This window comes from Arthrobacter celericrescens, assembly GCF_003614925.1.
GTDB lineage: Bacteria > Actinomycetota > Actinomycetes > Actinomycetales > Micrococcaceae > Arthrobacter > Arthrobacter celericrescens.
Genome location: NZ_QYLP01000018.1, coordinates 1 through 57671, shown reverse-complemented (window position 1 = coordinate 57671; position 57671 = coordinate 1). Strand labels below are relative to the sequence as shown.

Annotated in this window: 42 protein-coding genes and 2 pseudogenes (1 of these 44 running past the window's edge); 29 read left to right on the top strand and 15 right to left on the bottom strand. The window is 62.9% G+C overall.

From position 1 onward, the window contains the following. The 5 genes from kynA to D3654_RS03470 all read left to right on the top strand — a co-directional run. On the top strand, positions 1 to 697 hold the 3' portion of the coding sequence (gene kynA, locus D3654_RS03495; protein WP_120520138.1) for a tryptophan 2,3-dioxygenase. The gene continues 185 nt to the left of window position 1, outside the view; 697 of the gene's 882 nt are visible here — the last part of the coding sequence; the start codon falls outside the window, past its left edge; its stop codon occupies positions 695 to 697. Positions 698 to 709: 12 nt separating this feature from the next. Then, positions 710 to 2053, top strand: a complete 1344-nt coding sequence (locus D3654_RS03490; protein ID WP_245413068.1) for an ATP-dependent DNA ligase — start codon at positions 710 to 712, stop codon at positions 2051 to 2053. Between the two features lie 1411 nt (positions 2054 to 3464). Beyond that, complete coding sequence (locus D3654_RS03480) at positions 3465 to 5087, top strand: hypothetical protein (RefSeq protein WP_120520137.1); 1623 nt, start codon at positions 3465 to 3467, stop codon at positions 5085 to 5087. Continuing rightward, positions 5084 to 7129 (top strand): integrase, encoded by a 2046-nt coding sequence (locus D3654_RS03475; protein ID WP_120520136.1) that lies wholly within the window; start codon positions 5084 to 5086, stop codon positions 7127 to 7129. The genes D3654_RS03480 and D3654_RS03475 overlap by 4 nt, the downstream gene beginning before the upstream one ends. Then, positions 7126 to 7527: a hypothetical protein gene (locus tag D3654_RS03470; RefSeq protein WP_120520135.1), complete on the top strand. Its 402-nt coding sequence runs from the start codon at positions 7126 to 7128 to the stop codon at positions 7525 to 7527. The genes D3654_RS03475 and D3654_RS03470 overlap by 4 nt, the downstream gene beginning before the upstream one ends. A 117-nt stretch (positions 7528 to 7644) precedes the next feature. Here D3654_RS03470 and D3654_RS03465 read toward each other — a convergent pair whose 3' ends face one another. Next, entirely contained in the window at positions 7645 to 8811 is a 1167-nt protein-coding gene (locus D3654_RS03465; protein ID WP_162943605.1) for a helix-turn-helix domain-containing protein, read from the bottom strand. Between the two features lie 266 nt (positions 8812 to 9077). On the opposite strand from D3654_RS03465, the gene D3654_RS03460 reads away from it, so the two are divergent. The 13 genes and pseudogenes from D3654_RS03460 (at position 9078) to pntB (ending at position 25402) form a co-directional block, all read left to right on the top strand. Then, positions 9078 to 10403 carry an MFS transporter gene (locus D3654_RS03460; protein WP_120520133.1) on the top strand — a complete coding sequence of 442 codons (1326 nt, stop codon included), beginning with the start codon at positions 9078 to 9080 and terminating at the stop codon, positions 10401 to 10403. After that, on the top strand, positions 10400 to 12031 hold the full coding sequence (locus tag D3654_RS03455) for a thiamine pyrophosphate-dependent enzyme (protein WP_120520132.1): 1632 nt from the start codon (positions 10400 to 10402) through the stop codon (positions 12029 to 12031). The genes D3654_RS03460 and D3654_RS03455 overlap by 4 nt, the downstream gene beginning before the upstream one ends. Further along, positions 12028 to 13464, top strand: a complete 1437-nt coding sequence (locus D3654_RS03450) for an aminobutyraldehyde dehydrogenase (protein ID WP_120520131.1) — start codon at positions 12028 to 12030, stop codon at positions 13462 to 13464. Before D3654_RS03455 ends, D3654_RS03450 begins: the two co-directional genes overlap by 4 nt. A gap of 42 nt (positions 13465 to 13506) precedes the next feature. Continuing rightward, positions 13507 to 14781 (top strand): M20 family metallo-hydrolase, encoded by a 1275-nt coding sequence (locus D3654_RS03445; protein ID WP_120520130.1) that lies wholly within the window; start codon positions 13507 to 13509, stop codon positions 14779 to 14781. After that, the gene (locus D3654_RS03440; protein WP_120520129.1) at positions 14778 to 16202 is read left to right on the top strand and encodes an FAD-binding oxidoreductase; all 1425 of its coding nucleotides are present in this window, start codon (positions 14778 to 14780) and stop codon (positions 16200 to 16202) included. The genes D3654_RS03445 and D3654_RS03440 overlap by 4 nt, the downstream gene beginning before the upstream one ends. 152 nt (positions 16203 to 16354) lie before the next feature. Continuing rightward, positions 16355 to 17341: an NAD(P)/FAD-dependent oxidoreductase gene (locus tag D3654_RS03435; RefSeq protein WP_120520128.1), complete on the top strand. Its 987-nt coding sequence runs from the start codon at positions 16355 to 16357 to the stop codon at positions 17339 to 17341. Continuing rightward, a complete protein-coding gene (locus tag D3654_RS03430; protein ID WP_120520127.1) occupies positions 17338 to 17574 on the top strand; it encodes a hypothetical protein in 237 nt (78 codons plus the stop codon). The genes D3654_RS03435 and D3654_RS03430 overlap by 4 nt, the downstream gene beginning before the upstream one ends. 78 nt (positions 17575 to 17652) lie before the next feature. Continuing rightward, entirely contained in the window at positions 17653 to 19308 is a 1656-nt protein-coding gene (locus D3654_RS03425; protein ID WP_120520126.1) for a biotin carboxylase, read from the top strand. A gap of 17 nt (positions 19309 to 19325) precedes the next feature. Further along, positions 19326 to 20537, top strand: a complete 1212-nt coding sequence (locus tag D3654_RS03420; protein ID WP_245413067.1) for a serine hydrolase domain-containing protein — start codon at positions 19326 to 19328, stop codon at positions 20535 to 20537. 34 nt (positions 20538 to 20571) lie between these two features. Further along, positions 20572 to 20757, top strand: a complete 186-nt coding sequence (locus D3654_RS03415; RefSeq protein ID WP_162943604.1) for a YegP family protein — start codon at positions 20572 to 20574, stop codon at positions 20755 to 20757. Between the two features lie 273 nt (positions 20758 to 21030). After that, positions 21031 to 21546 (top strand): annotated as a pseudogene (locus D3654_RS03410) (ATP dependent DNA ligase); the annotation flags it as partial. 824 nt (positions 21547 to 22370) lie between these two features. Further along, positions 22371 to 23933 carry a Re/Si-specific NAD(P)(+) transhydrogenase subunit alpha gene (locus D3654_RS03405; RefSeq protein ID WP_120520123.1) on the top strand — a complete coding sequence of 521 codons (1563 nt, stop codon included), beginning with the start codon at positions 22371 to 22373 and terminating at the stop codon, positions 23931 to 23933. Next, positions 23930 to 25402, top strand: coding sequence for a Re/Si-specific NAD(P)(+) transhydrogenase subunit beta (gene pntB / locus D3654_RS03400; RefSeq protein WP_205571720.1), 1473 nt, complete (start codon positions 23930 to 23932; stop codon positions 25400 to 25402). The genes D3654_RS03405 and pntB overlap by 4 nt, the downstream gene beginning before the upstream one ends. Before the next feature lie 465 nt (positions 25403 to 25867). Here the strand turns inward: pntB and D3654_RS03395 are convergent, their stop codons facing one another. The 5 genes from D3654_RS03395 to D3654_RS03375 form a co-directional block, all read right to left on the bottom strand. Continuing rightward, complete coding sequence (locus tag D3654_RS03395) at positions 25868 to 27175, bottom strand: MFS transporter (protein WP_120520122.1); 1308 nt, start codon at positions 27173 to 27175, stop codon at positions 25868 to 25870. A gap of 998 nt (positions 27176 to 28173) precedes the next feature. After that, entirely contained in the window at positions 28174 to 29427 is a 1254-nt protein-coding gene (locus D3654_RS03390; RefSeq protein WP_120520121.1) for a metal-dependent hydrolase family protein, read from the bottom strand. 63 nt (positions 29428 to 29490) lie between these two features. Next, positions 29491 to 29973: a GAF domain-containing protein gene (locus D3654_RS03385; RefSeq protein ID WP_245413066.1), complete on the bottom strand. Its 483-nt coding sequence runs from the start codon at positions 29971 to 29973 to the stop codon at positions 29491 to 29493. Between the two features lie 16 nt (positions 29974 to 29989). Continuing rightward, a complete protein-coding gene (locus D3654_RS03380) occupies positions 29990 to 31663 on the bottom strand; it encodes a hydantoinase B/oxoprolinase family protein (RefSeq protein WP_120520120.1) in 1674 nt (557 codons plus the stop codon). Positions 31664 to 31673: 10 nt separating this feature from the next. Further along, entirely contained in the window at positions 31674 to 33725 is a 2052-nt protein-coding gene (locus D3654_RS03375; protein WP_245413065.1) for a hydantoinase/oxoprolinase family protein, read from the bottom strand. A 496-nt stretch (positions 33726 to 34221) separates the two neighbouring features. Here D3654_RS03375 and D3654_RS03370 point away from each other — a divergent pair, with 496 nt between their 5' ends. From D3654_RS03370 to D3654_RS03360, 3 genes are read left to right on the top strand one after another with little or no spacing between them, the layout of a single operon-like run. Beyond that, on the top strand, positions 34222 to 35574 hold the full coding sequence (locus D3654_RS03370) for an MFS transporter (RefSeq protein ID WP_245413064.1): 1353 nt from the start codon (positions 34222 to 34224) through the stop codon (positions 35572 to 35574). Continuing rightward, positions 35571 to 36422 (top strand): aspartate/glutamate racemase family protein, encoded by an 852-nt coding sequence (locus D3654_RS03365; RefSeq protein ID WP_245413063.1) that lies wholly within the window; start codon positions 35571 to 35573, stop codon positions 36420 to 36422. Before D3654_RS03370 ends, D3654_RS03365 begins: the two co-directional genes overlap by 4 nt. Then, positions 36419 to 37417, top strand: a complete 999-nt coding sequence (locus D3654_RS03360) for a zinc-dependent alcohol dehydrogenase family protein (protein WP_120520118.1) — start codon at positions 36419 to 36421, stop codon at positions 37415 to 37417. The genes D3654_RS03365 and D3654_RS03360 overlap by 4 nt, the downstream gene beginning before the upstream one ends. Positions 37418 to 37498: 81 nt before the next feature. Here D3654_RS03360 and D3654_RS03355 read toward each other — a convergent pair whose 3' ends face one another. The 3 genes from D3654_RS03355 to D3654_RS03345 are packed head-to-tail and all read right to left on the bottom strand — an operon-like array spanning position 37499 to position 41335. Beyond that, complete coding sequence (locus D3654_RS03355; RefSeq protein WP_245413062.1) at positions 37499 to 39028, bottom strand: helix-turn-helix domain-containing protein; 1530 nt, start codon at positions 39026 to 39028, stop codon at positions 37499 to 37501. Continuing rightward, positions 39021 to 40103, bottom strand: coding sequence for a DUF917 domain-containing protein (locus D3654_RS03350; protein ID WP_120520117.1), 1083 nt, complete (start codon positions 40101 to 40103; stop codon positions 39021 to 39023). The genes D3654_RS03355 and D3654_RS03350 overlap by 8 nt, the downstream gene beginning before the upstream one ends. Further along, positions 40100 to 41335 (bottom strand): hydantoinase/oxoprolinase N-terminal domain-containing protein, encoded by a 1236-nt coding sequence (locus D3654_RS03345; protein ID WP_245413061.1) that lies wholly within the window; start codon positions 41333 to 41335, stop codon positions 40100 to 40102. The genes D3654_RS03350 and D3654_RS03345 overlap by 4 nt, the downstream gene beginning before the upstream one ends. A gap of 301 nt (positions 41336 to 41636) precedes the next feature. On the opposite strand from D3654_RS03345, the gene D3654_RS03340 reads away from it, so the two are divergent. Beyond that, complete coding sequence (locus D3654_RS03340; RefSeq protein ID WP_120520115.1) at positions 41637 to 43031, top strand: FAD-binding oxidoreductase; 1395 nt, start codon at positions 41637 to 41639, stop codon at positions 43029 to 43031. Between the two features lie 375 nt (positions 43032 to 43406). Here the strand turns inward: D3654_RS03340 and D3654_RS03335 are convergent, their stop codons facing one another. Further along, positions 43407 to 43550, bottom strand: a complete 144-nt coding sequence (locus tag D3654_RS03335; protein ID WP_205571719.1) for a hypothetical protein — start codon at positions 43548 to 43550, stop codon at positions 43407 to 43409. Positions 43551 to 43677: 127 nt separating this feature from the next. On the opposite strand from D3654_RS03335, the gene D3654_RS03330 reads away from it, so the two are divergent. Next, a complete protein-coding gene (locus D3654_RS03330; RefSeq protein WP_120520114.1) occupies positions 43678 to 44415 on the top strand; it encodes an NmrA/HSCARG family protein in 738 nt (245 codons plus the stop codon). An 816-nt stretch (positions 44416 to 45231) separates the two neighbouring features. Here the strand turns inward: D3654_RS03330 and D3654_RS03325 are convergent. Continuing rightward, the gene (locus D3654_RS03325; protein WP_120520113.1) at positions 45232 to 45516 is read right to left on the bottom strand and encodes a hypothetical protein; all 285 of its coding nucleotides are present in this window, start codon (positions 45514 to 45516) and stop codon (positions 45232 to 45234) included. 102 nt (positions 45517 to 45618) lie between these two features. On the opposite strand from D3654_RS03325, the gene D3654_RS20910 reads away from it, so the two are divergent. From D3654_RS20910 to D3654_RS03305, 5 genes are all read left to right on the top strand, one after another. Continuing rightward, a complete protein-coding gene (locus tag D3654_RS20910) occupies positions 45619 to 45741 on the top strand; it encodes a hypothetical protein (protein ID WP_280960087.1) in 123 nt (40 codons plus the stop codon). Positions 45742 to 46280: 539 nt separating this feature from the next. Further along, entirely contained in the window at positions 46281 to 47861 is a 1581-nt protein-coding gene (locus D3654_RS03320; RefSeq protein ID WP_120520112.1) for a DUF3375 family protein, read from the top strand. Further along, on the top strand, positions 47858 to 48580 hold the full coding sequence (locus D3654_RS03315) for a DUF4194 domain-containing protein (RefSeq protein WP_120520111.1): 723 nt from the start codon (positions 47858 to 47860) through the stop codon (positions 48578 to 48580). Before D3654_RS03320 ends, D3654_RS03315 begins: the two co-directional genes overlap by 4 nt. Then, positions 48577 to 52029 carry an ATP-binding protein gene (locus D3654_RS03310; protein WP_120520110.1) on the top strand — a complete coding sequence of 1151 codons (3453 nt, stop codon included), beginning with the start codon at positions 48577 to 48579 and terminating at the stop codon, positions 52027 to 52029. The genes D3654_RS03315 and D3654_RS03310 overlap by 4 nt, the downstream gene beginning before the upstream one ends. Further along, positions 52026 to 53186, top strand: a complete 1161-nt coding sequence (locus tag D3654_RS03305) for a Wadjet anti-phage system protein JetD domain-containing protein (RefSeq protein WP_120520109.1) — start codon at positions 52026 to 52028, stop codon at positions 53184 to 53186. The genes D3654_RS03310 and D3654_RS03305 overlap by 4 nt, the downstream gene beginning before the upstream one ends. Before the next feature lie 593 nt (positions 53187 to 53779). Here D3654_RS03305 and D3654_RS03295 read toward each other — a convergent pair. Further along, complete coding sequence (locus D3654_RS03295; protein ID WP_120520107.1) at positions 53780 to 54148, bottom strand: type II toxin-antitoxin system death-on-curing family toxin; 369 nt, start codon at positions 54146 to 54148, stop codon at positions 53780 to 53782. Then, a complete protein-coding gene (locus D3654_RS03290) occupies positions 54145 to 54351 on the bottom strand; it encodes a ribbon-helix-helix protein, CopG family (protein ID WP_245413060.1) in 207 nt (68 codons plus the stop codon). The genes D3654_RS03295 and D3654_RS03290 overlap by 4 nt, the downstream gene beginning before the upstream one ends. A gap of 722 nt (positions 54352 to 55073) precedes the next feature. On the opposite strand from D3654_RS03290, the pseudogene D3654_RS03285 reads away from it, so the two are divergent. After that, positions 55074 to 56190, top strand: a pseudogene (locus tag D3654_RS03285) (IS110 family RNA-guided transposase). Between the two features lie 366 nt (positions 56191 to 56556). On the opposite strand, the gene D3654_RS20355 reads toward D3654_RS03285, so the two are convergent. Beyond that, the gene (locus tag D3654_RS20355) at positions 56557 to 56934 is read right to left on the bottom strand and encodes a hypothetical protein (protein WP_162943602.1); all 378 of its coding nucleotides are present in this window, start codon (positions 56932 to 56934) and stop codon (positions 56557 to 56559) included. Beyond that, positions 56934 to 57671 (bottom strand): hypothetical protein (locus D3654_RS20630; protein WP_205571718.1); only part of this gene is annotated, 738 nt, incomplete at its 5' end. The genes D3654_RS20355 and D3654_RS20630, both read right to left, overlap by 1 nt.

Here is a 57671-nt window from a genome sequence, read left to right as displayed (position 1 = left end):
CAGCGAGCTTTGGCTAAAACTGGTCCTGCACGAACTACTGGAGGCCCGCAGGCTTCTTGATGCTGAAAACCTGGGCAAGGCCCTGAAATGCATTGCCCGTGTGAAGGCCATCCAACGCACCATGACCGAGCAATGGTCGGTCCTCGGTACGCTTACTCCCCGCGAATACGCTGAGTTCCGCGGCTTCTTGGGCAGTTCTTCCGGGTTCCAGTCGTATCAATACCGTTGCGTCGAGTTTCTCCTCGGAAACAAGAACCCCGGAATGCTGCGGGTTTTCGAAAGCGACCCCAAGGCACATGCGCTGCTCAGCACGCTCCTGGATGAGCCGACGCTGTATGACGCATTCCTGGCCCTACTGGGCCGCGCCGGCTATGACATTCCGGCCGAGGTCCTTGAACGGGACGTGAGTGAACCATGGACATTCCATGAGAACCTGGTCCCGGTTTTTCAGAAGATCTACGAATCGGACAACACCCCGTGGGGCCTCTACGAAGCCTGCGAGGACTTCGTGGACATCGAGGACAATTTCCATGCCTGGCGTTTCCGCCACCTTCGCGCAGTCCAGCGGACCATCGGATTCAAAGTTGGCACCGGCGGTTCGTCGGGCGTTGACTTCCTGAAGCGCGCCCTCGACCTGACATTCTTCCCTGAGCTCTACGCCGTCCGTACTGAGATCGGCAGTACGCAGCGGCCGTGACAGACTGATGCCATGCTGCTCGACGAGATCGTGAGGACCTCGGAAGCCGTTGCGGCCACTCGCTCCCGGCTCGCCAAGGTCAACGAATTGGCAGGTCTGCTGCGCCGGCTCGACCCCGAGGACATCCCGACGGCGGTCGGCTTGCTCGCCGCCAAGCCTCGGCAAGGCCGAGTCGGGATCGGCTGGAGCGGCATGCGGGCGGCCAGGGTCGAGTCCGCTCCTGAGCCGCACCTCACTATTGCCGACCTCGACGCTGCGTTGGACCGGCTGCTGGCAGCCGGAGGCATTGGCTCGACCGTGGATCGCGCCGCCACCCTTCGGACTCCGATGGCGGAAGCCACCGAGCGAGAGCAGGCCTTCATCGCCGGCGTGCTGCTCGGAGAACTACGTACCGGTGCACTCGAAGGCGTACTGACGGATGCGATCGCCCGCGCCGCCGGCCGTCCGGTCGAGGCCGTACGGCGCGCAGCAATGCTCTCCGGCGATCTCGGCGGGACGGCCCTACTGGCGATCACGGGCACCGCTGCGCAGCTTAACGCTGTCGGCCTCGTCGTCGGACGTCCCGTGCAGCCCATGCTCGCCGCAACCGCGGCCAGTACCAGCGAGGCACTGGAAGCCACGGGGGAAGCGTCGGTGGAATACAAGCTCGACGGCGCACGAATCCAGGTTCACCGTGCCGGCGACGACGTACGCATCTTCACCCGCACCCTGGCCGACGTGACCCATCGGCTGCCTGAGGTGGTGGAGGTGGTACGCGGACTGCCCGTGCGCGATGTGATCCTCGACGGCGAGACTCTAGCCCTGGACGAGGACGGCGGTCCCCGGCCGTTCCAGGAGACCATGTCCCGCTTCGGGGCGGACGCGGCGCGCACCACGCTACTGCACCCGTGGTTTTTCGACGTGCTGCACATCAACGGGCGCGACCTGCTCGACGAGCCGCTGTCCACACGCATCGGCGTGCTCGAGCGCATCGCCCCCGGTCACCGCATCCCGGGGAAAATCACTGGGGATGCGGCTGTCGCCGAGAGAGTGTCGCGCGATGCGCTTGCCGCGGGCCATGAGGGTGTGGTGGTCAATTCCCTGTTGAATGAGCGTGTTGATGCTGTTCAAGAGGGGTGCGTGTTGTGCAAGGATGGCGTGTTTTCTGGGTGCCGGCGGGCAGGTCCGTGGAGTCGAAGCGATTGTTGGTCTCGGGCGGTTGGGATGGCCTGGCGGAGGACGAGGAGCGGGCGGGTGTCCGTCCGGGGACGCCGATCCTGCTGTCGCCGGACTGCCAGATCGACGGGCGGTTGGCCCGCTTCCTGGTCCGTTCGTCCTTCGCCCGGCTGGAGCAGGAGTCGAAGCGGAACTACGTGACGGAGTACTGCGTCTTCTTCGACTTCTTGTGGAGTCGAGACAAGGACTGGGCTGCGGCAGGCCCCGATGACCTGTGGGATTTCGAGGACTGGCGCACGAGATCGCTGAGCAACCCGCGGCGGGTCGGCGGTGCCCGTTGGAACCGGGGCCTTGCGGCTTTGGGCCGCCTCTACTCGTGGGCGGTGAAGCAGGGGTATGTGTCGGTGAGCCCGATTGAAACACGGGCGGCGTTCGGGCGGCACGGGCAGTCGGTGGAGGTGCCTGCCGCCCGGGCGAAGGATGCGAGGTCCAGTGATGTGCGCTGGCTGACGCCCAGGATGTTCCGGCGTTGGGTGGATGTGGGCTTGCGCGGGTTCTCCGCGGATGGTGTGCCGGGCGCGGCATGGGGCGGGCGGATGGAGGACCGGAATTCGGCTTTCGCCAATCTGTTGTTCTCATCGGGTCTGCGGCTGACCGAAGCCGCTTCGCTTCTCAGTCTCGAGGTCCCGCAGTCAGAGATGGGAGACCGCAGGTACTATTCGGGCCGGCTGGCCCCGGTTGTGACGAAGTCGAAGCGTGCACGCACGTTCTACATGGCGGCGTCGGTGGTTGGCGAGATCGAGGCGTACTGCGATTCCGGCAGGGCCCGGGTGATCCGCCGTGCCCAGCGGCAGGGCAGGTATGACGTCCTGCCGCGGATGCGTCTGGTGACGTCGGTCTCCGGGCACCGGATGACGGTCCTCCGCTGGCGTGATCGTGACGGAATGCTCGGTGAGACGGCCCTGGCCCGGGCAGGTGTCGAGGAACGGGCGATTCTTTTCACTGAAGGGCCCGAAGGTCCGGAACCGTTGTGGCTGTGGCTCAACGAGTCCGGTCTGCCGTTTCGGCCGGCGTCATGGGAGGGCGTGTTCCGGACCGCCACGGAACGGTGCGCGAAGACCCTGTCGGGAGAAAAGGGTGATGCTCCGTTTTGCACCCCGCATATGTGCAGGCATTCGTTCGCGCTCTACATGCTTGTCGCCCTCCACCACGCGATGGATGTCCGGCTCGGCCTGACACCGAAGGAGCGCCGGGACTTCCGCCTCCTCTACGGCGATCCGTGGCGGATGGTCCAGGACCTGCTCGGCCACGCGGACGTCGAAACCACCCGTAGGATCTATCTGGCCCCGGTCTCCGACCTCCAGCTCCACTCACTGATCTCCTCACCTTCGGCTGGTGCGGGGGACCCGGAGGCCGGGGCAGCCGACGATGTCTCCTGGATTCTCGCCCGGCTCGCAGCCGAAACGGGCACGATCCAGGACCTGGTTGAAGACGAGGCGGCCCTGTGAGCGGCCGGGGACACCGGGCGGCCCTGCCGCCGGAGCCCCACCACCGGCCGATTCCGCGGCCCCATGACGGGCTAAAGGTCGAGCACCGCGACAGGAAAGGGCGCGTGGGCACGTTCAACTTCGACGAACTCCCGGTCGGCGCGGAACTGCAGCGCGCCTTCGCTCGCTGGTTCGCCGAGAAGTGCGCACCCGGCGGCGGGTGGGACTCCCTCCCGTCAAGCAAAGCCATGTGGTTCCGCCTTACCGTATTCGGGCGCTTTTGCGCTGAACAGGACGATCCGCCCCAGCGCCTCGTCGACATCACCCCGGCATTGTGGAACAGGTGGCGTATGCGCCGACCGGAAGGCATCAACGGCTACTCACAGGTGAGCGCACTGGGTGGCTTCTTCAGGAGACACAACGAGCTGAGCGAGGCGACGAGGTCCGCGATGGCCAGACGACTTCCCTCGGTCACGTCCACGGGGCGGGCATTGGCCCCGGACGAATTCGAGGAAGTACGCACCGCAGCCCGGAAGATGTTCCGCTCCGCCCACCTAAGGATCCGGGCCAACACAGAACTTCTAAGGCGATGGCGTGAGGGATCCTTCGAGCAGCAAAGCCGCGATTGGCTCATCGGAGAGGCCCTGGATTCGCTCGCCCGCACCGGCTACGTCCCCCACCGGCGCATCAACGGGCGGCACCGCAATCTGGTACGGAACGTTGCCGCCCTCGGAGGCGACGAGGCCAGGCATACGTGGATGCGGCTTTTCCTGAGCCGGTCCGAAGCGTATGCCGTGGCCGTGTTGCTCGTGATGGAGTTCGGACTCAACGCGACGGTGGTGTCGGAAATGCGCGCGCCGCGGGCCTTGCAGGACGGCGGATCCGATGGCTTCCCGATCTACCGGATGGAACTGGAGAAGCGGCGGCGGGGAGCCGGCCGCCACTTCGAGACCCGGAATGTCCCCGACACCGGCGCCGACACGCCAGGGCGGCTGATCTCGAAGGCTCTGGAGGCGACTTCGCACGCCCGGGCCTTTATCACCGCCGCCGACAGCACCCTGGACTTCCTTCTCATCTGGCGGAACGCCCAGCCGGGGCCCAGGAACGTGTCCCCCGTGGCGCCATTCGGGATCGGCCTGACGAAGAATGCGGAAGACTCCTGGCTCCGGGAAACCGGCCTGACCGCCGCTCCCCTGCAGAGACTGCGGAAGACGGTCAATGTGCTGCATCGCAGGGAGCCCGGCCAGAACAGCCAGGACACCCACGACGCGGTCTATGTCCTTCCCGAGCCCCAGGTGCAGCAGGCATCCGCACCGATCATTGCCCAGGGCGCCGAGAGCGCCCTCGCCCACGCCCAGCACACCGTCCTGCGCGCCCAGCTTGCCGACACGGCCCGCCCGGATTCCCTTGAGACCGCCACCGCTGCCTGCTGCGACTACAAGAACAGTCCATTCAGCGCCCAGGGGACTGGATGCCGTGCCTCGTTTCTGATGTGCACGGCGTGCCCGAACGCGCGGATACACCCGAAGCACCATCCACGCCTGGCCTACCTGCACCTCTCGCTGGGCAGCCTGCGTTCGGTCCTGGGCGACGAGACCTGGGCAGCGGACTGGGGCAACCCGTTCACGCGCCTGGAGGACCTCAAACGCAGGCTCGGTGACCAGGTCTGGGCGAAAGCCCTGGCCAGCGTGACCTCCTCCGACAGAGCAACCATCGGTAGCCTCCTGGAAGGACAGTACGACCTGTGACCCTCGCAATTGAAGAGACCGCTTCGCGCCCGGCAGCGCATGCCCATGCCATCCTGCCCGGTCTGGTCGCCGAGGGCTTCACCGGCCCGGTCCCCCGATTCGGGGACCCGTCCTGGAGCCTGGAAGCCCTGGTGCACGGCCCCGGCGTATCAGTCGCGACGATTCACTGGAAGACTGTGCCCGCAGCCTTCCGGGAGGAACTGCGGCACCTGACGTGGCTGCTGATCAACACCTCGCTGCCCGCCAGCTTCCTGATCGGCAGACACCCCCGGTGGCGGACCACCGTATCGCCCGGCCACGTGTATCCCACCGTCGCGATATGGAGGGCATTCTGCCAATGGCTGCAGGAAAGGGGGATCTCATCCCTCCGCGACTGCACTCCGGCAGACCTGCAAGCCTACGCCCTCCACCTCACAACGGAACGGGCAATGCAGCGCAACCCTGCCCAGAAAGTCCTCGCGGCCCTGACACGGCTCTGGGCCTTGGACTCCTCGAACCCCTTCCCTGTCGGGCTCTGCGAACCGCCCTGGCTGACCGAGGGCGCCGATGATTTCCTTCCGGCAGGGTCTTCCACGGCCGAGAACTCGACAGAGCCGATCACCCCGGAAACCATGGGACCACTGCTGATCTGGGCCCTGCGCGTTATCGACGACTTCGCCGATGACATCCTCACTGCCGTCCTTCGGAAGGAAGAGATACTCGCCAGAAGCAGGCAGAACCCCGCAACTCCAGAAGGCCAGGCGGCGCTTGAGGACTACCTAGGGCGCTTCATCGCCGCCGGCGATTCGCCACCGAGCATGGCGGCCGGGAACCGGACCGGACTCGCTGCGACGTACATCGCCTACATGACGGGGGCTGCGGTCCATCAGGTCCACCATCAGGTGATCGCAGGGCCCTGGCGGGAACGGCTCTTATCCGCCGATGGTCCGGCCCCCGTCTTCACCGAACTTTCCGGCACGGTCGATGGCCGCCCCTGGAAGAAATTCATCGACTACTCCGAGGCGGGCGCCCTCAAGATCCACCTGACGACCGCGGCCTACATAGTAGTCTCATACCTGACGGGAATGAGGCCCCGTGAAATCCAGGGACTCGAAAGTGGCTGCTGCCCGGAGCCGGAATCAGGGCGCCACCTTATCTACGGCCGCGTTTACAAAATGGCCGTCAACGACGACGGGAACCACGTCCCGCAGGGAACCATTCGCGACGTTCCCTGGGTAGCCATCGAACCGGTGGTCCGGGCCATCCGCACAGTCGAGAGGATCAACCTCGACGGATACCTGTTCGGCGACTTGCCGCCCGACACCATGAATTTGCGCATCGAGAAGTTCATCGCATGGGCTTCGAACCTCGCCAAGAGCCTGGACCGCCCCCACGAGACAGTCCCTGAGGACAAATACGGCTCGATCGGCGTTTCTCGGTTCCGCCGGACAATGGCATGGCACATCGCCAGACGCCCCGGCGGGCTCGTCGCCCTCGCCGTCCAATACGGCCACATGCGCACCGCCATGAGCGCCGGCTACGCCTCCCGGAGCCGGAACGGAATGCACGACCTGCTCGACCTGGAAACAGCACTCGCCGCAGCCGACACCCTGGCCTCGCTCAACGAAGACCTGGCGAACGGCGCAGGCATCTCAGGCCCGGCAGCCCGCAGAGCCATCAACGCCGCCCAGCACGCCCCCGAATTCGCCGGCACAATCGTCAACGCGAGGCAGGCCCGCGCGCTTCTGGAAAACCCATCGCTAACCATCTACGAAAATCCATCCGCGATGCTCATGTGCGTCTACAAACCGGACCGTGCCCTCTGCAACCGCATCACCGAACGTGAAGCACCGCGCCTGGACCGCTGTGTCACATCCTGCGCGAACATCGCACGAACCGACGATCACGCAGACCAGATGCGACAGGAAGCGGAATCCCTGGCGAAGCAGGCCCTGAAGTCCCCCGAGCCCCTCGGGCACCGGCTGGAAGCGCGGGCCCGGCGGCTCCGCGAGGAGGCCGACCAGCACGACCGTTCCCGCATCCTTCTCGAGGAGACCCGATGAGCCCCGCGCACGACGAACGCGCCCGCATCCAGGCAGCCATGGAACGAATCCTCGGCGGAAGACCGGAGCACTCCAACGGGGCCCTGACTATCGTGGCCCTCGCAGCAGAAGCAGAAGTGCCGCGGAACGCGCTCACCCAGCGCCACCTCGACCTGAAGAACCTCTTCTACGAGCAAGTAGAGGCGCGCGGCGGGACACCAGACGGCGAACTGCGCATCCGGCGGGAGACGGCCAGACTGAAGCGGCTGCGGGAGGAGGACAGAAAGGTGATCCAGCAGCTGAAAGCAGACAACGAAGCCCTCGTCGGGGCTCTTCACCTAGCACAGCTCCAAAATGAACAGCTTCGACTGCGACTGGCAGAATCCGGCGGCATGGCACATGCAATCGGCAGGAGCTGACGCAGGAATGCGGCGGCTTCCGCCAAATGACAAAGTGAACAGGCCTCGACCGCTGCCGGCAACGGACGCCCCGTTCCAGATCCCGATCCGGGGGGCTGCTTCGGCCAGGTTCACCTTCTAGAGCCAAGCAACGACAAGTTGTGCTGCCCGCTCAGGGACCAGCAGGTCGATACCGGTAACTTCGCGGAATCTGTTGAGACGGTTGAGAATGGTGTTTCGATGGCAATAGAGGAGCGTCGCCGTTTCAGCGGTGCTGCCGTTTCGCATGTATTCACGGGCAGTTTCCTCAAGCCGTTCGCGCTCGGGTTCCTTCAGCTTCGCCAGTGCTCCGTTCACCTCAGCACGGAGATCGAGCCCGGCTTCGCGCATCATGTCACGGGCGAGCCGCGTCCAACATCGGCTGACAGTCAACGGGGAAGTGTCTTCGCGGATCACTAAGCGGGCCAGTGCGGCAGCAGTATGAGATGCGGGAACGACGTTACTGAGGCCCTGCACATCAGACACGAGCCCGCATGCCACATCGGCTATCCCAGGACGTGGTAGCGGCACTTCGATCCCGCCGTGGCCCAATCTGGTCGACTGCCAGAAAAGAAACGTCATCCCGTCACTTTCGTGCAAGAAGAATCCCTTGGACATGATTCCCTTGGTGGTTTCGCTCCGAAGAGCCACTGCGGCTTGCCCGGCTGCGGCAGCAACCGAGAATGTACCACCCGGTTCAACACCCAACGCTGCAGCAACGCTGGCCACGACATCCGGGAGCTGGCCAGTGCGGCCAAACAAGCGTGCGACGAACTCGCTGCGGAACGTACTTTCTTCCTGTGCCATTTGGATGCGCTCGCTCAGGTACCCGGCGTGGACCTGGCTGGTGTACTCGTCAACGATCTGCCAGACAAGCTCAACCCGCGCAGCCAGCAGGGGAGCGTCGTCGGGCCCGCAAAGTTCCAAAAGAAGTGTCCAGAAGATTCCGAAGTCCAGCCGGACGGCGGCAGTGAGTGATTCCCCCGGAACGCCTTGCCGGGCCCGCCGTGCGCCAAGATCAGCGGCCAGCGCCAGCAGTGGTTTCGTGGGCTGTCCGTCTGCCATGCATTCATTCAGCAAACGCAGCGATTCCGTGGCAGTGGAGTGGAGTTCCTCGTCGCTGACGATGCCGTCAGCGTAGCCCGGGATTGTCTTGACACGCGCCACGAACCGGTCAGCAAGAAGTTCTGTGTGCCCGGCTAAGTCGTCGATGATCTCTAGCCAGCGTTCGGACATGCTGAAGTGTTTGAGTCGCGAGTCGTCCATAGCTTTTACCTCCCGGGTGCGTTGCACGCCTCCCGCCGGGATGGCACGCCACTTAGTCATTCACACGCGAGTGACCGCGTATTGCACAGTTCCGCGTCTATTGCTCAAGCGTAGGTCGATCCAGGTCGCCAGGCATTGGGCCGAGGCACAACATTTGGTGGAATTCCCGAGTGTTTCTGCCGTTTCGTTGGAAAGCATCCACTGTCATTCTGAAGTGAACATCCGCAGGTCGAGCCCCAAACTCCGACCCAAGTCTTGGAGAACAAATGACAGAGATAGCAGCCAAAGAAGAAGAAGCTGCCGCCGTCGAAATCGACGAGCGAACCACTAAACAAGTGGCCTTGGGTGCGTTCGTCGGAACAGCCCTTGAATGGTACGACTTCTTCCTGTTCACCACGGCCTCGGCCATCGTTTTCAACGTTCAGTTCTTCGTCAGTGACAACGCGCTCGTTGCATCCCTGGCTGCCTTCGGCACTCTGGCAGTGGGCTTCGTGGCACGCCCGCTCGGCGGACTGATCTTCGGTGCCATGGGCGACAAGGTCGGTCGCAAGAAGGTCCTCATGATCACGATCGTGGGAATCGGCGCAGTGACCGGTCTGATCGGTCTGCTGCCCAACTACTTCTCCATCGGCATCGCAGCCCCGATCATCCTGATCCTATTGCGTTTCGCACAGGGCCTGGCTGTAGGTGGTGAGTGGAGCGGCGCGATGATCATCGCGATCGAAAACGCCCCGTTGGCCAAGAGGTCCCGTTACGCCGCCGTTCCGCAGCTGGGTTCCCCAGTCGCGACGATTCTCTCCTCCGGCGGGTTCTTCCTCCTGGCACTGAGCATGAGCAAGTCAGACTTCGACTCTTTCGGCTGGCGCATCCCGTTCCTCATCGCCATTCCGCTGCTGCTCGTTTCCCTCTGGATCCGCCGCAAGCTCGAAGAGTCTCCTGTCTTCTCCCAGGTGATGGAGCACGGTGAGACCGAAAGCGCGCCCATCAAGCAGGTACTGAAGACCTTCTTCCCGCAGATCATCGTCGGCATGGCTACAACCCTCCTGGGCGTAGGCGGCTTCTACCTCGTCACCACCTTCGTCATCAGCTACGGTGTGCGCGTCCTGCACCTGGACTCGAAGCTGTTCCTGCTGGCCACACTGTTGGCCGCCGTCGTCGAAATCCCGGTCCTCATCTACGCCGGCCGACTCGGTGAAAAGATCGGCGCCTCAAAGGTTGCTGTCATTGGCGGTGCGCTGACCGCCGTCCTGGCATACCCGGTCTTCATGGCCATCGAAAGCAAGGACCCGGTGCTCGTCGTCCTTGCCATCATCATCGGCGTCTCGGCACTGTCCATCCCATACGCCATCTCAGGCGTCATCCTCACCGGGCTGTTCCCGGTACACCTGCGCTACACCGGCGTGGCCATCGCGGCCAACACCGCCGGCCTGGTCAGCGGCTTCGTCCCGCTGATCGCCACCGCATTCCTGGCCGCCAGCGGAGACCAGATCTGGCCCGCCATCCTGATCCTGGTGGCCGTCGCACTCTTCACGCTCGTGGCCGGCCTGTTGGTCCCGCGCCTGAGCATCCCCGTGAAAGGACTGAAGCATTGAGCACGGTCACGACAGCAGGGCACCTCATTGTCCGCCAATTGGAACGTTCAGGCGTCAAACGCGTTTACAGCGTCCCCGGTGAAAGCTTCCTGGACGTGCTGGACGGACTGCACGATTCCCCCATCACGAACGTCGTGGCCCGGCATGAAGGCGGGGCCGGGTTCATGGCCCTTGCCGAAGGCCGGTTGACCGACCTGCCGGGCATCGCCATGGTGACCCGTGGTCCAGGTGCCGCCAACGCATTCATCGCCGTGCACACCGCATGGCAGGACGCTACCCCGCTGATCCTGTTCATCGGGCTGATTCCTGTAGCAGACAGGGGCCGAGAGTCCTTCCAGGAATTCGACATCAATGCCTGGTTCGGAAGCACCGCCAAGAAAGTCCTGACCCTGGAGGACGCCGCCTCGGCAGCCCGGGTCGTGGACGACGCCATTCACACAGCGCTCAGCGGGCGCCCGGGACCGGTGGTCATCGGCCTTCCCGAGGACGTTCTGGTGCACGAGATCACCACAGCCACGGTTCCACCCAGGCCCCTTCCGGTTCAGCACGCGCCGGAAGCCGCTGTTGAGGATCTCATCACGAAGCTCTCAGCGGCACAGAAGCCGCTGATCATTGTCGGCGGCGAGGGCTGGACCGACAAGTCCTCCGATGCCTTGGCCTCCTGGTCGCTGCAGCACAGCATCCCGGTAGCGGCTGACTTCCGTGCCTACGATGCGGTTCCGCATGATTCCGGCAGCTACGTCGGGTTCCTGGGGTATTCCCGAGGCGATTACCTTGCCGCGGCCGTCGAGGACGCTGACTTGCTCGTGTTTCTCGGTTGCGTCCGGTCGGATGTTCTCAGTGACGGCTACCAGCTGGGCTTGGGCGTTGAAACGATCGTCGCGGGACCGGACCCGGATATCGTTGGACACTTCGGCCGGGTCGATCTACAGATTAACGCCGGCGTCGACGCCCTCGTCGGGCAACTGACCGGCCGATCCCTTGACGCAGGCCGCGAGACAACATGGCTGAGCGGCCTGCGTGCAGCTTATGAACTGTTCAACACGCCGTCGGCGGACGGCGGCCTGGGCGTCGATCTTTCACTGGCCATGGCCGAGCTGAAGGGGATTCTTGAGCCGGATACGGTGATCACCTACGGCGCAGGAAACCATAGTGTCTGGGCGGCCCGCTACCTCCGGCACAACTCCGCGGATTCCCTCGCAGCGCCACGTAACGGTGCGATGGGCATGGGCATTCCCGCGGCCGTGGCAGCGTCCTTGATCTTCCCTGGCCGGCGCGTGGTCTCCGTCGCGGGTGACGGTTGCTTCATGATGAACGGCCAGGAGATCGCCACGGCCATCGGCTTCGGCGCGACCTTTATCGCCGTTGTGGTCGATAACGGCTGCTTCGCCACGATCCGCGAGCATCAGGAAGCCCACTACCCTGACCGTCCCAGCGGAACCCAGCTGACAAACCCTGACTTCGCCGCATGGGCCAGATCGTTCGGCGGACACGGCGAGCGGGTGGAGCGCACCGAGGACTTCAGGGACGCCTTCACCCGGGCTGCGGCCAGCGGCCTGCCCGCGGTCGTCCACGTCATCACCGACCCGTCCACACGGGCCCCTAAATCTTCCGAGGAGCCAGTATGACCACCGGAACCAAGCAACTTACGGTATTGCACAACATTATTTCCGGGAGCAAAAGCGCCGCCGAGGCATACCTTCCCTTCTACGATCCAGCCACCGGCCAGATCATTGGGCAGGCGCCCGACAGTGACGCCAGCGTCGTGGACCGGGCATTCCGGGCAGCGTCCGAGGCATTCCGCAGCTACCGGAAGACCACCCCGGCGCAGCGCCAATCCATGCTGCTCGCATTGGCGGACCTGATCGAGGCAAATGCCGAACGTCTGGTCGATGCCGAGGTAGCGTGCACCGGCAAGCCCCGGGCCCTGACACTGGAAACGGAGATTCTGCGGGGCGCGGACCAGCTCAGGTTCTTTGCCGGTGCCTGCCGCGTCGTGTCCGGGACAGCCTCCACCGAATACGTCGAGGGCTACACGTCCTCCATCCGGCGCGAACCCATCGGGGTGGTCGCTCAGATCACGCCGTGGAACTACCCGTTCATGATGGCCATCTGGAAAATCGGCCCCGCCCTCGCCGCAGGAAACACTCTGGTGCTCAAGCCGGCCGACACCACCCCGTGGTCCACCATCATTCTCGGAGAGTTGGCCCAGCAGGTGTTCCCTGAGGGCGTCGTGAACATCGTGTGCGGTGGGCGGGAAACGGGAGCTGCGATGGTGGAACACCCGGTACCCGAGTTCGTGTCCATTACCGGCAGCACCCGCGCCGGGTCCCAGGTCATGGGCTCCGCGGCCGGGACCCTTAAGGAGGTGCATCTGGAGCTCGGCGGTAAGGCGCCGGCGATCGTGTTCGACGATGTGGATGTGGACACAGTGGCCAAGGAAGTGGCCGCAGCATCGTTCTTCAATGCGGGCCAGGATTGCACCGCCATCACCAGGGTCCTCGTTCACCGGACCATCCACGACGCGTTCGCCGCGGCCCTTGCCTCGGAAGCGTCCTCACTGCGGGCTGCCGGTCCCGAGGACACTGGAGCAAGCCTGGGACCGCTGAACAGCCAGGCACAGTTGGACCGGGTGCAGGGGTTCATCGACAGGCTGCCCCACCGGGCGCGCATCCTATGCGGCGGCACCCGAGGAGCCAGCGGCTACCTGTTCAACCCCACCGTCATCGCGGGAGTGGAACAGGACGACGAAATCGTCCAGGGCGAGATCTTCGGTCCAGTCATCACCGTGCAGGCCTTTGACACTGAAGAGGAGGCCTTGGAACTGGCGAACGGCACGGTCTACGCCCTCGCCTCGAGTGTCTGGACCCGCGACTTCGCCACAGCCTCACGCGTTGCGGTTGACCTGGACTTCGGGGCCGTGTGGATCAACTGCCACCACGTGATCCCGGCAGAGGCGCCCCACGGCGGCTTCAAGCAATCCGGAACCGGCAAGGACCTCTCCATCTTCGGCCTTGAAGACTACACCCGGATCAAGGCTGTCACTGCTTCGCTGCGCTAGCGGCACCCTGCTCACCACCGACCAAGCCGAAAGGGCACCATCATGACGGAGACAATCAGCACCAGCCTTGACCAGAGCTTCCTGGCGGACTTTTACCGGATGAGCGAGTTCGGAGCTACCGCCGGCGGCGGGGTGGACCGCCAGGCGGCCACGGCCGCCGACGGCGAGCAACGCCGCTGGCTTCAGGCGCTTCTGGAAGAACACGGATTCAGCGTGCAATATGACGCTGTCGGGAACCAATTCGGGCTCCTGGAGACTGTACCCGGGGCGCCGTACGTCCTCGTCGGCTCGCACATGGATTCCCAGCCCTTGGCGGGCCGCTACGACGGGGCCTACGGTGTCCTGGCGGCAGCCCACGCAGGGATCCGGCTCAGGGCGAAGTGGGCGCAACCGGGGAATGGACCGAAATACAACCTGGCGGTGGTCAATTGGTTCAACGAGGAAGGGTCCCGCTTCAAACCATCGATGATGGGCAGCTCCGTGTTTACCGGCAAGCTTCCCATCGAGGCCGCGCTCGGAACCATCGACACCTCGGGGATTAGTGTCCGCGAGGCGCTTGATGCCGTTGGTTGCCGCGGAAACTACAGCGGTCCGGAGGCATCGTACTATGCGGAGATCCACGTTGAGCAGGGACGTTCCATGGAGAAGCGGGGACTGACCATCGGCCTGGTCGATTCGAACTGGGCTGCGAACAAGTACGAATTCGTCGTCCACGGTGAACAGGCCCACACCGGGTCCGCTGTCATCGCCGATCGTAAAGACGCACTTCTGGGAGCCTCAATGCTCATCGTGGCAGCCCGGGAAGTCGCCGAACATTTCACCGAAACCCCGCTCCACACTTCGGTGGGTGAACTGCATGTGCTGCCTAACTCACCGGTTGTCGTCGCCCGTCAGGTCAATCTTCTTCTGGATCTGCGCTCGGCGGATGAATCCGTGCTTGCCGAAGCAGACCGGATGCTGCACGAGCGCATCTCCGAAATTGAGCTTAAAGCCAACGTCCTCATCGAAAAGCAGACGTCCCATTGCTGGTCCGTCACCCCGTACCAGCCCGAAGGCGTCGCGCTGGCGGCAGATGTCGCCGAAGAACTTGGATTCCCCTTCGCGAAGGTCAAGACGTTGGCGGGCCACGACTCCACGAACATGAAGGACATTGTTCCCACGGTCATGCTCTTTGTGCCCAGTGTGGACGGTATCTCCCACAACGAACACGAGTTCACCCACGACGAAGACATCGCCGCCGGTACTCGTATGCTCACTGCTGTCGTGGACAGGCTGTGCTCAGGCGCTCTGGACGCCGGGAATCAGGTGGCGGCATGAGCCTGACCTTCAATGACTGGCTCGAATCCGGAAACCTGCCGGCCAGCAGCTGGTCAACGTCGACCCGTGACCTTGCCACCTATGCCATCGACCGGGCACCTGTGACGGACTACCACGAACCGCTGGCCGTCCTGTGGCCTGAAAACATCGAGCAGGTCCAGCTGATCGTCCGGGCGGCGGCGGCCAGCGGGACGCCCATCGTGGCCCGCGGCGCGGGAACCAGCGTTTCCGGCGGGGCCCACGCCACCAAAGGGTGCGTGGTCCTCTCCCTTGAACGGATGAACCGCATCCTGGACATCAACGTCGAGGACGAAACGGCGGTCGTGGAACCGGGGGTCATCAATGCGGATCTGGGCCGGGCGGTCGCAGCTTACGGACTGATGTACGCCCCCGACCCCGCCAGCTACGAGATCTCCACGATCGGCGGCAACGTGGCAACCAATGCCGGAGGCCTGCGCTGCGCCAAATACGGTGTCACCCGTGACTCCGTTCTGGCGTTGGACGTGGTCTTGGCTGACGGCACCCTCATCAACACAGGGCACAAGACCTTCAAGGGGGTGGCAGGGTATGACCTTACGGGGCTGTTTGTCGGTTCTGAAGGGACTTTGGGAATCGTCGTCGGCATCACCGTTCGCCTGCGGTACCTTCCCCAAGACACGGAGACGATAGCGGCGTTCTTCCCGGACTTCCCGTCCGCTGCCCGCGGTGTGCTCGCCGTCGGAAAGGCCCGGGTGCAGCCGGCCATCATGGAACTGCTGGACCGCGCCACCCTCGAGGTCCTTGATAAGGCTCACGGAACATCGCTGACATCCATCGGAAACGCGCTCCTGCTGATCCAGACGGACGGACGCGCGTCGGTTGAAGAGGCCGTGGTCATCAAGGCAGAACTATCAAAACTCGGGGCAGCCATCGACTCCTTATCGGCAGGCTATGCCGAGCGTCTCCTTCACCTGCGCAGGCACAGCCGTGGCGACGAAATCGATGATGAATTCCGTGTCGGTGAAGATATTGCCGTGCCACGGTCGCGTCTCGTTGACTACGTCGGAGCCCTGGAAGGCTTGGCCCAGAAGCACCAGGTCCACCTCAAAGTCGTTGCACACGCCGGGGACGGCAATCTGCACCCCACCTTCTGGGTCGAACCCGAAGAAGCCTCAGAGGGTGTCGCACGGCTGGAGGCTGCCCTGGACGAATCCGTCGACATCGCCTTGGCCATGTCCGGAACCATCACCGGCGAACACGGCATCGGACAATACAAACTCCAATGGCTGCCCCGGGAACTGTCCGTCGAATCCCTCGACCTTCAACGCAGGATCAAGGAAGTCTTCGACCCGCAAGGCCTGCTTAATCCGGGCAAAGCCATCCTTTCTGCCGAGTCCACACACCAGGTCCGGCACGCCAAGCAGGTCACGGCACTCAGCTGAGACCTGACGCAATGCCCGGCAAATCCGGCAAGACAATCACTGGAGTCTAGAATGCCCGTCAGACGCGCTACGTCACCCAACAAGCGCTCACCCCGGGAGCGCGCTGGCGCTTCTTCCCGATCGCTGGCGAGCCCGGGCCACGGTGGTTCATCATGAGCCAGCCGCCGCAGAAGAAGCTCACAGTCGTCGGCGCCGGCGTCATTGGACTGACCACTGCCTGTGTCGCCGCGAGGGCCGGACACAACGTCAATGTCGTGTCTGCCCACCATCCGGAAGACACGGTGTCCGCTGTCGCGGCAGCGATTTGGGCCCCGTATCACGCCCGGCCGAAGGCCCGGGTGCTGTCATGGGCAAGAACCAGCTACCGGACCTTCAGCAGCATGGCCGAATTCGCACCAGAAAGCGGTGTCAGGATGCTGGAAGGCCTGGTCGTCCACCGGTCAGGACATCCGGCTCCTTCGTGGCCGGAGTCGGTGCCAGGCCGAAGGCCGGCCAGTCCGGAGGATCTTCCTGAAGATGCTATTGGCGGAACGGTCTGCACCGTGCCAGTCATTTCGATGGAACGATACCTGCCGTGGCTTGTGGCGCGATGTGAGCGGCTTGGCGTTACCTTCCAGTGGCATCAGGTGACGTCGCTCGATGACCTTTGTGCCGCCGAAGGCGACATCGTCCTGGCCACCGGTCTGCGCAGTTACGGGCTGCACCAGGATGAGGGACTTTACCCTGTCAAGGGTCAGATCGTCACCGTCCGTGATGTGGAAACGGAGGGATGGATCATTGACGATGCGAACCCGGCCGGTCCCGCTTACATCATTCCGCGTGAAGGCTCAGTCATCTGCGGAGGCACAGCCGACGCGCACACTTCAGACCCGGCTCCCGATCCGCGGGTAGCCCGCCGGATCCTGGCCACAGCTCAACGGCTGGCCCCGGCTTTGGCCACAGGGACTGTTTCCGGCAGCACCGTCGGATTCCGTCCATGCAGGGTTGCAGTCCGGCTCGATGAGGTCCGGCAGAACAACACCCGTATCTTCCACAGCTACGGGCACGGAGGCTCAGGAGTCACAGTCTCCTGGGGCGTGGCCCACTCCACGCTGGACCTCATAGACCGTAACGACACTCAGTGGAGATCACAGGCATGAAGAAACGCACAAGCGCCGTAGCGACCAGCACGACAACCATTGATGCCCAGAACTGGACAACCCTCGCTCCCGGCGACAAGGTCCATGTTCAACACCCCGAAATGGGAAAGTTCCAAGCCGTCGTCGACGACAAAACCCACGACTCCCACGCCATCTGGATTCTTCGGGAAGACCTCGGTGAACGGCGCGTTTTCACCAACCTCGAAGGTGTGCGTCTCGTGCCCAAGACCTAGCCCACCCCGGCCTTGGAGACACAACTCTCCGCCCTTCTTTCTCCACCTGTCCACGGAATCAACCAAGAGGTCAGCACCATGGTCCAAAACCGCAGCAAGTCACCAGCCAGCAAGTCAACCGGCAAAAAGTCCACTGCCCCGCCCACGGCCCCTGTCCCGGCCGGCCGCGATCCGCAAACAATCAAGGCAGAAACACCGTTCATCGATGTTCCCGAAGTCAGTGTCGGCACGGATGCAGCGTTCGCTGACGCGGCCCCGGCTACCCACCCGACACGCGGTCTAAAGAACATCTCCGAAATCCGGCATTTCTTCCGTACGAACGACGTTCCGGTGTTTTTCATCGGGGCAGCACCGTTCAACCTGCTCGGCCTGGACCGCTGGGTCCGCAACTTCTCCTACGTCACCTACTACGACGCCTGGGACGGTGCCCACCCCCGGGTTTTCTCCCCGGCCTATAAGCCGTACCAGGAATTTGCGGACGGGGAAGCCATCAACAACTGGTTGCTCAACAACGCCGAAGTCCGCGCACACATGACCCGCGGGCTCCTGCCCGGCGTCCGCCCGAAAGTCGCCATGGTGTTCTTCAACGAGGAAACCGAAGCGATCTGCGACGAACTCGGCTACGACCTCATCCTGCCGCCGGCCAGTCTGCGCGAACGCCTTGACTCCAAGATCGTCACCACTCAGCTGGGCAACGAAGCAGGCGCCCCCAGCGTCCCCAACGTCCTCACCACCGCCGATGAATGGGACGAACTCCTCGATGCTGCCACCAAGGCGGGACTCGGCCAGGACCTGGTGGTCCAGACACCCTATGGAGATTCCGGGAAGACGACCTTCTTTATCTCCTCCGAAACCGACTGGGACAAGCACAAGGACGACATCGTCGGCCAGGACCTGAAGGTCATGCGCCGAATCAACAACCTGCCGGTCGCTGTCGAAGCAGTCATCACCCGCAACGGCACAATTGTGGGGCCGTTCCTGACCGAGCTGACCGGATACTCCGAACTCACCCCCTACCGCGGCGGCTGGTGCGGCAACGAAATGCACCCCGACGTGCTGAACACCGAACGCCGGGCAAAGGCCACGCAGCTGGTGCGGCGTCTGGGTGACCGGCTCGGCAAGGAAGGCTACCGCGGCTTCTTCGAAGTAGACGTACTCATCGACACTGATGACAACGAGGTCTACCTGGGAGAACTGAACCCAAGAATCAGCGGTGCCTCCGCGATCACAAACGTCACCGCCGGCGCCTACGCCGACGTCCCGCTGTTCCTCTTCCACCTGCTCGAGTACATGGACGTTGAGTACGAACTGGACGTGGACGAGATCAACCAGCGGTGGGAGGACCTGGCCGGCGGGGACGTCTGGAGCCAAATGATCATCAAGGAAACCTCCCCCATCGTTGAACAACTCGTGGAGACCCCGCACACCGGCCAGTATTACCTGGACGCGGCCGGCTCACTCGTTTTCCGGCGGGCAGCACTGGACTGGCACCAACTGCAGAACGACTCCGAAGCATTCTTCCTGCGCATCTATGGACCCGGCGACTACCGCTGGAAAGGCGCCGACCTCGGCGTTCTGGTCACCAAGGGACGCCTGCAACGTGACGTCAACGGGGACACCGCCTTGACCATCCGTGCCAGACACCTGATCGACTCCATCCGTGGCCGGTACCTGGGCATCCCGCTGACCACCGAAGAAGACCCCAAACAAACGCAGGGCGTGAAGTCCCAATGATAGATTCCTTTGACATCGTGGCACTCAAATCAGAAGACCCCCTATCCGGCATCACAGGGGGAGGTTTCCCGGAAGGCATTGATCTGGAAAACTGGCAAACCTCCCAACACCTGCACTGGAGCTTCCAGCACATCGCCGATTTCCTTCCCACAGCCGTGATTTCACGCGGAACCGGACCAGCCGCAATCCTCACCCCCGAGCCGGCAACCCTTGACGCCATCCCCGTCACCCCGGTAGCCGAAGGCGCTCCATCGACTGTCCGGCAGGTGATCGAGGCCACCGACACCGACGGCTGGGCGGTCCTTCACCAAGGGAAGCTGATCGTCGAGGAATACTTCGGGGGCATGAGGGCCGACTCCTCACATCTGCTGATGTCAGTGAGCAAATCCCTCATCGGCGCCGTCGCGGGGACCCTGTCGGATGGGGGCGTCCTCGACGTTGACGCCCCCATCACAAGCTATGTCCCGTCGCTGAGTGGGTCTGGGTACGACGGGGCCACCGTCCGGCACCTGCTGGATATGCGCTCCGGGATCGCATTCTCAGAGAACTACCTGGATCCCCTCGCCGAGGTGCGCCGGCTGGAGGAAGCCATCGGCTGGGCACCACGCATCGACCCCGCGCTGCCCTCCACCATGTACGGATACCTCCGGACCCTGCAACAGAAAACCTTCCACGGCGGCGTCTTCGAATACCGCTCCTGCGAAACCGATGTCCTGGGGTGGGTCTGCGAAGCCGCAGCCGGCGAACCCATGCCGACCCTCATGTCCCGTCTCCTGTGGACCAGGATCGGCGCCGAAAATGACGCCACCATCGGCACCGACCAAGTCGGTACCGGCATGTTCGATGGCGGTATCAACGCCTGCTTGCGCGACTTGGTCCGCTTCGGATCCCTGTTCCTTAACGACGGCCAGTCCCTCACGGGCGAAACGGTACTCTCACCCAAATGGATAGCCGAGACGCTCCAGGGCGACCCCGACACCCGGGAAGCCTTCCTCTACAGTCCGGGCGATAACAGAATGCCAGGAGGGATGTACCGCAACCAGATCTGGTTTCCCTACCCCGGCAACGACATCCTGCTCTGCCTGGGCATCCACGGCCAAATGATCTACATCAACCGCCCCGCCCAACTCGTAGCCGCAAAACTCTCCAGCTGGCCGCTGCCCCAGGACGCCAACAAGATCTTCTCCACCATCCGGGCGTTCGACGCAATCGCCGCGAGCTTGTCCTAAAGCGATGCCAAACGACACAACCCAGGACAGCCCCGTGACTGGAAGATACGAACAGTTCACGGATGATTCAGGCCAGCATGCGTTCCGTCTCACATCCCCCGACGGAAAGCTGCTCGCCAGCAGCAACGGCTTCAGTTCAGCGGCTGAAGTACTCGAAGGCATCGAGATCATGCGATCACTGGTCTCAACGGCGACCATCGTCGACATGACAAGAACATAAAGAAACCATCGTAAGCAGGTGCGGGGCCAACCCCATTCTCACCGGCCAGGAGGGTCCTGCTTGGGTTTCACTCAGGACCGCCCTAACACCCGTCTAGGGCGGTCCGGTGTGGGGACACCGGAGCGATCGTTTCGCTGCTGCCGCCGCAATGTCCCCGACCACCGCATCGTCATTTCAGACACCCGCGTAGTAACCGATCATCCGTCGACACAGCAGTCGACAGAACTCCTCAAATGGAAGGCCTCCAACAACACGCTCAACTTGACAGGGAAGGTGAAGGCAGTGGGCTCGACCTACGCCGCCGGGCGCCGGGGTTCGAACTGGATCAAGGTGAAACCGGTACTCACTTACGACTTGGTGGTGCTCGCCTGCGAATGGGGGTCAGGACGGCGCACCGGGCTGCTGTCGAACCTGCACCTCGGAGCCTTGGACCCCGTTGGCGAGTTCGGTGAACCCGGCGGCTACGTGATGGTGGGCAAGACTTTCAAGGGCCTCACCGACGCGCTGCTGCAATGGCAGACTGAAAGGTTCCAGGAGCTGGGGGTGCGGCGAACGGCAGGAACTGTCTGGACGCAGCCGGTCACCGTCGTCGAGATCGCCATCGACGGCGTCCAGCACTCTCCCCGCTATCCCGGTGGAATCGCCCTTCGGTTCGCACGCGTCAAGCGCTATCGTGACGACAAGACGGCCGCGGAGGCCGACACCATCCAGACGTTGCGCGCACTGCTCCACACCCCACGGGGCAGAGAGGTATCACCCCAGTCGGCGGAACCGGATTCGGGAACGTAGAGCTCGAGCAGGCGCTCGACATCCCCTGGGTTGAGCTCGCGGTCCAATCGCCGGCGGTGAGTTTGCCATCGGGTCCAGCAGGTTGTTTGTCGGTCAGGTGTTCAGTGCCCATCTGCAAGTCCGGAAGATCCCGCATGACGGATCGCCCTTCCGGCCCCCGCAGTCCGGAATGTCCTCACAAAGATCAAGGAGAAATGCTCCGACAGCAGGGTCAGTGGGATGCCCTCGGAAGCGTTACCGACGGCAGATATATCTTATTGCAATCTTTGATATATCAATTCTAAGATGGGTCGGGATCCGCTGAAGGATCGCTTGTTGACTCAATGAGGAGTAAGCCAGATGCACCGACGCGCGCACCATCTCGAATGGCCGGGCACTGATCTCCTTCAGCTTGGCGCAGGCCGCGGCGCTTGGAAAATTCAGAGGAACTGCGTTTTCCTGCCATCTTGGCGACATCGACATTTCGACGGCATCGCAAAGTGTCGAGGCTACGACCAGGGCGACCGCCGACTGTTATACGGGCAACTGCCCCGGCCCTGAAGTTCCGCACCGCCCCGAGGCCCTGGCCGAGAAGCTTGGAGTGGGCACGCCGGGTCTGCCGCAGGTCCGTGCGAAGTGCAGACGGAGCATGTCCGCTTCATCGCACTGCGTGAGGGACAACGTGCAGCAACCATTTACGGCAGCACTTCTCGACCAGCGGTCTGGATGAAGCAAGGCAGCAGATCCTGTTCAACCGCACCGCAGATGCATCGGATCGGTCGCGCATCGAGCGGGCACAGCAGATGCAGTATTTCCCAGGCACCACATCCTAGAGAGAGAAAATATTGACGCGTATAGGCATTGTGGCCGAGCTAGGTCGCGAAACGAGGGTGGCGGCTACGCCTGCCACTGTGAAGCAGTTGTTGGGTTTGGGCTACGACGTTGTAGTCGAAAAGGGCGCCGGAGAGTCCGCGTCTTTCCGGAACGAAGAATATGCTGCGGCGGGCGCTTCGATCGTAGGTGCCGAAGATGCGTGGGGCAGCGACGTGGTGCTCAGGATCAATCCGCCCACCGAAAACGAAATCAACCGCCTTGCAGAAGGCGCCACTCTCATCAGCATGTTGAGCCCTGGGTTGCGCCCGGAGCTGGTAGAGGCCCTGGCAGCCCGGCCCATCACCGCTCTTGCCCTGGATGCCGTACCGCGCATCTCCCGGGCGCAGTCAATGGACGTCCTCAGTTCGATGGCAAACATCGCGGGTTACCGGGCCGTCATCGAAGCAGCGCATGAGTTCGGCAGGTTTTTCACCGGACAGGTCACCGCCGCGGGCAAGGTGCCGCCGGCGAAGGTCCTCGTCGCTGGTGCAGGCGTCGCCGGCCTGGCGGCGATCGGAGCGGCGAGCAGCCTCGGCGCAATCGTGCGGGCAACTGATCCGCGGCCGGAGGTTGCAGATCAGGTGAAGTCCATCGGCGGGACCTACCTCAAGGTTGAGGTAGAGGAGGAAATGAAGTCCTCCGACGGGTACGCGAAAGCAACGTCGGAGGCCTATAACAGGCGCGCGGCGGAAATCTACACCGAGCAGGCGCGTGACGTTGACATCGTCATCACCACGGCCCTGATCCCGGGCCGTCCCGCACCGAAACTCCTCACGGCCGACGACGTGGCCGCAATGAAACCCGGCAGCGTGATCGTGGATATGGCGGCCGGGCAGGGCGGCAATGTGGAAGGCTCCGTGGCAGGGGAACGCATCGTTACGGAGAACGGTGTCGTCATCCTCGGCTACACGGATCTCCCCGCCCGGCTTCCGGCCCAGGCTTCCCAGCTGTACGGGACCAACCTCCTCAACCTCCTCAAGCTCCTCACCAAGGACAAAGACGGCCAGCTCACCATCGATTTCGATGACGTAGTCCAGCGCTCCGTGACCGTGGTGCGTGACGGCGAAAAAACCTGGCCGCCGCCCCCCGTCCAAGTCTCCGCAGCACCCGCCGCCCAAGCGGACGCTACACGCGCAGAGGAGGGCCCTGCCGGCGAAGCAGCGAAGACGGGACTGAGCCCGGCCGGCAAGGCCGGTCTTATCGCTGCAGGAATTGCATTCCTCTTCGGGATCAACGCGGTGGCACCGGCTCCCCTGCCCCAGCACTTTACCGTTCTGCTGCTCTCCGTCGTCGTGGGGTTCTACGTCATCGGCAAGGTCCACCACGCCCTGCACACTCCCCTGATGTCCGTCACGAACGCAATCTCCGGGATCATCGTCGTCGGCGCGCTGCTGCAAATCACCTCGGAAAGCCTCATTGTGCAGGCCCTCTCCGCTGTCGCCGTCCTGCTTGCCAGCATCAACATCTTCGGTGGCTTCGCCGTCACCCGGCGCATGCTCGCGATGTTCTCCAAGGGAAATAAGGCGCAGGGATGAGCACCGTACACGAAGCAACTGGAATTCTCACGAGGAGCACCACAGTGACCGACACCGCCGCCGGTCTGTTGACCGCAGAATCCGTGGCCGGAGCAGCGTACATCGTTGCGGGCCTCATGTTCATCCTCAGCCTTGCCGGTCTTAGCAGGCACGAAAAAGCACGCGCAGGGGTCATCTACGGCATTTCAGGAATGATCATTGCCCTGGCAGCCACCATTTGGCTGACCCTCCAGGATGCCTGGGGCTCAGGCACCGGCCTCTTGGGTCTCGCCCTGCTCCTTATCGCGGTCCTGGTAGGCGCGGCTATCGGCCTGTGGCGGGCCCGGGCAGTACAAATGACCGGAATGCCTGAACTCATCGCCCTGCTGCACAGCTTCGTTGGCCTGGCCGCAGTGCTGGTCGGGTGGAACGGACACCTGGAAGCTCCCGAACTACCCGAAGCCCTCCAAGGCATCCACCACGCCGAAGTGTTCATCGGGGTCTTCATCGGAGCCGTCACGTTCACAGGCTCTATCGTCGCGTACCTGAAACTCTCCGCCCGGATGAAGTCGTCACCGCTGACCCTGCCGGGCAAGAACGTCATCAACCTCGGCTCCCTGGCCGCCTTCGTCGCCCTGACCATCTGGTACGTCAACGACACCCAGCTGTGGCTGCTGGTCGTTGTCACCCTCCTCGCCCTCGGGCTCGGCTGGCACCTCGTCGCCTCCATTGGTGGCGGCGACATGCCCGTCGTCGTCTCCATGCTCAACAGCTACTCCGGCTGGGCGGCAGCAGCCGCAGGATTCCTGCTCAACAACGATCTGCTGATCATCACCGGCGCCCTGGTCGGCTCCTCCGGCGCCTACCTGTCCTACATCATGTGCAAGGCCATGAACCGGTCCTTCCTCTCCGTGATCGCCGGTGGCTTCGGCATCGAAGCCCCCAAGACCGGAGACACTGACTACGGCGAGCACCGTGAAATCTCTGCCCAGGCAACCGCCGAACTGCTGACCAATGCCTCCAGCGTCGTCATCACCCCCGGCTACGGCATGGCCGTGGCACAGGCCCAATATCCGGTCGCGGAACTCGCGCATCAACTCCGCGAGCGCGGCGTAGACGTCAAATTCGGCATCCACCCGGTCGCCGGCCGACTGCCCGGACACATGAACGTTCTCCTCGCCGAAGCCAAAGTCCCCTACGACATTGTCTTGGAGATGGACGAAATCAACGACGACCTCAACGAAACCACCGTTGTCCTCGTCATCGGAGCCAACGACACCGTCAACCCTGCAGCAGCAGAAGACCCAGGCAGCCCCATCGCCGGAATGCCCGTCCTCCGCGTTTGGGAGGCCGAAAACGTCGTCGTCTTCAAACGCTCCATGGCCGCGGGCTACGCGGGCGTCCAAAATCCCCTCTTCTTCCGGGAAAACTCCCAAATGCTCTTCGGCGACGCCAAACAGAGGGTCGAAGACATCCTCCGCGCCTTCTGACCGAACGCACCTTCCAAAGATGAGGAGAGACCATGCGCAGAAATCGAACAGCATTCCCTGGCCTGGTTCCGACAGCGCTTCCTCCGCGTATGCCAGATGAGATCGTGGGCAAAGAGGAAGCCTATGCGCGCGCCTTCGGGATCGACGACTTCTGTGCATCCCCTTGGATAGGCCTTCACTACAGACATGAGTTCTTGCTGCACTACAATCACGAACTGTTGGAATATCAATATCCGAAGGATTAGGCGCGCGGTGTTGAGCCGGAACAGGACTCTCCGTCTGCGTAGTAGCTCCGGCCTCTTTGGAGAGGATCACGGTCAAGAAGGCCTGGGCGAAAACTTCTGAGCAGGGACATGGGAGGCGTCATGACGCCTCCCATGTCCCTGCTCACGCCTGGATTCCTTGAACGCTGACGTTTCACCCCGCGGCAGTTCCCGCAACCGCTCCGGTGACGCTAATTCTGAATCAGGGCCGTAGCTTGCGCGGGACCGCAAACACGACCGCGGCGCCGATGACCGCGAAGACGGCGAACATGTAGAAATTCAGCTGCCACCCGAGTGCCAGGCTGGCGACTGCTCCGCCGATGACCGGACCGCAGATTGCGCCGACCCTCCCGACCCCCAACGACCAACTGAGGGCGGTGGCGCTAAGGGACTGCGGGTAGTGCGTGGCGCAGTAGCCTCCGACGAGGATCTGGGTTCCCACCGAGCCAAGGCCGGCGAAGGCGACGATCACAAGGAGCATGCCAAGCGGCAGTTGGAGCGTCAGCATCAGGATCGCGGCAAAGGCGACCACGAAGGAGGCTGTGACAACCTTCTTGATGCCGACCCGGTCGGCGATGATGGAAGCGCTCACGGAACCAACAATGGCTCCGGCGTTGAGTACGAGGAGGAACGTCAGGGAGTCCCCCAGGTTGAAGCCGGCCTGACGCATGATCTGAGGCAGCCAGGTGTTCAGGCCGTAGACCAGAAGCAGGCCACAGAAGTTCGCCAGCGCAAACAGGATGGTCGACAGCAGGAACTTACGGGTGAAGATTGTCCGGAGGCTGGACTTTTGGGTCCGGCCTTCAGACGGCTCCCGGGACGGAACGATGTCCGAATAGACCAGACCGTAGCGGTCTGCCGTGTCCACCGCTTCGGCGGTGCGGCCGCTGCGGGCGAGGTAGGCCACGGATTCGGGCAGCAGCTTCCAGGCCACCGGCAGAAGGGTTACCAGCGGCAGGGCGCCGATGGCGTAGAGCCAACGGAATTCGATATGCGGCAGGAGGTTGATTGCCAGAAGCGAAGCCCCGACGCCGCCGACCGAGTAGCCACTGAACATCACGGCATTGGCAATTTGTCGCCGCTCTTTGCGGGCGTATTCAACAGTCAGGGCGATACAGGTGGGGACAACGCCTCCCAGGCCGAGACCAGTAAGAAACCGCAGTGCGCCGAACGCTTCTGCAGACGGCGCAAAAGCTGTGGCAAGCATACAGATCGAAAACAACGTAATGCTCGCCAACATGATCCGACGCCGGCCAAGCCTGTCAGTGAGGACGCCGACCGACATCGTCCCGAGGAGCATGCCGATGAGGGCGAGGCTGCCGATGACACCCGCCTGTGCCGTCGTGAGCCCCCATTCCTGATACTTCAGGATGGGGGGAACTGTCGATCCGTAAATCACGAGGTCGTATCCGTCGAAGACGATGGTGACAAAGCAAAGAAGGAGAACCGCGCGCCCCTTCCACGCCGGCGGGGCCTCGGTTCTGGTTGCCGTTGGCAGTAGCTGCTCCATGGGTTCCTCTGTTCTGACGATGCGATATGTGGGGTGGATCACGCCCATGATGTCACGAGTTGTTTACGACAGTAAATAGAACGACATATACTTGTTTTGACGGTCGTAGCGATCAAATCGATGCCTTCGGGTTGCTACCGCCGACGGATCACGGTTTCAAAGAAGACAGCGGCATGGCCTTTGATCGCTTCGAGGCTCGGGTGTCCGGAACGGGTGGCGACGGGTGAAGAGATGAGGCACTGTGAAGGAGCAAGACCCCCGACCAGCCCGGGAAGGCGAGGCGCTCGAAGTAGCAAAAGGCCCCCGAAGGGGCCTACCCGGAACATTTAGTCCACGCTCAGCGACAACAGGCCCCTGACCAGTGACAATACTGTGCCCGCGGTGGGACGGAGCCGGGTGTCCGACCCCGGTACGGTCCAGTCCGTCGGCGAGGGCGTGCACATTGTGCACACCCCGTTTTTCCGCTTGGAGTCGGGTGCGACGTGGCCGATCTTCTTGACGGAAGTAAACCACGACAGCATGTCATGGCCGATGGAGCCGCTGGACCGTCCGCATGTTGGCCAGCTAGGCTTCGATCCAACTGTGTGGGTTCAAGATGCGTGCCGCGGCGGCGCAGGCAGTACACGCGTTGCACCGTGTTTTAGGTTCGGGAAGGACCAACTGAAAGCTTGATCCCAAAGCACCTCAGCCATTTCCTTCGGAATCCCAAAACCTACACAATGGCGTCCACCAATCCCCCGGCAAGCCACCCGGATCCCCACGGCTCCCGGCTGCCCATCCGACGTGAAATCAGGCCATTGCGCGGTTCGAGGAACTGACGGACACAGACCTTTGATGTCCTTTCCTCCACTTACATGGCGCCGAACCTCCGGGACTGAGACGTGTTCAATGAAGGCCTTCGCGGGTCATCCCGAGCGGAACTCTGTCCGACAAAGACGCTGCGAAAGGGCTGGTGACGTGGACGCCGATGGGGTCAGTGAGTCCGCCTTCCGGCTTTCTCAGGCAACCGGAACGTTCAACGTTAGGTCCGCATCGATCCGAAGGGCACCGCTGGAGATGACCTGCCCGTCCTTGATGACGGTTCGCGCCTTGCTTTCGTCCCACAGGATCGAGGCGTCGTGGAAGGGATTCCCGTCCAGCACTACCAGGTCCGCACAGGACCCTTCCGTAATCCTTCCCAGGTCATCGCGCAGAAGCAGGGCGGCGTTGGTTGATGTTGCCGACCGAAGGGCGCCGTAAACGCCAAGCACTTCGCACTGCAGGCGGAGTCCGGCCAGTTGCTCATCCTCGAGTTCACCCATCAGGTCTGTTCCGAACCCAATCCGGACCCCGGCGTCCCTAGCGAGCGCCACAGCGTTCCTCCCTGCTTCTAGCACTTCCCGGTTCTTGGCCGCTCCCACTTCGGTGAGGCCGACTTCCCCTCCACGCCGTTCCATCGCCTCGTAGGTCACCAAGGTGGGAACCAAATAGACGTCGTTGTCAGCCATTAACCGCGCGGTTTCTGCATCGAGCAGATTGCCGTGCTCGATGCAGCGAACCCCGCTAAGTACAGAATGGCGAATGGCCTCGGGCGAGTAGGCGTGAGCCGTCGCGTAACTGCCCCGACGGGACGCCTCGTCCGTTACGATCCGGATTTCCTCCGCGCTGTACTGCGGAACCCGAATCGGATCGACCGGTGAGACGACCCCTCCGGAGGTCATGAGCTTTATCGCAGAGGCACCGGTCCGGAAGCGGTGACGCACAGCCCGCAGAAGCTCGTCGGCGCCGTCCACCACTTCGCACATATGGCCGCCATGGAAGCATGCTCCGTCGTTCGCGGCCCGGATATCGCCGTGGCCGCCAGTCTGGCTTAACGCCGGTCCCGTGAAAAAGTAGCGCGGACCGGGGTACAGGCCCTCCTCGATGGCGCTGGCAAGGCCAACGTCACCGCCCGCCACGTCACGGACGGCAGTGAACCCCCGGAGCAGCGCAGCCGCGAGGCGCCTAGCCCCGGCAAGTGCGGAATAGCTCAGCGGCCCCGTCTCGTTCCTGGCGGAAGTCAGGCTGAGTGCGTAAGCATGGAAATGCGCATCTATAAGTCCTGGAATCACGGTTCGGCCGCCGGCGTCAAGCACGGCACCAGTCTCTTCCACCTCCCGCCCTATGGCGGTGATCCGGCCATCCCGGATGCTGACGGAGCCCTCAAGCAGCTCGGGTGATTCACCATCGAAGACCAGGGCATTCCGTATTGTCAGGCTTCCTTGAGAGGTCACGGGTGTTTCCTTCCTGTGGTCCCTCGCGGGGCGGCCCCCAATATGTGCCGCCCCGCGAAGGAACTAGTTGGCGTTGGTAAGTGCTTTCTCGAGCAGCCCGACAGACCGCCGTGCGAGGTCAACCGCTGCATCCACCGAACGTTGGTCGTAGCTGCCCTCCGGGCCGAGGAAGTTCATGGATCCGATAGTCTGGCCACTGCTCACGACCGGGACGTTCACGATAGCCCCGCAGCCCAATGACTCGATGGTTGCCGAGTCAAAAAAGAACGAGCGGACCGCTTCCTTATCGGCCCCTAGGAACGGCTGCTGCCCGTTAATCACCTGTTCAAGCCACAACTGGTTCGTATCCCCGGCCAAGGTCTTCTTCCCGCCCACAGGGTAGACACGGGGATGGGTGGTGTAGACGCGGGCCATGCTGGCGCCGTCGTCCGCCACGACAGAGACGGTAAAGAGAGTGACGCCGACTGCCTTCAGGGCGTGAGCGTACACGTCGTCAAAGGATTCAAACTGGGAACTCATAAAGTCCTTTCCGTTCTTGATGGCCATCAGATGGCGATGGTGTCTAGTAGCCGTAGTGCGTCTTGGCGAAGTCCTCGGTGATAAAACCGTTGACAATGTCATAGGTGACGTCCTCGCGGGAGCGCTTGGAGACCTCGCCGAAGCCGCCGCCGCCTCCCACGGCGAGGCGGACGACGTCGCCGGCCTTGACCTTGCGGGCGTTCGCCTTCAGCGCGCGGACCTCGTCAACCCGGCCGGGGTTGATCACAACTTCCGGGCCCATCGCGTCTGAACCGCCGAAGAGCCCCCAGGCGGGGGTCTTCGACCGTTCGAACCAGAGCCCCACCACGCAGTCGGCCAGGAATTCGTATTCGCGCACCACGCCGTTGCCGCCGCGGTACTGCCCGGGCCCTCCGGAATTGGGGCGGATGGAGTACTCGTTGATCCGGAACGGGTAGCGGGTCTCCAGCATCTCGATGGGCAGGTCCTTGAGGGAGCCGTTGACGTTGTTGATCATGGCTGACTCACCATCCGTGCCCTGCCAGGCACCCCAGCCGCCCAGGGTTGCCTCCATGGTGACGAAGTTCCGTCCGAAGCGGGCGTCGAAACCGGCTGCGGTGATGATCATTGAGTCGCCGTGGCTGGCGCTGGCCACGCGATCCGGCATAGCTGGGGCCATCGCCTTGGAGACGAGGTCAATCAGCAGCCCAAGGTGGGAGAAGTACCACTGGCACGCGGCAGGTGTTACGGCCCCGAGCACCGAGCCGGACCGCACTTGGGTGGTCATTGGCCGGAAGGAACCGCCATTAGAGTTGGACTCCGGGCTGACAAGGAGTTTGTAGCCCACGCGCAGGGCCGAGACGGCCTGGGCAGCACCACAGTTGACCGGGCCCAGGGTCTGGTCGGCCGATCCGGTGACGTCGAAGTCAACCGTGTCATCCGCGACAGTGATCCGCAGCTTGATCGGAATGGGAGTGTCCAGATCGATGCCGTCGTTGTCGAGAAAACCTTCAGCCTCGTAGACCCCGTCGGGGATGTTCCGGACGGTCGCGCGCTCGATTTCCTCGGTTTGGCGGAAGATCTCATCCCGGGCGGCATCCAGTTGCTCCATGCCGTACCTGTCCACGAGCTCCTTCATCCGGGTGGTCCCCATCCGGAGGGCTGCGATCATCGCATGCATGTCGCCGATGGTCTGGTAGGGGAAGCGCACGTTGGTCCGGATCAGCTCCACAACCGAAGTCTCGATTCCGGCTTCGACCAGCTTGACCGGCCCCATCCTGAAGCCTTCCTGGAAGATGTCCGTCGAGTCCATCGAGCCGCCGACATCCTTGGATCCCATATCCATCCAGTGCGCACGCGTGGCCGCGAATCCGACCACCGCGCCGTCGTCGAAGATCGGAGCAAACAGGGTCACATCGTTCAGGTGGGTGCCGCCCAGGTATGAGTCGTTGAGGATCCAGATGTCTCCTTCCTGCCAAACCGCGCGGCCGTACATCTCCTCCACAGCGATGGAACAGGTTTCGAGGTTGCCCAGGAAAAGCGGCAGGCCGGCGGACTGCCCGAGCACGCGGTGTTCGGTGTCCAGCAAGGCCACGACGCAGTCCCCGCCCTCGTAGAGGATGGGTGAGTACGCGGAACGGATCAGGGTGGCGTTCATGTCATCCGCGGCGCTGGTGAGCGCGTTGCGGATGATTTCCACGGTAACGGGATCCAGGGTCTTGACTGCTGCAATTGTCATTGTTGGTACCTCAGTTTCCTTCGACGTCTTCAGAGCGGATGACCAGTGAGCCGAACTCGTCGACCTTGACATTGAACCCGGGGGGAACCACCGTGGTGGCGGTCTGCTCCACGATGATGGCCGGTCCTTCGAATGTGTGGCCGGCGCCGAGGTCGTCCCGGCGGACCACGATGGTGTCCTGCTCGATGTGGTCAAAGATCACCGGGCGGACTTCGTGCTTGAACTCCGCGCCCTTTGCGGTGACGTAACTGGGAGCTTCCAGCCGTCCCAGGTCGCCGACGGCCTGCGTGCGCAGCGTGACGATTTCGATCGGGGCGCCGAGGTTGGAGTGGCCGTAGCGCTCGTGGTACATCGCGGAGAAGCGGGCAGCGAGGTTGGCGACGAAATCCGGGGACTCGGGTTCGTCAGCGGAGGCCAGGGGAACGTTCAGGGAGAACTCCTGCGATTGATAACGGACGTCCACGGACGCCGTCGTGGTGCGGCTTTCCTCCGGGACCCCTTCCGAGACCAGTGACGTCAGGCCTTCGACTTCCATCGAGCGCAGGATGCCGGCCATGTCTGCCACGTCGATGTCTTCGTCGAGGTAGAAGTAGGGCTCGGAAAAGTCCTTGCGGATGCTGGTTTGCAGCATGCCCCAGGCCGAGAAGGCTCCGGGGAAGCGGGGAACGACCGTTTCCGGAATGCCGAGTTCCTTGGCGAGGAAGACGGCGTGCATGGGTCCGGCTCCGCCGAAGGCCACGAGGGCGAAGTCGCGGGGTTCGATGCCTCGGGAGATGGTGATGGTCCGGATGGCCTGGGCCATCTGCGAATTGGCCACGTCGCAGATGCCTTCCGCCATGGCGATGGGGTCCAGGCCGAGCTGGTCACCGACGGTTTTGAGGGCTGTTATCGCGGCTTCACGGTTTAAGGCGACCTGTCCGCCGGCGAACCAGTCGGGGTCGACTCGTCCGAGCACCAGGTTGGCGTCGGTTACGGTGGGTTCCGTCCCGCCGCGGCCGTAGCAGGCGGGTCCGGGGTTGGCTCCTGCGGAACGCGGTCCCACCCGGAGGCCGCCGGCCTCGAGCCAAGCGACCGAGCCGCCGCCAGCGCCTACGGTGTGGATGTTCACGACGCTCATGAGCATCGGCAGGCCTTCAAGGTGTGCTTCCGTGGAGACGTCAGGCTTGCCGTCGACCACCAAGGAAACGTCAAAGGATGTGCCGCCCATGTCCACACCGATGAGGTTGCGGTTTCCGGAGACACCGGCCAGTTCGACATCACCCATCGCACCGCCGACGGGGCCGGAAAGCAGGGTCTGCAACGGGCGCTTGCGGGCGGACTCGGCGGTGAGCACGCCGCCTGAGGACTGCATGATGTGCAACGGGGCTTCCACTCCCCGCTCAGCGAGCTTCTCTTCCAAGTCCAGGAGGTAGTTGCGTACGACCGGACCTGTGTAAGCCTCGACGACGGCGGAAGACGTGCGCTCGTATTCGCGCCATTCCTTGGCTGCTTCGTGCGAGAGGGAGACTGTGAACTCTTCCCCGAGTTCCTCGAGCAGGATTTCGCGGGCCCTCAGCTCGTGCGAGGGGTTCTTGTAACTGAACAGGAACGCAACGGCGACGGCGCCGTAGCCCTCCTCGACTGCCCGGCGCGCCGCTTGGCGGACCGCCAGTTCGTCCAACGGCCGGAGTTCCCGGCCTTGGCTGTCCAGCCTGCCACCGACGCCGACGACGTCCTTGCGCTCGACGAGCGGGGCAGGCTTGCGGTACTGGGCGTTGTAGAGCTCAAGACGGGGGCCGCGGGCGATGTGATAGGTATCTTCGATGCCGGCGGTTGCCAACAGCAGCACGGGAACCCCCCGACGTTCCAGGAACGCGTTCAGGCCCTGGGTGGTGCCGTGGACCAGGAACTCGATGTCCGATAGATCTTCAACTATGGATTCGAGGCCTGCGATGACTCCGGCACTCAGGTTTCCCGGCGTCGTTGACGCTTTCGTAGCCGCGTAGGTTGCGGCGTCCTGATCGTACGCCACGATGTCCGTAAAGGTTCCGCCGATGTCCATCGACACTCTGTAGTTCGGCACGTGTATCTCCTCATGGAATGGAAGTTTGTGTGTGGGAGATCACGGTACATAAGGCGCCGATCAAGTTGGTGGACATACTGCATGATTGGGCTGCAGCCAGATGGGCAGAGTGCATAGCGGTGCCGTGCGGGCACCGTAGTTGTCGGGGCCGGCGGCTTCTCCAGTCCAAGAGGCAAAACAAAAGCGGCCAATAGAGAGCCTCCCCTTATCCCGAAGAAGGCAAAGGCCTTTTTGCCCCTGCGCTCGGAGTGCGCGTCGAGAGGGGTAGTGCTTTACGCCCAAACGGACGGATCAAGAAAGTGCAAAGTGAACACCGACTGGATGCTCCCCGTTTGTAGTGTGATTGCAATCACTCGCGGGAGGCCGGGAAGAGCCGCTCCGAGTGGAAGCTCGGGTGAACTGCTCCGAGGTGAATTCCTTGATATCCGGACTGTTCTCCGTGCACAGAAACGCTGCGTGTACCCCTTATCCCGTTCAATATTTTGGAGGTCAAGTCATGTCCCATATCGACCCACTCATTTCAGCGCAACCGCCCGGGATCGCAAGCCCGCCTCGCTCCATGGCCGTCGGGCACGCGTTCCGCGACATGCCTTTCGGATCCATCCACCTCAAAATTTGCGCGGTCCTCTTCTGCGCTTTCGCAATCGAAGCATGGGAAATGCTCATGCTCACCTACGTTGCTGGTGATCTGGCTGCTAGCCTGCAGGTCGGCATGACGCAGGTAGGAATCGCCATCTCGGCGCTCTTCCTGGGCATGATCCCGGGGTCACTAGTTTGGGGTCCCATCTCTGACCGGATCGGCAGGAAAGCCACGTGTGCATGGAGCTTCGCCGGTTATGGCGTCTTCGCGCTCCTGAGTTGCTTCGCCCCGAACTTTGAGACCCTCTCGGTGGCTCGCTTCCTCGCCGGCCTGTTGTTCTCCGGCGTCTTCACTGTGACTTTCCCCTATTTTGAGGAGCTGCTCCCTGTTAAGGTGCGTGGAAAGGCCACGGTCTACCTTGCCGCAGGGTGGCCCATTGGAATCCTGGCCGCCCTCGGCACCGCTGCTCTGCTTGGAGGGCACGGCTGGCGCTGGGTCATAGCCGTCAGCGCACTCGCCAGCCTGTGGGGCATTGTCCTGTACAAGGTCGTTCCGGAATCTCCGTACTGGCTCGCGCGACGGGGGCGGAACGACGACGCGCACGATGTCCTCGACCAACTGGGAGCACGCGGCGTCTCCCGTGGCACCATTCTCACAGTGTCGGACGGTAAGAAGCAGTCCATCTGGGGCCTTTTCAGGGGGAGGATGGGCCGGATCACGGTCATTCAAGTCCTCATCAACTTCACCTTCTCCTGGGGCTACTGGGGACTTCAATCGTGGATGCCAACATTGCTTGAAGGGAGAGGACTGAGCGCCTCATCAAGCTTTTCCTTCATCGCCCTAAGCGCGGTCCTCATGATCCCCGGATACATGACGGCTTCCTACCTGACCGGACGTTTTGGCCGCAAATGGATTTTCACGCTCTACGTCCTCGCCGCGGCAGGCGGAGGCTTCTTCTTCGGGACAGCCTCATCCGAGACCGAGATGTACATCGGCATGTTCGCACTGGCCTTCTTCGCCCTGGGAGCCTGGGGTGTCTGGGACACGTGGATGGGTGAGTTCTATCCCTCGGCCCTTCGTGGCTCAGGGTACGGGTTCGGGATTTTCGGTCAGCGCGTCGCAAATACGGTCGCACCGAGCCTCGTCGGGTTCCTCCTTGCCTCGGCCACGGGCGCCACCTCGACGATTCTGTTTATCAACATGTTTTTGTTTGCCACGGTCATCCTCGGCCTGTTCCTGCCCGAAACCGAAGGAAGTGAATTGGAATGATCACCCCCACCGACAACCTCGACGTTCTGTCGGAGAACGCCCGGATCCTATGGATCAACCCGCTCTACACCGATGCGTACAACCACGCGATGGCGGATTCCTTCCGCCGGATCGTCCGTCCCGGCACCGAAGTTGATGTCGTTTCCCTTGACGGAGAAGGCCCCTCCCACGTTGAATACAACGCCTTCGAGGCACTCATGCTTCCACGGTTGTTGCGAACGGTGCGGTGGGCGGAAGACGAAGGGTATGACGCCTGCGTCATCGGTTGCTTTTACGACCCGGCGCTGCGCGCGGCACGCGAAATCACCGATCGCATGGTGGTTGTAGGCCCGGCGCACTCGGCGCTGAGCATCGCCGGAAGTCTGGGCGAGCGGTTCTCCATCCTCGTCGGACGGAAAAAATGGATTCCGGAGATGGCCGAGAACGTCCATCGTTGCGGCGCATCAGAGCGTCTTGCCTCATGGCGCGTGCTCGAGATGGGCGTGGATGACTTCCAGGCGGACCCTGCACTCACCGAAAAGCGGATCATGGCCGAAGCCCGCGAGGCCGTCGAGCAGGACGGCGCAGACGTCGTCATCCTCGGCTGCACGGCCGAATTCGGATTCTTCCGAACGGTTCAAGAGGAAATCGGCGTGCCTGTGATCGACGCTACTGTGGCGCCGCTCAAACACGCTGAGCAACTCGTCGACTCGGTTCGTCGGTTCGGTTGGACGCACAGCAAGCGCCTGGGCTACGACGGGCCTACGGTCCAAGAGCGCCAGCGGTTCTTCCCTGCTCTCGAGCCAAAGCACATGGTGTCAATGACTCCGGCGTCCGCGTTGACTGACCGCTCGCTGGTCCGGCGATGAGCAAGCCGGAATCCGCGGTTGTCTTCCGCAAGTTCGGCGGCCCCGAAGTGCTGACCGTCGAAGCTGCTTCTCCACGTCAAGTCGGCGAAAACGATGTCCGCATCAACGTCGCAGCCTTCGCCCTTAACCGGGCAGATCTGATGTTCATCCACGGCGAGCACTACACCATCCCGGTGTTCCCCTCGCGCATCGGGTCCGAGGCAGTGGGTACCGTCACCGAGATTGGCAAGAACGTCACCGCTTTCAAGATCGGCGACCGCGTCACGAGCATTCCCTTCTTCACTACAACGGACGGCGTGCAGGGAACAACAGCCGTCCTACCGGCAGACTACCTGACCCTTGCTCCACCGGAGCTTACGGATGCCCAGGCCTGCTCTGTTTGGATGCAATATCTCACTTCTTACTTTGCCTTCGCGGAGGCCGCCAACCTCGGACGCGAAGACACAGTGCTCGTCATTGCCGGCGCCAGTTCTGCCGGGCTTGGCGCCATCGAGATCGCACGAGCACTTGGTGCGAAGGTGGTCGCGACGACACGGTCGGAGAAGAAGCGATCGCTCCTCCTCGAGGCCGGCGCAAACGAAGTGGCCCTCGTGGGAGTCGACGACCTCGGCGAGGTCATCGACCGCGCCACCGACGGCAAAGGCGTGCGGGTCGCTTTCGATCCTGTCGGAGGAGGGTCCCTCGGCACCTACGTCGATCACCTCGCACCCAACGCCGTCATTTTCGGATATGGAACCCTGAGCGATTTGCAGCCCGTTATCCCTATGGCCGCAATGTGCAGGACCCAATCGACTTTCCACCCATACTCAATGTTCAACCACGTCGGCCGCGCCGATCGGCGGCAGCGAGGTGTCGACTTCATCCTCGAGCGGATTAGCTCCGGGGCCCTGCGGCCCAGAGTCGACAGGGTCTTTGCTTTCGACCAGGTGCTCGATGCCTACCACTACATGGAGTCGAACGAACAGTCAGGAAAGATTGTCGTCGAACTTAACTAACCCTGACGCGCCTGGATCCGTGTCCGCGGAGCAGTCCGGCGGGCACGGACCCCGGGTCGGGCCCAAGCATGGACCACGCCGTCACGGACTGCTGTCGGAGCTGGGCCCTGGAGTGTTGGCTTGGTCTGGCATGGATCTCCGCAGCACGTGGGCGATGAGGTGGACGGACAGCAGCTCAGAGGGGTTATCAAGCGGAACACCGAGTTCCCGCGCCCGGTTAAGCCGCGCCTGCAGGGTGTTCCGGTGCAGGTTGAGGAAGGTCGCAGCGAGGCTGACTGAGCCGCGGTGATCGAGGAAGGCGGCCACTGCGGTAATGATCACGTCGCGGTCAGGGGACGTCATCAGTCGCGGCAGTGATAGTTCTGCAACAAGCGCGACGGCGTCGATGTCGACGAAGCTTGTGGCAGCGGCCGCCCCGAGGCTGGCGAAACCCAGCACCGTGCCGGGCCCAGCTGACCGGACGGATTCAGCGGCCAGCCGCGCCTCACGCACGATCGAAGCCAGCGCCGGGGTATCCTCCTGCCATCGGGACAATCCTGCCACCAGGCCGAGCTCGGCAAGAGCTGGCCCCAGACGTGTTCTGATTCGGTTTTCGAGCTGGGTCGAGGCGTCCTGATCCCCCGCCGGTACGAGCGCCAGCCAACCGCCTTGAACCTCAGCCAAGGGACTGCGTAATGTGACCTTGCGCCAGAGCAGGCGCAAGACGGCCGTGAGCTCGGGCCGATGGTCTTGCACTTGCCCGCCGCGGAACCACACGGCCACGTACAACTCCCCTTCGCGCCAGCCCAACTGGTTCAGCAGATGTCGGTACTTTTCCCCGAACTCCGCCCCTGACGCGGCCGGGTCCTGATCCAGCCCGGCGATCGCTGCCGTGGGAACGGCCCGGGAAGTGCCGAGCAGGTCCTCTAACAGCCAGGAAGCCTTCACCGCAGGGGTGGCTACCTCGAGAATCGAGCGGACCAGCCGCAGGTTGTGGTCGCCGGAAGCGGGCACACGGGCCGTGAGGGTGAAGCGGACGGCGCTGTTGGCCTCGCCGACTTCCATGGTGATGACTTCGTCAGTCTCCCGTGGAGGCATTCCGGCAGAAGCCAGAACCACGCCGTCGTGCTCCAGCGAAACTCCGAACCCGTCCAATTCCCTGGAAATGGTCTTGATGACATCGCTGAGTGTGGTGTCCTTTGCGACTGTGCGGGCAAACCTGGCCAGTTCCGCATCGACCACTGACAGGGCCGCTCCGATCTCTGCCGCCAGCGCCAAGGCGAGCGCTGCAGGATCCCCGTCAGTGGCCAGCAGCGTGATGCCCAACCGCTCCGCCAGTCCGACCGCCGCGCTTGCGTAGACGCTGCCGGCCACGACGACGGCGCCTGCCCGCCGCTCCCAGGCGAGTCGCAGCGCCGCGGACACCAGCCACCCCCCTGATCCCATCTCCGCTGAGAGGACCACCACAGTATTGGGCCGCACCTGCCGGATTGCCTCGAGCTGGGAGACGAGAACAACACCTTCTATCAGCCCGCTGGACGGAGCGAGATATAGCGCCGTGGTGCCACGGAGCGAGCCATGCGCCAATAACCCTGCGACGTCGAGCCGGGTTTCATCTTTCGCTCTACGCATGACGCCGCCTTGGATGCACGATCGGAATGCCGAAGGCCTTCGGCTCGGTGAGATCCAGCCCCGACTCCGTGTACCACTGCGCCGCTGCCGTAATCTTCACTATGTCGACGACGTCTCCGAGCTGGACGTCGTCGGTGTTGACCACCGTGCCCTGCTCGGAATTGAGCAGCGTCACCATGTCCGGGACGGCTGCTGTTACTGCACCGTCCACGAGGACCAGCAGGATCTCATTCTGGATTTCAAGTCGGATGATTCGTCCGGTGGTTTCGTCGTCGAGCGTCACGCTCGACGGCTGCGCCGGCAGGCCGAGGTCGGTAGGCCGGGAGAGGCTTTCGATGTGGCTCACGCGGGCTCGGGCGATGCGCGTGGTGCCGAGGAACTCATTGAGCATTAGGAGCTTTTTCTCAACCGCGGTGTCAGCGTCGAGGATTTGCCCGATCCTGATCATCCGGCTGATCGTGCCGTGGACGCCATGCTCCTTCAGCTGTTGCGCGGAACACGGGTACATGGCGGTGGCTGCCCAGCCGCCCAGTTCGGTCACCAGTGCACGGACCAGCGTTTCAGCCCTCTGCGGGCTTTCGACCTCGACAACCGCCCGTTCTCCGGTTACCCCCATGAGCGCTATAGGGCCGATGGGCACGTTTCCAATATTCAGCGTCGTTTGGCTGATCAAGGGGAAGACGCGGCCCATGGGGTCGGAATCGATGACGGGCAGCGAGGACTGCAGCCCCACCATGAGGGGTACGATTCCGTTGATGTTGGCTGCGGCGAGCGAATAGACCGCCCGCACCGACCGGCCGAGACTGGCCTCGAGGGCGCGGATGCAGCCAAGGAACTCATCACCCACGGGAGGCATGTCGGCGATGAAAAGGCCCTGCGTTACCATTCCGACAGCCACCACCAGATCGTCGGGAGCAAGCTCGTCGACTGTGATGAGTTCCACCGACCGATCCTCCATTGCCCGTTGAATCATCTCTGCATAGATGTAGATGGCCGTCGGGTCGATGGTGCAGGTCAGGAAGTGGGCCCCCGTACGGAGGTTCCGAATGTCCTCCGGAGTGAGTACGCTGCTCATCGGGTGGTTCCCCGCATGGCTGCGGGCAGCACGCGTTCCTCGTCGGCGGACGTTTCTCCCGCGGCTTGGACCCGGATTCGAACGATTCCGGGATTGCCGTAGGGCATAGCGTAGACGTTCGATTCAATGATGCGGGTTTGCCCGGGGCCGGCGCCCAACTGAACCGCCGCTGAGTGGGCGTCCTCTTCGGCGAGGTTCTGTACGCGTTTCAGGTCAACCCGGCCGGTGACGGTCTCGAGCCTGTCGATCCAGGCCGTCAGCGGCGCCGCGGCAGTCCCTACCAGTGCGGCGTCCGGCACCGCCGGTAGAGTCGGCACCAGCCCGAAGGGCAGCGCGGTCTCCTGCCGCTCGCGCAGGTCGGCAATCACGGAGGGGACGTCGGTGCGAACCGGGTGGTGGACGGTGTACGGCTCGAGAATGGCGGCGTTGCTGGCGAGGCTTGCGTCAAATCCTTGGCGAATGAGGCTTCTGGCGACAGGCAGGCCTGCGCGGGTGTGGCCCACTGCGGCCCCGGCCTCCGTACAGAGAATGACCTCCCCCTCGGGGATTCCCGCCAACGTGGCCGCGCCAAGGATTCCCATCGCGGGCCCGGCGCGCAAGCCGTGAATAGGCGCCACGGTCAAGCGTGCGAGAGGTGCGCGGCCGCCGTCGTTCTTCGCAAAAGACAAATGACCGGCCGGGAACTGCCGCCGGCCTGCCTCCTCAAGCATCGCAGCCAGCTCTTCCCCCGTCTCCATCAGGGCGCTGTTAAGGATGGCCGTGTAGTCGCGGTCCCTGAAAACACTGGAATAGAAGTCACTGGAGATACTGATCCGCATATCTCTGTCGCTGCCGAGGATGGCATCGGCGATACGCGTTTCATGGTCCGTTGACGCCGTCGAACCCACGGACGTGATCGCCACGTTCCGCACGTCACCGGCAAGGATGCCAGGAAGATCGGCCAGGAATGCCTCCAGGTCCAACCGGGCCAAGGGCCGTCCCCGCAGGTCGTGACCCCCGCGGACATGAACCGTCCGTGTCACTGCCGGCTCAACAAGGGGTGGCAGCACGGTCATGTGAAAGGCATCCGCGGGAGGACGGGGCGAAATGCGGATGGCCACCACGTCGGCCAGTTTCCGCTCCGCCAGCACTCGTCCGACGTCGGCAGTGATCTCCGTGATGCCTGAGCCGAACTCCCGGCGGAGTCCTGAGAGGGACGAATCCAAGGCCTCCGGCAAGCTGCCCGCGAGCACCTCCCGAGCGGCGGAAACCACAGTCCGCCCGTCCAGTACAACGGCCCGGCAGCGGGTTCCCTGCAGCCGGAGTCCTACTCTCATGGTTCAGCTTCCTGCCTGGCGTCTGCCAAACGGTGAATACCTTCGCTGGTGAATATCTTCCCCGTATATGGAGTCAACTACCAGCCGTCATGCCTTTGGGCGCTGGGTGTGCCGGGCAGCGATGATGTCGATACCAAAGGTGATCCCCAGTTCCCTCCCTCTTGCCAGTTCGTTCGAACGGTGGGAATCTGCTCGGAGGAGAAAGGTCCGTAAGTCTATGGCTAAGGGCACGGAGATCGACGACGGTGCTGTCAATGAACTACAGACATCCTTTCGGGGTGAACTCGTTCGGCCGGAAGATGTTGGTTACGACAAGCATCGCAAGGTGTGGAACGGATCGATTGACCGCAACCCCGCCCTCATAGCCCGCTGCACCGGCGCCGCAGATGTACGTGCTGCCCTCCGGCTCGCCCGGTCGCAGGATCTGCTGGTCGCCGTGCGTGGAGGCGGTCATAGCTTTCCTGGGCTGTCAGTGTGCGATGACGGCATGCTCATCGATCTCGGGCTGATGAAGGGGATCCGAGTGGACCCGGAGGCTCGAACGGCACGTGTTCAGGCCGGCGTACTGCTTGGCGAACTCGATCGCGAGACGCAGGAGTTCGGTCTCGCTGTTCCTTCGGGAATCGTCACCCACACAGGAGTGGCGGGCCTCACGCTGGGCGGCGGCCTCGGGTGGGTCATGCGCAAGTTCGGACTCACAATTGATCAGCTTATGTCCGTGGACGTGATCACCGCCGAAGGCGAGCTGGTCAGGGCCAGCGAGGATCGGAACGCCGACCTCTTCTGGGGCGTGCGAGGCGGTGGCGGGAACTTCGGCATCGTCACTGAGTTCGAGTTCCGTCTTAATCCTGTGGGCCCCTACGTTATGGCAGGTCCGGTCTTCTGGCCGATGGAAGATGCCCCGGAAGTACTGCGGTTTTATCGCGGCTGGATCGCGGACTGCCCCGACGAGCTCATGACGATTGCCGTGCTGAGAAGGGCGCCGGCACTGCCGATCGTCCCGCCCGACCTGGTCGGAAAGCACGTCGTCGCGATCGCCGCCTGCTACGCGGGACCGGTCGAGGAGGGTGAACGAGCCCTGCGGCCGCTCAAGGAATTCGGCTCGCCTGTGCTCGATCTTTGCCGGCCGAAACCGTTCGTGGAGCATCAGAAGATGTTCGACCCGTCATTTCCCCACGGCTGGTCTTACTACGTCCGGTCCTGTGACGTCGCAGCCCTTAACGACGACGTCATCGACATCACGGTCGAGCACGGCAGACGTATCACCTCGCCGATCACCAGCATCGGCCTGTGGCAGATGGGCGGAGCGGTGGGACGGATCGACAACCGTGCCACCGCGTTCAATGGCCGCCAGGCCGGGTTCACCTTCAACATCAACGGCAACAGCAAGACCGCCGATGGCTTCGACGGTGAGCGCGAATGGGCCCGCAACTACTGGTCCGCCCTCGCGCCCCACCACACCAGCGTCTACGTCAACTTCCTCATGGAGGAGGGCGAGGATCGGGTCAGGCAGGCCTACGGTGCCGCTAAGTACGACCGACTCAAGGCACTCAAACGCAAGTACGACCCGACGAACTTCTTCACCCTCAACCAGAACATCAAACCCGACTGAAGGCGTTCGTTGCTGATGTTGGTCATGGGGATAAAGGCTTAGCGTTGAGTCGCATTGCGGTGGCAGGACAGGCCCTCCGGGCTGCCGGCGACCCTCCGCCACGGCGATGGGACGAGTTCTGCGCTTCAGTTGCCCTGCGGCACTCGTCCCCGGGTGGTCATTCACCGACTTCGGGATAGCGACGCCCCGCTGGATCATCCACCGCAGCACACCTGCGCGACGGACTTGCCGTGTACGGCGCCGATGGCGGCGACGGTGTCGCTTAATCAGCACGGCGATTCCCTGAGGTGGCGTGCACCCGCCAACCTCTCGTCAAAGTCCAGGGGCTGGTGACGTGGACGCCTATGGGGTCAGTGAGTCCGCCTTCCGGCTTTCTCAGGCAACCGGAACGTTCAACGTTATGTCCGCCGCGATCCGAAGGGCACCGCTGGAGATGACCTGCCCGTCCTTGATGACGGTTCGCGCCTTGCTTTCGTCCCACAGGATCGAGGCGTCGTGGAAGGGATTCCCGTCCAGCACTACCAGGTCCGCACAGGACCCTTCCGTAATCCTTCCTACGTAACCGGCGCTCTCATCCGTCCGGACGGGGCGTGGGCCGTTCCTTACGTGCCAGGTCAAATTTCCGGCCCAAATGGGATACTAAGCTATGGTTTTCTCCTCGGGCAGGGGCACTCCGGGTGTGGTGGCAGTGGTCGGTGCGACCGGCCGGCAGGGATCGGCCGTGGTCCGTCACCTCCTCAAAGACGGGTGGCAGGTGCGCGCCCTGACCCGAAATCCGTCCAGCAACGCTTCACAGGCCCTGCGCGCGCTCGGCGCTGAGGTTCAGCCGGCGAACACCGAGGATCCCGCCTCTCTTCGGATTCCGTTCGAAGGGGCATACGCGCTTTTCAACGTCCAGAATCCCATGACCAGTGGAATCGACGCCGAAGTCCGGCAAGGCAGCAACGTGGCGGAGGCTGCAGCTGAAGCGGGCATACGCCACGTGGTGTACGGGGCGGCAGGAGTCAGCGACCAGCCCACAGGCGTCGGCTCCTGGGACTCGAAGCTGGTCATAGCCCTGCGCTTTCGCGAACTCGGACTGCCGCTCACCGTGCTCCGGCCAATGGCTTTCATGGAACTGATGACGGACAAGGGTTACTACCCACAGTTTTCCACCTGGCACCTGATGCCAAAGCTGATGGGCCCGACCCGGCCGGTGGGCTGGCTGTGCGTTGACGATCTGGGTGCCATCGCCGCCCGGATGTTCGCCGACCCCGAACGGTGGAGCGGCGCGGTGCTGGGACTGGCATCCGACGTGCAGTCAATAGACGAGTGCCGCACCCCTATGGCAGGAACAGACCGGACGAAAGCCCCTTGGGTTGCCGATACCGGAGAAGCTGTTTGAACGGTTCGTGGGGAAGGACCTCACCACCATGTGGCGATGGCTGCAGACCGGACAATTCGACATGAGTACGCAGGCAACGCGCGAGGTCCTGCCGGAGGCCCGGACCATTAAGGAATGGCTGACACAACGGCCAAAGTGAGCGGTGCTGAGCAGCGCGGACCGCGGTGACTGCGGGGCTGCCGCTTGGCTTACCCGCTGGAGGCGAAAAGGCCAACCCGGCGGCAAGCACCCCCGGGGCGATCAGCAGAGGCACTTGTCAGCTTTGTACACACTTAAAAGCGATAACCCCTCTGACGAGGGGTTATGCTGTGCCCGAGGTGGGACTCGAACCGGGTTCCAAGCCCCTAGATTCCGCCACTCCCCCGAAAACATCGCCAATCCGGGCCAGTCCGGCCGATGTACGGCCCAGTCCGAAGCCGAATGTGTGGACAGTGTCCACACCTTCTTTTTGCCGTCCGCGACGGACCAAGCTCACAGGAGGTAAAGCAGCGCAGACCGTCGACGAGGTCCGAATCACCGACGCCGAGGCGTCAGGGGCCTGGATCTCGAACGAAAATCCTGCGACCAAGTGCATCGACATTCCCTCCCTTTGGCTGGTGATCCTCCCACCGTCATTGCAGATCCGGCAGCGCACGCCATGACCAGCCCAAGCCAAGCGAACTGAATATTGTCACCGTTCGGTGACGCAACGGTCAGCGAGGCCGCTATGAAAACCAGGAGCTTCATCGACACACCCGCAAGCATCGGGACAATCATCCGCCCGCCGCTAGGAACGAGGACTTTCCCAGCAGGCCCCTTGGCGACAGCGCAGGGGTCTCACGGAAATTCCTCATTGACCTCGAAGCCGGTCACGAACGCGCCGAACTCGGCTAGACACTCGCCGTCCTGACGGCCCTTGGCCTGGCACTGGAAGCCACGAACCTCATCCCCCGCAGCAGTGACCACGACCCTGCACGGCGCAACTATGCCCAAACCTTCAACGAGCCGATTGCAAGCCATGACTTCGAGTTCGCCATCAAGATGCTCGCTGACTAGGCCACCGCCTCGCTCAAGGCCGGCGGGCCGCTCCTCCAGCAAAGCCCCCGCCTCAAAGACCCGCACCGGTCCGCCACCCTCACGGGCATCACCAACCACACAGCCCACCGGCTCGGCCAGCCCACGTCGCCCTGGACCCGACGCATCAAACCCCTCGACACGGCTTGGATGCCGGCCGAGTCCTACCGACACGTCCCCGAAGCCATGAAGCAACTCACCATCTCCGAAACACCGGAAGAACTCGCCGCCATGAACGCCTTCATCCGCGAACGCAGCCTGGCCACCGCATGAGCGGAGGAGAACTCACCGCCGCACAAATCCACGCCTCCTGGCGGACAGGGGCATTACACACAAACACGAGCAGTTAGCGTGCAGGATCCGCCGCTAGTGAGTCAAGTTGCCGGGCGGCGAGCAGGGATAGGTCAAGAATCTGCCTGGCGGCTTAAAGTTGGGCGGCAGGCAGGGCACCAGACCAGTCGAAGACGTGTATGCGCCTTACAGGACCGCCGTCGTTTACCGAGAAGGCGAATGGCTATGAACCGCTGCACGTAATGCTCCACGAAAATGTCAGACCCGACTTGTAGCGTCCTTCCCATGATTGAGACAGCCGAGAACGGGACCGTAGCGCTCCGCCATAGGTACCGGTACATGCCGGCTCGCACCAAACACCTGAAGCGGTGGGCCAATGCCGCCCGGTTGCCCCCTGGCCATGTTCTCGATTATCAGCAGCGAGGCTGGAACTTGACAGCCAGGCGTTCCTTCCCAGGGCTGTCAGCGAGGGCTGCTGCAATCGTCTGCGACGGATTCGCCGGTAGGCGTAGGGCGATCTCATGAGCGACCCCGTGGCGAAAATGTTCGAGGCACGCGAAGCAATGCAGAACGCCACTTGGCTGCTCTTGCGTCAGGAAAAGTGGGCTCCCATTATCTTGGCAACGCTGTCCTCGGTGTTCGACCGGGGGCAGCATCAGATGCCGTCCGAGGATTTTCACGCCCGGGTCGCCAGAACGTTTGACGTCATGCGCGAACAAATGGATGACTTCCCGGTCGGGCCCGATGATCCAAGAGATGTCCGAGACCAGTGCAAGGCGTGGGTTGATAGGGGTTGGCTGCTCCGACATTCGGAAGGCGGCGGTGAGGTCTACAGGCTCTCGGCCGAAGCCCGGGAGGCTATCCGCATTGTGCAGTCGCTTACCAGCCCCCGGGCGGCTATGAGCGAGTCCCAGGTTAGGGTTGTCCTCGACCGAGCGCAGCGACTCGCCCTGAAGGCGACTTCTGATCCCAAGGAGCGAATGCGAAGCCTCCGGGACAAGATCGAACGCCTCGAACACGACCTGGCGCGCGACCGTGACGAGCTGGCCCGTTTGGAGGCAGGTGATCCAGTCGACCTCGCGGACGAAGAGGACATCCATAATGAATTCCTCCTCCTGCGGGATGATATCGACCGGATCCCCAGTGACCTAAGGCGTGTCGAGGAGTCATTTAGCGGACTCGCGCAAGGGCTGATTGGCGCGTTCGTCTCCGAGAGCAGGCCCCACGGCGAGGTTGTCGCCGTGTACCTGGAGAAGGCCCAGGACCTCTCCCAAGCCGACCGGTATGGCAGAGGTTTCCAGCAGGCCAAGCGACTGCTCACAGACCCGCTGGCCCGCCGCCAACTGCAAGGGCACGTCGACACGATCCTGGCACATCCGTTCGCGGAGAAGCACCTCTCACCACGTGCCCGGGCTGATCTGCGGGGTACTGTCCACATGGTAGGCGACAGTGTGTCCGCTGTGATCCAACAGCGGCGGGCCATGACCAAGCGCCTGACAACCTTCATCCTCGCCAACGACGCCTTGCGCGAAAGGGAATTGGACGACGCCCTGCGGTCTGCCCGAGCACGACTGCGGGACTGGGCAGCTGAACATGGGCCCCGGTCCACGCTCCGACTTCCAGTCGGACACTATGCCGACTACGCCGGAGCTCCCGATGGGCCAGTGACCTCCAAGGGCGAGCTCGGAATCGCCTCGATCGCAGTTCTACGCGAGAAGCCCCTCCAACGGCGTATCCCCACGCCATTGAAGCCGCTCGCGCAGTCCGGTGGTACCGGATCGGGGACCTTCTCAGCAGAGGAACTTCGGGCCATGGGCGGACCGTTCTACGACGAACTCGCTGACGCCGTCACGATAGCCACCGACCGTGGCGGAGTCGCCGCCGCGGCCGCCCTGTTCAACAGCCTGCCTGACCACCTGCGCCGCCCGGTCGACATGCTTGGCCTCCTGACCCTCGCTACCGAACAGGGAGCTCTCCACCCGGATCTTCCACTTGAGGAGTATCACGCGATCCGCCCCGATGGTTCCACAGCAACGTTCGTCGGCCCTGCGCTGACGTTCGTTTCCCGTCCCACAGCGAATGAGGAGCTCATCCGGCCATGACTGACTCGCGCCAACGCAACGCCCTCGGCGTCGATCACGACGCGCTGGCGGAGGGCTTCGGCCCTGACGACATTGAGATCGATGACAACACGGACACCGTGCTGTTCGACGGCGACACCGGCTCCCTTCCCCTAATCGGAAGAAAGGCACTGGTGCTGCTGATGAAGCGCACCCACGTAACCTCCGTCACACACCCCCGCGAGTGGCAGGCCGTTCTCGATCACATAGACGGCATCAGGTCCCGCCTCAACGACATGTTTCTCGAACTAGTGATTGACAGGGCCAATGAGGTCGCCTATAAACGCCAGGCAGGACAAGACCTCGGCAGCACATTTTCCACCCTTCTGGCCAACCGCGCCTATGTACGGGACGAGGTCGCTCTCCTGCTCCACCTCAGGGACGTCCACCACCGCGCGATGCGGGAGGCAGAAGAAGCCGCATACGTGGAACGCACGGACCTCATTGAATCCCTGCGTTATGTGCGCCCTGCCGACACCAGAGACCACGTTCGTGCGGACAAGGCCGCCGAGCGCGCTATTGACCGCCTTACCGAAGACAGATTCCTGCTCAGAACCGACGACCCGGACCGCCTCCGAATCTCCCCAGTAATCAAAACCCTGCTGACAGTGGAACGGCTACAAGCCTTCACTGACGCCATGCAAACCGCCGATCCCTCCGACCCGAATGATGGCGGAGCCGAAACCGAGGAGGACGAATGATCAACATCGACGCCAAGTTCAGCGAGACAGCCCTGGGCTCAATACCTGCCGGGGACGCCGAGGCCACCCAGCCACTGGAAGCTGCGCTGTTACCTCCGATCGACGAACGAAACCAGGCGTGGCATGCCGAACGCATGGTGCTTTGCAACTGGGGTGGTTTCGACGGCGTCCATGAATTTCCCCTCGATCCCGAATCGACATTGTTCTCAGGTGCTACCGGGGCCGGAAAATCTACGATCCTGGACACCTACACGTGCTTGATGCACCCCAACAAGCCGCTGAACTCGGCATCTAACGAAGCCGGGGCCAAGACACGTGGAGAGGGCATCCGCACACCCCTAACCTATGTACGCGGCGTATACGACCACGCTGAGCGGGCAGACGGCACAATGGAGCCCCTTTTGCTCCGCGGTGGGGACCAAGACACCTGGTCCGCCATCGCCTTGGTGTTCGCATCCACGACCGGTGCCCGCCTCACGCTTCTGCGGTTGTTCTACGCCCCTCGCGAAGCCACCAGGGTAGGCGACATGCAGGCGCGGTTCGCGGTCTACCCCGGGGGCCTACGCGCCCGGCACATCATCGATCAGTTGGAACCTCTTGCGGCGAAGTCATTCCGCAAGGACCTTACGGAGAAGGCCATTCCCGGACTTCGGATGCTCACACCGGGCGACTACACCGACCACGCGCAGCGGAATCTCAATATCGGCCCACATCAGGAAGGTGGGGCCAAGGCGCTGAGGCTGCTCTATGACCTTCAGGCAGGCGCGCCGGTTACCAGCGTCGACGCACTGTTCAAGCAGCTGGTCTTGGAACGGCCGAGCACGTTCGCTGTCGCCGACGCCGTCATCGCGTCCTTCGACCACCTCGCGGAGATGCACCAGGAAATGCGCGAGAAGGAAGAACAGGCCACCATTCTGGCCGACATCGAAGGACACCATGCGGCCCTCCGCTCCGCGGAAGCCGAAATCGAGCGGATCGACACGCTCCGACTACGGGACCCCGACAAATCACCCTTCGTGCTTTGGGCCGAAACCCGCAAAGACGCTCTGTTCGACGCAGAGATCCGGAAGGTAAAGGAGGCCCAGCGTGTGGCCGAGGAGGAGAAGACACGCTGGGATCAAAGAACGCGGGTCATCGACGCCGAAGCCAAGGACACACGACGTCAGTGGGCCGCCCTCGGTGGAGAAAAGATTGACACGGTAGACGCCACACTTGACCGCCTCACCCACAGCATCGGTCAGGTGCGCAGCACACGAACGGCCTACGAGCACGCCACTCGGGAAGTTGGAACCCCGGTGCCGGGAACAATCGAAGAATACAACATGGCTCAGGCTCAGGCCGCGGAATTTCTTGCGGGCTATGCAGACGAAGAACGCCGGCTGAGCGAGAACACCCGAAAGAAGACCTTCGAGCACGGGCAACTGAAGGAACGGCGCGACACGGCACTGAAGGAAGAGAAGGAGTTCTCCGACCGGGCGGGCAACATCGAAGGGAGGCGGCATCTTCTCCGGGTCGAATTCGCCAATCGCGCGGGCCTCAGCGTCGAGGAATTGCCGTTCGCTGGTGAACTCATCGATATGAACGACGAATTCGAGGACTGGCGGACGGCCGCCGACGCTGTCCTCGGAGGGTTCGCGAACACCTTGCTGGTCGATGAGCGGCATCGGCACGGCCTCAAGAGGGCCATCGATGAGGTCAAGGCCCCCATCCGCATTGAATACCGCGGCGTCGAAGCCGGGCTCACCCCCTGCCCTGCCGCTGATGCGACTACTCTGGCAGGCCGGCTCACGGTGAAGCCTGGCAGCGCCTTCGAAGGTTGGCTGTACCAACACCTGAAACGGGACTTCGCCTACGAGTGTGTAGAAACTGCCGATGTACTCGGCGACGACCTCGCACCCCGGGTTACTCGCACGGGACAGACCCAGCGAGGACAGCGGGGTGCCCACGGTGGTCACGGCCGACGCAACATCGGATTCTCCAATAAAGCCCGCCGCGCCGAACTGCGCGACGAGATCGAACGGCTCAACCCCAAGATCGAAGCCCTCGAAACAGAGCTGGACGCGCTCGACGCTGAGAAACTTCGGCTGGTGCGCAAGCACAGCGGCTCCGAGCACATACGCCGCACGAAATGGGTCGACGTCGATATCGTCGGTATTCAGAAGGAGATCGACACGCACAACGAGGCCAAAGCACGTCTCCTTGCCTCGCAGGATCAGTTGCACGCCCTCGGCGAGCGGCTTGACGAGCTAGAAACCGCCCGCAACAAGGCACAAGAGAACGCATGGGAGCAGAAACGGGCCATCGAAGGGTGCGTCAAGCAACGTGGAGACCTCGACGAGGCCGCCGACACGCTCCGATCACACCTGTGGATGCTGCAGGACGACGACGCCATCGTCCTCACCGCCGACCAAGAGACATTTCTCGACGACGCCTTGACGAAGAGCACTTGGGACGGATCGTTGGAAACGTTCGACAACTACACCAGCGTCCGCACCGACCGATTGGGACACCTCGCCAGGGACCTTGCACACAGCCAGGCCACTGCCGAAACCAAGTTGGAGGCCGCCACCCTCGGCCTCACGAGCGCCTTCTCCGCCTTCCAGCGGGGGTGGTACGAGCCAAACCGCGGAACCGGCCTGGCCTCCTATGAAGAGTACCTCGCGATCCTCACAGACCTTCGCGTGCAAGTGCTCAGTGGCCAGCGGCAGGACTGGGCACGGCAGGTCGTCGAGTGGGGCGGAGAGGACCTCATGACTCTGCACAATGCCTATGACAAAACCCACCACGAGATCACCGAGAGACTGCACCCGATCAAGCGCATACTTGCCCAGATCCCGTTCGGCCGCGGCACAACCCTGGACATCAACAGCGCTGCTCGAACACCACCAACGGTAGTGTCCTTCAAGAACAGCATTCGCGCTCTCGCCAGCGGTTCCATGGATCCCCGCTTGGATATCGATGAGATCGAAGCCAAATTCGAGGCCATCCGAACAGCAATCGCACGTGTCCGCCAAGACAGCGACGAGCGCAACCTGTTGCTCGACATCCGCAGACACCTAAACGTCACCGCCAGCGAAGTGGACAGCCACGGCACCAGGGGTCCGGTCTACGACAACCTCCTCGGCAAGTCCGGCGGTGAGACCCAAACCCTGACCGCCTTCATCGTCGGCGCGGCCCTCCGATACCACCTCGGCGACGAGGACCGTGACCGGCCACGGTTCACCCCGGTCGTCCTCGACGAAGCCTTTATCAAAGCCGACGTACGGCACGCTGCGCGGGCAGTCGATGCCTGGCGACGCCTCGGCTTCCAACTTATTATCGGCGCACCCGAAGGCCAATTCAGCGCTCTCGAACGAGCTATGGCCCTAGTCATCGGAGTCACCAAAGACGCCTCCGAGTACTCCTACGCCATTCCCCTGCCCCGGAAGACCGAGAACGAGACCAAATGAAATCCATCGACACGATCGTCGCCACCATTCGCAAACACCTCGACGATGGCTGGCACACCGACGTCGCCGATAACTTCTCCGGCCAGTGGCCGAAACGATACACGCTGGGCAGGCCAACCAGCGCCAACGCCGCCACCATGACCCGTGACCTGCGTGCCTGGTCCTACTCCTGGTACGACTGGGCGGGCCGGATGCAATTGGAGTTGGTGGACGAGCCTCGGAGGATCGACGGCCGATCAGAGCGGCTGCCTGCTCATGTCACGATTCCTGACATTGACACGGCCGCCCGTGTTGCGGGCCATCCATGGCCATCCAGGATTCAGCGCGCCCGAGCACGTCTTGAATACCTCCGATCATCCTTCCCCACCGCAACGAACCCGAAGGTTCTTCGCCAGGCCGAGGCACTCGATGATGTTGACTTTCACCTTGCGTGCGCCGCGGCCCGCTGGTTCGCCGAGCACGACCCGGTCGAGTGGAAACACCTGACCCCGCGTCAGGTCCCAGTCGAAGGCCTGCACGGCAAATGGCTCAACAGCCACCAGCCTTTAGTGAAGGCACTCGCCATGCTGGAAGAGCTCGTGCTTGAAAAGCGCCCGACGCGCATCAACTTCACCTACCTCGACCCTAAGCACCGGAGGTTAGGCCGTCGACTCCACGACTCCTATACACTCACAGACTGCATCGACCTCCCATACAGGCCGGCGATCGTGGTGATCGTGGAGAACAAAGACACTGCTGTCCTCTTCCCCGAATATCCGGCGGCCGTCGCCGTCGAGGGGAACGGCAGCACTGCACCCGGCGTTCTCCCTACCATCTCCTGGATCACCGAAGCCGACCACATTATCTACTGGGGCGATATGGACGCTAGAGGATATGAAATCGTCAACAGCCTCCGCGCCGCGATTCCCAAAATCCGCACGATCCTAATGGACGGTGACGCCTACCGAGCCTATGAGCCGTACGGCACCAACACCGAGCAAAACGGCACCTCCATTAAGCAACGGCCCCCGAAGCTGCTCAACGACCTCACTTCAGCCGAACGCGACGTCTATGAGAACCTGACCACACCGGGCTGGCCGCTACACCTCCGTGTAGAACAAGAACGCATCCCCTTGAATGTCGCGCTCGCCCATATGGAACGAACCATCAGAAGGTAACCCCAACACCAACGCGGGGCGGCTTCAGACTGGCCAACCAAACGACTCATTGCCCTGGGCATCCGCCCCATCCTGGCCACACTCACTCTGAGCGGGGGGCTCATCCTTGAGTGTTCCACGGATCAGTTCCGGGGCACTGACGTATGCGTTGCGCAACCACGAGCGCATTTCTTCGGCAGCCCGCTCCTCAAGGACGCGACACCCTACAGCCGGCGCCCAGTTGGTTCGTCTACGGTCGCCTCCCGTTGGGCGCGTCAAACGACACAAGAGCTCGATCCCGGTCGATGACCCTCGACGTTGCCGAGGCTTTCGAGTTCTGGAAGCAGCACGGCGTCACGTCGAGAGAACTGCTCCGGTTCTGGATTCAGAACCACTGCCCCACACACCTGTTCGCGGACTATCCCGATGCGGTCCAACTTATCCACGAAACCGGAGTCCGCACGCACCTCAGAGCATTATCCAAATACACAACGCTTCCACACTGGGACCGGAAGCGAGCATTCGAGATGTACCTGGCAGAGCGTTCCAAGAGGCAATTCCCTACGTAACGTGCGAGCAGGGTCCGCACCCCTCTCTTGCCGGTTCAGACAGCACTAACGGACCACCAGATGCTTCGAAATTTCCGCCGCGGAGTCCCGCAGTTCGATCTTGCCAGCGGCGACTCCCACGACGAGCTCGAAGCCCTCGTCAGTCGTGAAGTCATGGCGGTAACCATTGATCCACAACAGCAACACCATGAGCGTCCAGGCCGTGCGCTTGTTGCCGTCGATGAGCGGATGAAAACGGGCGACCGACTCCAGCAACGCAGCGGCCTTCATGGCCAGATCAGCATAGGCCTCAGCACCCATAACCGTCGTCGCAGGCCTGGCCAAGGCCGAAGCCAACAAGCCGACGTCGCGGATATGAAAGCCGTAACGGTCAACAACCTGCAGGGCATCCTCGATGTTCAGGTAAGTGGTCACGCGTCTTCAAGCCGGATGAGCAGTTCAGCGTCGTGACTCATCACAAAGTCCAACCCTTCACTGATTTCCCGACGGCGCGCATGCCGCTGCAAAACCAATTCGGCGCCCTGCAGCAACAGCGCAGACTTGGACGTGTGTTCCTCGGCCGCGAGCTTCTCCAGCCGGCGATCGAGGTCTTCCGGGACACGAAGGTTCATTGCCATGAGTCGATGGTACCAATCCAGTACCTTGTCCGCACCGATGCCCAGCAAGGGCGTATCCGGAACAGGCCGCCATCGTCCACCGGAACGGAAGCCGCATCGCTGAACTTAAGGCGAAGTGATTCCAGTCAATGTCGACAGTCTCGTTGATATCTCGCGTTGATCATGGGTTCAATTCCCGGACCACCAACCTGCACGCACCCGCGAAAAGTGAGCGGCCTCCAAGGCGTCGGGCAATCGCGTCCTGGATCTCTTTCACCGGGGGCAGTTACCAACTGGTGGCCGGTTCCGGCAGGGTCACGGCAGAGAATGGCCGCCTCGGGAGCTAGACAGTATGAAGGGGCCCGGCCCCGGGCTGGAACCCCCGGTTCAAATAGATTCGTGGGTTGCCGTGCGGACCGTGGTTTACGCGGTAGAGCCACATTTGAAGGTGTGGAGGTTCCAGCTAAGGCCGAGGATACAAGATCCGCGGGTGGTTGGGCAGACCGTTTTATCGTCCCGGCTTCCGTCCTGCCGACACGTCCATTGTCGCCGGGACAGGCCGGGCCGCCGGCAGGAGCGCGTTGCCGCGGCGTGGTGGCGGAGGCGGCGCCCCGGCCTCTTGCCCGGCGCTGATGTCCTTTATCGGCAGGGCCCAGAACGGTCTGCAGGTGCCCCTGCCACGCTGGGTTTGTCCATCATCGTCCGGTGGCCCAGGAGCCACCGTCGGCTAAGAAGGTCCTGTCATGTTCGAGAGAACAAGTATCGGTTTGGACGTGCATGCCCGTTCTGTCGTCGGGTGCGCAATTGACGGGGATACGGGGGAGGTGTTCAGGCGGCGGCTGACCCCGGACTTTGTGGAGGTCCTCGCCTGGATCCTGTCGCTGCCGGGCCCGGTGCAAGCCGTCTACGAGGCCGGGCCGACGGGCTTTGGCCTCGCCCGGTTTCTGCTGGCGTCCGGTGTTCCCTGTGTCGTCGCGGCCCCGTCGAAGCTGCAGCGGCCCTCGGGGGACCGGGTCAAGACCGATGCCAACGATGCCCCTGCATCTGGCTCGGCTGCTGCGCCTGGGCGAAGTCACCGTTGTTGTCATTCCCACAGTGGAGCAGGAAGCCGCCCGGGACCTGGTCCGCGCCCGGGAGGATGCCCGAGGTGACCTGATGAGCGCCCGCCACCGCATCTCCAAACTGCTCCTGCGCCAAGGCATCATCTACACGGGCGGGAAAGCGTGGACCCTGCAGCACGGGGCTTGGCTGGACCGGCAGAAGTTCGATTCCGCACCGCTGCAGCTGGCCTATGACTCCTGCCTGGGTGCGATGACGGCGGTCCTGGACAGCCGGGACCGCCTCGACCGGGCGATCGCGGAACTGGCCTATAGCAGCCAGTACACCCCCGTTGTCAGGAATCTCGAGTGCCTGCGCGGGATCTCCACGCTGACCGCATTTGGCCTGGCCGTGGAAATCGGGGACTGGGGGCGCTTCACGGGCCGGACCATCGGCGCCTACCTGGGTCTGGTTCCGTCCGAGCATTCCTCGGGCCAGTCGCGGTCCCAGGGCCCGATCACCAAAACAGGCAACGGCCACGCCCGCAGGCTGCTGGTCGAGGCCGCTTGGCACCACCGCCAACCCTATCCGCGCCCGTCCAGCCTCATGCGGCAACGATGGGCGCGGGCGTCTTCCGGCGCCCAGGCCCGAGGGGACGCCGGGAACCGGCGGCTTCACGAGCGGTGGTTGGTCTATCTGGAACACAGGAAACGCCCCGTGATCGCAAACGTTGCGATCGCCCGCGAACTCGCCGGCTGGTGCTGGTCGCTGGCGACCCTGCCCGCCGACCCCGGCCAGAACAACGCAGTCCCGGGCGGATAACACGTGCCGGCATGCTCCGACGGAAGTGTTCGTTGCAGCGCGTGGAGTAAACCCGCGCCGGCTCTATGAGCAGCCAACTACCGGCCACGCTCGACTCTAGACCAGCGGTAATCTCCAGCCGAACACGTCGTCCCGCGGTAACCAACCCGCGCATATCAGAGTGACCGCGCCGTCGCCAATGACACGCTGGACACTTCCAGGCAGACATGCCGGCCCACAAGGGATGAGCACCAGGACAAGCCAGCCCCGGCCTCATCAAACGAAGCGGCCCCAGCCAAACCGGCCGGGACCGCTTCCCCACGCACTGTTGACAATCACGCGTACATATCAGAGCCCGAGGCGGCCATCCTCTATTCAGCCTATTGGTCAGGCAGTGGTTTCGGCGTGTCCTTTATGGAAGCGCCCGAAACGAAGAAGGTAGCCGTAGGTACCTGCGAAGGTGATTAGGCCAAGTACCGGTCCTGCCCAAAGCGCTATTGGCGTGCCGTGGATGAGGACCGCAGCGCCACCGAAGACGGCACCTAGAATGCCAACTCCGGGGCTGGCCGAAGCAAAGCTTCCTTGGATTTCGCGGCTGATCTGCCGGTAGTGGATGCTTTGCATGACAGCGAACAGAAGGAATGCGGCAACCATGATCACCGACCATGGTGGGTCGGTCATCGCCACCACGCTGATTGTCACGCCGAACAAAGCGGACAATGGCAACCAGTAGCTTCGTGCGGTCGGACTAGTCGTTGTACTCATTAGCAACCTCGATTGAAATCGATCACGGAACCTGCGATGGCCATGGCAGCGGAGCATCCTAGCGCGGCCATAGGACCAAAGAAGCCCATACCGCCGCAGAATGCAGCGTTCGTGCCCCACCAAGCCCAGAGGGCGGCCCAGGCCGACGGACACTGCGGGAACATCGGCGTCATGGACATGGACCCCTTGCTTCCGCCGATCATGGCTGTCTTCGCCTTAGTGATCTTCGCGATTTTGGCGCCGTTAGGCCCATCTTCCACGCTCAGCTTCAGGTATCCAATGTCTGTGAGCTCGATCAGAGCTTCAAGCACATCGGTTGGCATGGAAGCTGCCAGGAATTGCTGCTGCATCTGGCCATCGAAACGGCTGTCCGAGGACAGGAATTTGGTGAGCGCCCTAGATTCCTTTATAAGGCTGAGCCGATTGGCATACCCGGAGGGGTCTGTCTCCCGAGCTTTCTCCAGCCGGCTCATTGCTTCGGCAGTCTGAGCCTGCGTGGGCTGGAGGATGGATACCCCGGATGCAGCGCCCGCAACCGTCCTCGGCCCAGCAGCGCTTGCTGGCCCAACCGATGCCAGGAAGATCCCCAGTACCGACAGGAGTGCAATGACGACCTTGCAGAATTGTTTCCAAGGGTGTGCTGCGTAAATCAGAGGGTGTTTCATTGAGTGTGTAAGGGTCCGGTCTCTAACTAGGGTGTGACCTGCGGTTTCATCCTTGGAAGGACGGGCCCTTTG

Excerpts from the sequence above, each read along its gene's own strand:
- D3654_RS03490 (WP_245413068.1), top strand. The coding sequence starts at position 710 with ATGCTGCTCGACGAGATCGTGAGGACCTCGGAAGCCGTTGCGGCCACT.
- D3654_RS03470 (WP_120520135.1), top strand. The coding sequence starts at position 7,126 with ATGAGCCCCGCGCACGACGAACGCGCCCGCATCCAGGCAGCCATGGAA.
- D3654_RS03465 (WP_162943605.1), bottom strand. The coding sequence starts at position 8,811 with ATGGACGACTCGCGACTCAAACACTTCAGCATGTCCGAACGCTGGCTA.
- D3654_RS03460 (WP_120520133.1), top strand. The coding sequence starts at position 9,078 with ATGACAGAGATAGCAGCCAAAGAAGAAGAAGCTGCCGCCGTCGAAATC.
- D3654_RS03450 (WP_120520131.1), top strand. The coding sequence starts at position 12,028 with ATGACCACCGGAACCAAGCAACTTACGGTATTGCACAACATTATTTCC.
- D3654_RS03445 (WP_120520130.1), top strand. The coding sequence starts at position 13,507 with ATGACGGAGACAATCAGCACCAGCCTTGACCAGAGCTTCCTGGCGGAC.
- D3654_RS03440 (WP_120520129.1), top strand. The coding sequence starts at position 14,778 with ATGAGCCTGACCTTCAATGACTGGCTCGAATCCGGAAACCTGCCGGCC.
- D3654_RS03435 (WP_120520128.1), top strand. The coding sequence starts at position 16,355 with ATGAGCCAGCCGCCGCAGAAGAAGCTCACAGTCGTCGGCGCCGGCGTC.
- D3654_RS03430 (WP_120520127.1), top strand. The coding sequence starts at position 17,338 with ATGAAGAAACGCACAAGCGCCGTAGCGACCAGCACGACAACCATTGAT.
- D3654_RS03425 (WP_120520126.1), top strand. The coding sequence starts at position 17,653 with ATGGTCCAAAACCGCAGCAAGTCACCAGCCAGCAAGTCAACCGGCAAA.
- pntB (WP_205571720.1), top strand. The coding sequence starts at position 23,930 with ATGAGCACCGTACACGAAGCAACTGGAATTCTCACGAGGAGCACCACA.
- D3654_RS03395 (WP_120520122.1), bottom strand. The coding sequence starts at position 27,175 with ATGGAGCAGCTACTGCCAACGGCAACCAGAACCGAGGCCCCGCCGGCG.
- D3654_RS03385 (WP_245413066.1), bottom strand. The coding sequence starts at position 29,973 with ATGGCCATCAAGAACGGAAAGGACTTTATGAGTTCCCAGTTTGAATCC.
- D3654_RS03380 (WP_120520120.1), bottom strand. The coding sequence starts at position 31,663 with ATGACAATTGCAGCAGTCAAGACCCTGGATCCCGTTACCGTGGAAATC.
- D3654_RS03370 (WP_245413064.1), top strand. The coding sequence starts at position 34,222 with ATGTCCCATATCGACCCACTCATTTCAGCGCAACCGCCCGGGATCGCA.
- D3654_RS03365 (WP_245413063.1), top strand. The coding sequence starts at position 35,571 with ATGATCACCCCCACCGACAACCTCGACGTTCTGTCGGAGAACGCCCGG.
- D3654_RS03360 (WP_120520118.1), top strand. The coding sequence starts at position 36,419 with ATGAGCAAGCCGGAATCCGCGGTTGTCTTCCGCAAGTTCGGCGGCCCC.
- D3654_RS03355 (WP_245413062.1), bottom strand. The coding sequence starts at position 39,028 with ATGCGTAGAGCGAAAGATGAAACCCGGCTCGACGTCGCAGGGTTATTG.
- D3654_RS03350 (WP_120520117.1), bottom strand. The coding sequence starts at position 40,103 with ATGAGCAGCGTACTCACTCCGGAGGACATTCGGAACCTCCGTACGGGG.
- D3654_RS03340 (WP_120520115.1), top strand. The coding sequence starts at position 41,637 with ATGGCTAAGGGCACGGAGATCGACGACGGTGCTGTCAATGAACTACAG.
- D3654_RS03330 (WP_120520114.1), top strand. The coding sequence starts at position 43,678 with ATGGTTTTCTCCTCGGGCAGGGGCACTCCGGGTGTGGTGGCAGTGGTC.
- D3654_RS20910 (WP_280960087.1), top strand. The coding sequence starts at position 45,619 with ATGCCGGCCGAGTCCTACCGACACGTCCCCGAAGCCATGAAGCAACTC.
- D3654_RS03320 (WP_120520112.1), top strand. The coding sequence starts at position 46,281 with ATGAGCGACCCCGTGGCGAAAATGTTCGAGGCACGCGAAGCAATGCAG.
- D3654_RS03315 (WP_120520111.1), top strand. The coding sequence starts at position 47,858 with ATGACTGACTCGCGCCAACGCAACGCCCTCGGCGTCGATCACGACGCG.
- D3654_RS03310 (WP_120520110.1), top strand. The coding sequence starts at position 48,577 with ATGATCAACATCGACGCCAAGTTCAGCGAGACAGCCCTGGGCTCAATA.
- D3654_RS03305 (WP_120520109.1), top strand. The coding sequence starts at position 52,026 with ATGAAATCCATCGACACGATCGTCGCCACCATTCGCAAACACCTCGAC.
- D3654_RS03290 (WP_245413060.1), bottom strand. The coding sequence starts at position 54,351 with ATGGCAATGAACCTTCGTGTCCCGGAAGACCTCGATCGCCGGCTGGAG.
- D3654_RS20355 (WP_162943602.1), bottom strand. The coding sequence starts at position 56,934 with ATGAGTACAACGACTAGTCCGACCGCACGAAGCTACTGGTTGCCATTG.